The following is a 57,671-nucleotide window of genomic DNA, read 5'->3' as shown; positions in this document are numbered from 1 at the left end:
ACGTCACCGACCAAGGTGAACGTCGCGGGTTGTTGCGGCAACGTTGGCGATTCGACAACTGGCAACGGATCGGGAGGATCGAATTCGGCGAAGCCGTCGCGTCCTACAACGGCGACTTTGTCATTCACTTTCATCACCCCACGTGGCGTACCGACCGCAATGATCCGGACACAGCAAGCCGAGCAACGCGTTAAGCAAGCCGAGCAACGCGATAAGCAGACCAGGCAACGCGATCAATGGCACTTCGATCCCGATGCGGGAAACCGAATTGCTTGCATTTGGTTGCGTGGGGTGATAGCATGCCCCATTACAGAGGGTGTTTCGGCGCGCATGTCGATCGGGGGCTGGTATGACGAACGATAGATCTGACTGGAAACAGGACGAGTGGCAATCGATTCACCAACGCCGTGAGAAAGCGTTCCACACCACGCCTCCCAAGGACGTCGCCGAGCGTCCCAAGAACCTGATCGGGCTGGCGTTATCGGGCGGCGGCATCCGATCGGCTTTGTACAACGATGGTTTTTTGCAAGGGCTCTCGCATCGTGGCTTGTTGCGCTACGTGGATTATTTGGCCAGTGTTTCCGGTGGCGGCTACATCGCCGGACACTTGATCGCCCAGGCCGAGTCGCAAGCCGGTCAAGAGAAGGGCGGCAAGGGACGCGGCGATGCGTCAGGCCCGCCCGGAGGGGGCCGGGCCAAGGGATTTCACGACGACGACCGCGACGACGAGAACCAGTTCAAACGGTGGCACTTGGGCCGCAAACCGGGGACGGGAGAAGTCGATCCAAGGCGGTTGGCTGCGGTGGGCGGCTATCTCAGCCGTCCGATGGAAGTTTTACCGGCCTATCTGTGGTCGTGTTTCTTTAGCGCCACGTTCTATATCGGCATCTGCGGCATCCTGGCGACGCTGGCAGCCTTGTTCTGGCGATCGTTCGACGACCCGAATTTTCGGGCGATGTATTTCGAGGTTTTGGGGATTCGTGCCGGCAACGAATTCTTGATCGCCTTGATTCCCGCGATCATCGTTCTCGCGGTCTTTGTGATCTTGGAAATTGGATGGTCGGCGTTTCGTTGGGTGATCGGCGAAAACACGTGGAAATTGCAGCAGAAACATGTCACGGTCCGCGCCTGGTCCTTCGTCGCATTGGTGCTGGCGTTTTTGACGTCCATCGCAATCTTTTTAGGCAACGGGACGACCAACGTTCAATCGGCTGCCGGCAGTTCGCTGTACTTGAATCACTACGCGCAGTGGCTGGCCGTGATCGCAGGGACGCTTCAAGTTCTGGTGTTCTTCGGCAGCGACCGATTGTTTCGATCCGAGCGTGAAGACGCCAAGACTTGGCAGCGCCATCTACAGCGTTTCATTGCCGTCGGCGTGACGCTGTTCCTGGTCTTTTCGATGATTCACTGGATGGGGCGGGAGAACATCAGTCAATACAGCAATCATCGTGATCCGTATTTGGTCGTCGGTGACGTAAGCGATTGGCAAACCCTAGAGCACGTCTTTGAAACGTACGAAGAAACACCGGATTACCGCGTGCCGTCTTTGTTGCGATCGATCGTGTTGTCTCTGATCGGTAATTTCGACGACGACCCCGGACGGCTGAATGTCGCGGACAATCTGTCAAAGGAATTAAAGTTGCCCGATGGCTGGGAACAAACGTTGGCGACGCGGCGTTGGGGATTGCTCTCCGACGCGACGGACGTGATGGCCCCGCGGGACGTGACTGACCCGACGGACGACGAAAAGGACGTCGCGTCACCATGGATGTTGGAGCATCGGCTGTTGGGAGCGTTTCATGCCTACCAGCTGGCGATGTCCGATTCGAAATCACCCGCATCAGAGCAGCCGTCAACCGCAACGGACGATACTCCGGCAAAGGCCGGCGTTGTCGACACCATGCGGCGTGAATTCGCAAAATTAAAATCGCTCCGCGTGGCTCAACGCGATCAGCTCCGTCTGTGGAATCGACACCTGGAAAGCTCCAGGTTCACGCGTGCCTTGCTCACGGGTGTCGGGACATCCGGATCGGACTTGAAAGTGTCGCCGGGATTGCCGAATCCCATTTACAAGGACGTTCTGACGTTCCTGGCGTCGAGCGACTTTGACTTTTCCAAACAGCAACGAAAGTCGATCGCCAACGCCGCGCACCGGATCAAGTTGATCGAGCTGGCCCCGGATGCGGAACCGGCTTCTTCCCGGAGCGAACGTCTTGCTTATGTAGACGTCAACCGGCTGTTGTTGGAAGCGTTGTATCCCCGAGCGGTGCGTTCCAAGGACATCCCCAGCACGCACGTCGTGCCACCGTACGACCAAGAAGCGCGGCGATCCTGGCTCGGGTTGTGGCTGCTGATGGCGACCATCGGGGCGATCGGAGGCGTCTACCGCCATCAAGTCGCCACGGTGTTTCGGTTTTATCGAAAGCAGTTGGGGGCCAATTTTTTGGTGCGTTCGCATCGTCGTGAAGAGGCGTTGGGCGAAGTCCAATTGCATCAGCTCGATCCGACACGTGACGGGCTTCCCTACCCGTTGATGTTGGCCGCATCGCTGGAACCGGCGACCGTCAATGGAGGTTACATGATTTCGTCGCGGGCGTTCATGTTCAGTCCCCGGTATTGCGGTGATTTGGATGATCCCAACAATCGAATTTGCACCAAACAGGTCGCCTTGTCGAAAAACTCCGAAGCCAAATCCGTCACGCTGGCCGACGCGGTGACCTTGTCCGGCGCCGCGGTGACGGCGTTCATGACGACCAATCGCTGCCTTTCGCTGTTGGTCGATTTTTTCAATACCGGTTTGGGGATGCAGGTCTATCGCACCGAAAAGACCGACGTCAAGAACGCTCGCCCGGACAATCTGGTCTGGCTGCTGACGGCGGGAATCGCCACGGCCTTTGCCGGTTTGATCTTCTGGGTGATGCGCGGTGACTGGCCGAGCACGGTCACGGCGTTCGCCTTGGCGTGGATCATTGGCAGTTGCGTGATCCACGAGAAAGGTGTGCCACACTTTTTAAAGATGTTGATCATGCCTCGCGAAATCGGCCCCCACGCTCCCAAGGAACAGCGTGAACGATCGGCCAAGTCGTTTTATGTCGCCGACGGCGGATTCACCGACTACCTCGGCGTCTCTGCTTTATTAAAACGTCGCTGCGAACTGATCGTCGTCAGCGACGCCGGGGCCAACGTCGGTGGCGATCATCTGGGAACGCTGGCCAAAATGTGTGAAAAAACCTCCGCCGAGCTGGGGATTCGTTTCGTCGATCTTGATCACGAAGCCCCCATCGATTTCGGTCGGCTGCAATTCGACGAACAGCGGTTGGTGCATCAGCCGTATCTGTGCATGCGGGTGCGGTATCCCGATGCAACCGAGGGATTGTTGATCTATTGCCAAATGGCGATTTCGGATTCCGATCCGATCGAGATTCAACAGATTCGGCACCGTTTTCCAACCTTCCCCGATGAACCGACGGTCAATCAATTCTATTCCGAAGATCAGGTATCCGCCTATCGCATGCTCGGCTACCACGTTGCTTCCAAGCTGTCTCGCGAATTGGAACGCTGGTCGATGGGGCGCTGGAACGCCTCCGGCGCTGCCACAGCCGGCGCTGCCACAGCCGGCGGTATCAAACCGGACGACGTCGCATCCGGCGAGGTCCAAGCCGACGGCGCGACGAAGGTTAAAAATGTCGCGGCGGTTGACGACGTGACCACGCGGTCCGGCCACGGCCAAAAACGGTCCGCCCCCGACAGTCCAGAATACGAACGGTTTCAACGCGAACTCAGACAAATCCCTCAACCCGCGGCGCGATCGGCTCGGGATGGTGTGCCCTACTTTGATGTGCTGCAGGAACGATTGCTGACGGCCTATCGTTTGGCGTGTTACGAGGAGGTGACCTATCGCGAGGACGATATCTTCAACGAAGCGATTTGGCCGATCTCGACGTATGCCTTTCCCAATCTGCACCAGCATGTGCAATCGCTTCGAACCGATCGGGATCCGAAAACGTTCGCCGAGTCCTGGTTGCGGATCTACGAAATGAGCGCCGACGTGCGCAGCGTGTATCGCAAGGCGGTGTTGGAAGACATCAACGTGCTGAACACCGGCGCCCAGTCGTTCTGTGCGGCGCTGCACGAGCGACTCGCCCAGGAGCGGCCGTCCGGATTGAGGTGCAAACGGTTGCTGGCCGCACATCTGGCGGCGATGGCAACGGCGTGTCAAGAAGTGCATCGCGGCAGACCCCATGCGGCGTTCCAGGTAGGCGGTCGGCGCAAAGTGGTCGATTTGTGTCGGAACTTGGCAAACACCATCGTCGACTCGTTGCCCCGTTCCAACGCCGCCGCGCCGGATTTTCAACTCCGTGAAGTTCTGGGCAATGTGGTCGCGGAGATTTCCGAACTGGAACGGTCTGTTTTCCAAGGCGGCGAGCACGTGACCACCATCTCGTTCGCACAATGCGTGTGCGTGATGTGGGGCCGCATGGCCAGGGGCGAACGATCCTGTGGCTGGGGGATCGACGGCGTTGCCGAACGAGGCAGTTTGGCGTTTAAAACCGGACGCCAGACGCCCACCGAATCACGCATGGTCACGGCGCGTCACGAACTGGATCGCGGGTTGCGACGCGTCGAATTGAAACGCATCTTGAACACGCTGACCCGGCTGTGGTACCTGGGTTACTTCCACAGCGATGCCGAGGAACTGCTGAATCACAGGGCGTTCAAAGGATTTCGGGTTTCGGGATTCAAACGCTGCGTCAGGGCGATGATCAGCGGCGATGATGTCAGGTGCGCCCGGAATTGGTTGCAGCAATGTGAATCGCACCGCCGGATTCGACTCGCGTATCAGGATGCGATCGCGATCGACGCGAAGGAAATCTCATCAGCCGAGGATTCCAAACTGGTCGAATTATGGACTGATTTGCACCGAACCGCGACATCGATCCGCGCCGATGTCACGTCCGGGCCGTTGATGGCGGCGCACTTGGCGGCATTGGTAACGTCATACGCCTGCAGCGAAAAATGCGATTCTCTGGTGCCCGACGTCTCGTTCGCGCCCGGTGGTCAGGACCGCTTACTCGATGTCTGCGCAGAAATCGCACGGTGTATCACTGCCCCAGTGAACCAGAGCGAAATCGAGGTTGATGATGCGGACCTGGATGAGTTGGCGACCAAGCTTTTCGACGCGTTGACCAGGCTGCATGAATGCAAGTCGATGATCTGGAATGCCAAAGCCATCGGCCATTTCGCGCGTTCGGTCATCAATCTCTCGGTCGCTGTGATGTGCAGCGACCGGCCGAAGCAGTCGATCAGTCTTCACATCGAAAAACTCACTGAATCCCACGATCGCTTCACACCCTCCGACGGCGAAACTCAAACAAAAGATTTCGTCGATCAGGTGGATCAGGAACTGGCCGAATTGATTCTGGCCGGTGCTCCCAAGGGGGTCCCACCACTGATGCAATTGTGGTACGTCGCGCTGACCCATCGAAATGAACTCGGCAGGTTCGAAAATCAACCGAGCGACGACGATCAACCGAAACCAAGAAAGAAGAAACAGGAAAAAGGGCAAAAAATGGCGGACGATTCGCTTCCGGAGGAATGATGATCGACCCGCCGACGTTCCCATCGATCGGGAATGACGGATCATCTTGCCAGAGCCATCTACCTTGGGAGAATCCCCCGATGCCGCCGATGAATGGTTTGTTATTGCGTGTGCCCAACAGCGCCGCCGACGCGCCCGCTCTGGCCGGCGAACACGGTGCACCGTCGAGTGACCAGTTCGACTTTGAATGGTTGTTTTCAACATCGGCGGCGGGAACGGAATTGGCCGCCGCATCCGCCGGGAAAGCTTGGATGCTGGCGCGGCCGAAGCAGTCGATCGACGGCGCCAATCCCTGGGACCTGGCGCACACGGCGCGCGAAATGATGGCCGACGGCATCGGGCTGGCGGGCGACACCGTTCCCGACCTGATCGAACCGGATCTGGTCCAGGACTGGTTGCCACAAATCGCCGGCCACGACGCAGGGCTGGCCGCCGATGGCGATGCGTGTGTCTTTGACGACCAGAACCGAGAGTTACCCACTCGCCCGGGCAAGTTTGCTTGGCATCTCGGTGATGGGTTTTCACAATTGGCCGCCGCGCGGGCCCAAATCGGATCCGATCCCGCCGTGGTGCGAATCGCCCACCTGGATACCGGATACGACCCCGACCACCAAACCTTTCAAAAAGAGTTCGTCGATCTACGTCTGCAACGCAACTTCGTCGATGACGGTTCGCCCGACGATGCACGCGACCCCGGCAACACCGGCCCGCTCCGGAATCCCGGTCACGGTACCGCGACGTTGGCTCTGTTGGCCGGAGGAGCGTTTCGATTCGATGGATCGGGGTATCAGTTTGATGGACTGTTGGGCGGCGCACCGCAGACCCGTATCGTGCCGCTGCGGGTCGGTAATTCAGTCGTTCAATTGACGACCAGCAGCGTCGCCCGGGCGATCCACTACGCCGCACAACTCTGCGACAGAAAACGAACTTGCGTGCACGTGATTTCGATGAGCATGGGCGGGGTCGCATCACAGGCTTGGGCCGATGCGGTCAATCAGGCCTATGAAGCCGGCATCGTCTACGTGGCCGCCGCGGGCAACAATTTTTCAGCCGGTGTGTTCGGCGTCCCCACACACAAGATCGTCTATCCCGCGCGGTTCCGCCGTGTCATCGCCGCCTGTGGGGTGATGGCCGATCGCACGCCCTATTACGATCTTCGCTTCGGCACGATGCAGGGCAATTGGGGGCCGCAATCCGCCATGGCGACCGCCCTGTCCGCGTACACCCCCAACGTCCCTTGGGCGCGGATCGGTTGCAACAATCTCGTCAGTATGGACGGCGCAGGCACATCGTCGGCGACGCCCCAAATCGCAGCCGCTGCGGCGCTTTACCTGCAAGTCCACGCCGACGAGTTGTTCGATTCGCAGAAGTACCCCGAGCCGTGGATGCGCGTCGAAGCGGTCCGCCGGGCGCTGTTTCTCTCGGCCGACAAGTCAGCCGATGGTGGCAGCCGCGACAAGCTGGGCAACGGCATCCTACGAGCACTCAAGGCGTTGGAGATTGCACCGGCAAACCGTGCCGCGCTGCGCAAGACCCCCACCGACTCGGCCGGGTTCCCGTTCCTGAACGTCCTCTTCCGCCGCGGACTCGCTGCATCACCGGAAGACAAGATGCTGCAATTGGAAGCCACGCAATTGATCCAGCGCTGGCACAGCACCCAGGAAGAAAACCCGCTCGACCGCGCCGTGGACGATCCCGATCGACCGCCGGAGGACGTGTCACAAAGCCAAGTCATTGCGTTTTTAGAACGAGTCAGCGAACACCCTGCCGCATCAAAGGTCTTGAAAGCGAGGGCCAAAGACTACTTGGACGCAACCGCTGGAAAGCCGATCAAGCCGAAACGTCCTGTGTCCAAACCGCCGCAGGATTCCGACGACGCCGCGCCGCCGAAAACTGTTTTTCAACCGCCGTCACCGCCGTTTCGATCGCTGCGTGCTTACGCCGTTGACCCGAGTCTGACGACGTCGTTGGAAACGGTCGGCGTCAGCGAAGTCACGCTCAAGCTTCCCTGGGAGGACCTGGATGCCGGCCCGATCGGCGAATACTTGGAAGTCGTTGACGTCGACCCACCGAGCGGATGTTTTTACGAACCGGTCGATCTGAACGCCCCCGCACTGCTCGCACAAGACGGTTTGCCGCCCTCGGAAGGATCGCCGCAGTTTCACCAACAGATGGTGTATTCGGTCTGCAGCCTGACGATCAAAAACTTTGAACGGGCGCTCGGACGCAAATCGCTGTGGCGGCCCGGACCGCCGGCCGAGGGCGCCCACCCGAGAAACGATGCCAACTATGTCCAACGGTTGCGGGTCCACCCGCATGCGTTACGCGAAGCCAATGCCTATTACTCGCCGTCCAAGGTGGCGTTGTTGTTCGGCTATTTTAATGCCTCGCGCGATCGCCCCGGCGACCATCTCCCGGGCGGCCGCATCTTCACGTGCCTTTCGCATGACATCATCGCCCACGAAACCACGCACGCCTTGCTCGACGGCATGCACCGCCAGTTTCTGTTGCCCAGCAATCGAGACGTCCATGCTTTTCACGAAGGCTTTGCCGATTGCGTCGCGATGCTGCAACATTTCACGTTTCCCGAGTTGGTCACCCACCAGATCGCAAACACCCGCGGCGCGATCGACGCGCAAGAAAACCTGCTGGTTCAATTGGCGTCACAGTTCGGCCACGCCACCGGCAGACGGATGGCGCTGCGCGATGCGATCGGTCAAGTCACCGAGGACGGATGGCAACTGCGGCAACCCGACCCGCACGAATACGAAACCACCGACGAATCCCACGCACGTGGCCGCATCCTCGTCTCGGCCGTCTTCGATGCGTTCCTGTCGATCTACAAACGCCGCACCGCCGATCTGCTGCGTTTGGTCACCGGCGGCACCGGCATCCTCAGCCCCGGCGCCATCCATCCCGATCTGGTCGATCGCCTGGCACGTGAGGTCACGCGTTCGGCCCAGCATGTGTTGACGATCTGCATTCGGGCTTTGGATTATTGCCCCCCGACCGACATCACCTTCGGCGAGTACCTGCGAGCGATCATCACCGCCGACCACGATCTGGTCGCAAACGACGACTTGGGATATCGGGTCTCATTCATCGAGGCGTTCCGGCGGCGTGGCATCTATCCGCGCGAGGTTCGCACGCTTAGCGAAGCCGGTTTGCGGTGGCGTTCACCGGAGTCGGAAGACCCGATGCCCTCTGAAGTGCTGTTGCAATATTTGAGGAGTCTTCGCGGCGCGGGCAACGAGCACTTGTATGCCGATTCCCGCGAAGAAATTTTCAGACTGCAGCGGAAAATGCGTTATCAACTTCACTCTTGGCTCAGTCATCATTTACGCTCGGACGACGACAAACAACGCGACGCCCAGTTCTTGGGGCTCGATCCACAAAAGTCGTTCGAGGTCCATTCGGCGCGGATCGCCTGTCGCGTCAGCCCCGATGGCGACGTGTTGCCCCAACTATTGATGGGACTACTGCAAACGACCACGCAGCCGGTGGATCCAAGTGACCCCAAGGGTCCCAGGATGTCGTTTGAAGGCGGCTGCACCGTCGTCGCCGATCTGCGGGCCAGCACGGTGCGTTACTGCATTCGCAAGAATCTGCGAAGCTCGTCGCGACTGAAACGACAACAATCCTTTGCGCTCAGCGAGTTTGATTCCTTGCAAGCGACCTACTTGGGCGCCCGTTCGCTCGGCGACCGATCGTCCACCCCAGGCGACGAACCGTTCGCGCTCCTCCACCGCGGTCCATCTCTTTAGGAATCTCTCATGGCAAAACGCAAATCAGCCGGCAAGACGGCCAAAAAGCGGTCCACGGCCTCGGCCAAGACCGGCCCGACCAAACGTAAGACGGTGAAAAGCAAGAGCGCAAAGCGAAAGGCGACGAAACGCAAGACGACAAAGCGCAAAACAGGCAAACGCAAAACATCCAACAAGCAACCCGATTTGCCGGCCGTCCGCGTGCGGATGTTTCGTCAAGGGCTCGGGGATTGTTTTCTGGTGACGTTTGATGTCGGCGGCCAAGAACGGCATCTGCTGATCGATTGCGGCACGTTGGGCAACAAAACTTCGGACGTCAAAACCGACGACATCGTCAAACACCTGGAAACGACGATCTTGGACAAGGGTCGGTTGCACGTCGTGGTTGCAACGCATGAACATCAAGACCACCTGTCCGCTTTCAAGACCAAGGCGATGAAGGCGTTGGTCGGCAACGTCGATCATGTCTGGTTAGCCTGGACCGAAAATCCACGTGACCCCGATGCCAAAACGCTTGCCAAGTACCGAAACGACTTGGGCAGGGCGTTGGCCGAGATCGCTCATGCGGCGGCCGATACTGACGTCGGTAAACAGGTGCATGACTTGATGGGCTTTGCCGGCGAACCCTCCGACGATCCGTTGGGCTTTGCCAAGACCGTCGACCAAGCCATGGATTTTGTCCGCACGGGGCTCGGTGTCGAGCCGACCTATCACAACCAAGGTGATCTGATCGAAGCGGACTGGTTGCCGGGATTTCGCATCTATGTGCTCGGGCCACCCCGCGACAAGCAACTGCTGAAGGATCTCGGCAAGCACGGCAGCGACGAATTGTACGGGCTGGTGCGCGCCGCGAAATTGAACGCCGCCGGCACGGCGAGTTCCCCGGCGGCTGCCGACGACGAAGAATCGGAGTTGCAGCAGCCGTTCGACTCGCGGTTTCGTCTGCGTGATGCCGAGCAAAAACACCAGCTTTATCCGCACTACTGCCAGACGGACCAGCAATGGCGATCGGTCGACACCGGCTGGATCAACGCCGCCAGCCATTTTGCGTTGCAGTTGGATAGTCTGACCAACAACACCTCTCTGGTGCTGGCGATCGAGCGGATCGCCGACGGAAAGGTGTTGCTGTTTCCCGCCGACGCACAACAGGGAAATTGGTTGTCATGGCATGACAGAGACCTCCACTGGTCCGTCACCGACCCGGGCGGCGCGACCCGCACGGTGACGGCCGCGGATCTGATCTCCCGGACGGTGTTTTACAAGGTCGGACACCACGCCAGCCACAACGCGACGGCACGCGGCCAGGGTTTGGAATTGATGACCAACGAAGACGAATTGACGGCCTTCATCCCGGTCGATCGCAAACTCGCGCTCTCCCGCAACCCCAAGGGGTCCTGGCAAATGCCCGCCCGACCGCTCTACCTGCGTCTGTTACAGAAATGCCAAGGCCGAGTCGTCCGAGCCGACACCGGCTGGGCGGCAAAAGCCAAATCTGGCGACGCGACGGAGAAAGCACTGCGCGACCTGGCCGATGATGATCAATGGACCAACTGGCAGAAATCACAAACCACCGCCAAACACATCGACACGAGCAACAAACTGTTCGTCGAGTACACGTTGGAATAGTCGTGTACAAATCAATCGGTGGATGGCACACTTTCGAAGTTGGCTTGAATAATGCGGATTACCCTCGTTTTCCTCATGATCGTCAAGCTTGGTTTCCGATCATCCCAATAACGGGGAGTATGGGTGGTACATGCTCCCGGCCACAACGGGCGATGGATGACGCAAGCCCCAGACTTCAAAGGCTATCAGCGGATGCGACGGAAACAAATTGGCTGGATTGCCGCATTGCTTTCGGCATCGATCTGGCACAACACCGCCGGCGCGGAGCATCTTTTTTGGGGTCGAGCGAGAACCTGTAATCGAGGTTCGATTCGTCCCTACAACTACGTCGAAGATCAGACACGACGATCCATCTCGATCGATCTGGTGGACACCGTCGGAGTGCCACGAACGCTCGAAGCCGGAAGTGACGCAGACATCGGGAATGTGGCAGGTGATCAGGCGACGCGTGCACGAGCCTACCATCCGGATCAACGCCGGTTTGAAATCGATGGGCTCCGGGTCGAGGACATCGCCGTGGAGTTGCAGGATTCGGGATCGCTGGCGACCAGCTGCCGGCTGACGTTCAGTGGCGGACCCGAACGAGCGCTCGATGGCACCAATGTGACGCTGCGGTTACGTGCCCTTCAAGGCGGTCGTTCGGGCAGAGCATCATCCGCACTGTCGCCAGCGATCTGGGAGTCGACCTATGAACTATGGGTTCCGACCAATTCCGTCAAGAGCGTTCCAATCGTGCGAGCGCGACCGACGAATCGTGCGCACTCACGAACGATGGTGTATGCGCCAAGACAGGTCAGCAAAACGCTCGGTCCGGATCACCCGGGGATTGATCTAAGACTAGGCACCGACCCTTTGTTGAAAGAACAATTCGATGAAATCCGAGTGTTCCAGCTCATCGTTGAACGCCATCGGGATCAATAGCAATGACGCATCACTATTCAGTATTGCGATACAGCCGATGGATCGCGTTGGCTGCCGCCGCGTTGCTTTGCACGGTCGGCCCACAGCTTCCGGCCGTGGAACCACAATCGAGCGGTCTTAATCAGTTAGTCGTTGTGAAACCTGGCGCTCACGAACGCGGCCTACCGGCTGTCCGATTTGAACCTGCTGGCGAGGAGGGTGAATTGGTGGTCGACATCCCGCCGACGCTGCACATCCATCGCTACTTCTACGATGGCGACCGTGAATACCAAGGGCCGATCGTCCTGGGTGGCCCGACGACGGTAATTGCGAACCATCCGACGACCGGGGAACGCATGTATGTTGATGTCACGCTTCCCGCGGGATCGCCGATCATCGCCTATTCCAGCAAGTGCATCACGTATGTCTATGCCGATCGTCGTGTCAGTATTCGGTTCGGCAACTGGAACACCAATAGGGTACGCGTTCACTATTATTCCGGACACGGCATCGGCCGACGCACCCGTGATTGGGTTCAGACGCTCGCGACCAAGTCAAAATCTACGATCAAGAACTCGGCCACCGTTCAATCGGTGGCCGACGCCGCGCAGGAATCCCAATCCGCATTGTCGGGTGTGAAACACGCCGTCGACTCGACCGCAGGTTTGGTGGTCGACAGCGCTGCATCGCTGCTGAAGATGGTCCCTGGAGTCGCACCATTGTCCAGCATGGGTGATGAGGCATCGCAAGCCGGATACGAGAGCAGCCTCCGCGCCGCTGCCCGGCAAAAAGAAGGTTCATCGCTCGACTTCATTCGGACCAATCGGTGATCTGCTGTGAACACAGTATCACTCGGTTACTCAAAACTCTCTTAAGCCCCACAACGCGTTTTGGTCAGCAGATTCATCATGACATTCAAACGCATCAATGCATTGCAAATCCTGCTTTCCGCGATCGTTGCGGCGGCGATGGTTCTGTCGGCATTGCACTGGCGCGACTTGTCGATTCGTGCCGCAGCGGGAGATGGAAATGCGGAAACCGTCTTGGAATCCTCAAGTTCACCCAACTTGCGGCGGGCAACCCATCAACCGTTGCTGGCCAGCCCCAGAGCTGACGCCGCTCTGACGAACAACCGTTGGCAGAATCAGCTCAACAGCGGGTCGGAAATCCAGCGGGTAGCACACGGCGAGGTCAGTCAGTTCGGCGGCCAGAGCTCGGATCCCAATCCGGTGCGTTTGGCGCGGTTAATGCCGCTCGACGACACACCAGTCGATGCGGCCGCCAACGGGAACGACTCCCAGGTGGGCACTGCTGTGAAGACCGCCGCGGAAACCTTTCTCAAGGGTGCCGTACTGAGGTTCTTGAGTAACGACGGCACACCACTGGACCCTCAGCCGGAAGGCGGGTCAGACAAGAAATATCGCCTCGATCGCAGTCACATCAATCATAAAGTTGAATTCACCTTCACCCCGGCTTGGTCACAACAGGTGATCGAGTCCGCGACAATCCGAATCGAAACGAAGACCGGCCGGACGCTGGGATCATCCGTTTCTCTGTTGGCTTCCCAGCTAAAAGCAAAAGCCATGGTGTTCGACTTGAGTAGCATCGCGAACCAAGGCGACATCGAGATCTCATTGGCCGCAGTGATCGATTACAAGGACAGCGACGGGCAGTTGCGTCAAATCGAGGCCAAGGGAAACTCGTGTTCGATCACCGCAGATTCGGTCGGTCCGATCGTGGACCACGTGGAAGTCGGCGGACCTGTGGACGCCCCCAATGCATTCCGCTTGTTCCTCCGGGATCAAGATTTTGAGGTTGCGCCCGGAAAGCTGCTCAAAGAAGCATTCACGGTCTACCAACTGCTCGATGAAGGCAGGGCGACGAAAGTCACGATCGCGGAAGCCAACATCAGCAACGAAACGTTCGGTAACAGGACGACAAAGGTTATTGTTCTAACGTTTGCCAACCTGCCCTTCGGATCTTACAGGCTGTCCGTCCCTTATCTTTCCAGTGACGGTGTTCTTGTTGACGGTGTACAAAATCCTGCCGGTGCAAACGGTGCGTCGGGAGAATCTCGAGAGCTGATTGTTGATGTTTACGCCAAGGCAACGCAGGGCGAGAGAGTCGAGTTCCCTGAATTCATTTCAACCCTCGAAGCGGCCGAACGCAAACGACGGATCAACCCGGCCGACAAGGTCGAGACAACTGTCGTGCGACTTTACTACTTTCGCGATGCACATCGGGTCGCACAATTAATCAATCGAACGGTTGAACCCCACAACCGTGCCGCGGTCGAGCAAGCCGAGATTCGCGCGGCCAAGGCGCGGAAAGATGCGGACGAACTCACACGGCAACGACGCAGCGCCGAACGCAAAGCGGTCAAGGATGCGGAAGACCTACGTCGGATCGAAAACGAAATCGCCGCTGGACGTCGGGACCAGGCGGCCATCGAAGCTGAAAAACAACAGATCTATCGCACGATCCAGATCAATAATCAACGCATCGCCACGCTGAAAGAACAACTCAACGTGTCTCCGACCGGCGGCGGCGGAAGCGGAGCCGACGGCGGGACCACGCCTGCCCCGGAACCTGAAGGTGAAGTTGTCTATTCCGAAACAAGACCTTCCCCCTTTCGCATTGCATCGGCACTGATCGAATCACCGACGGCGACCGCATTGCCTGTAACCAGCGCTACGATCGATCCAAATGCCAAGCCGGGCACAATTCAAGCACAAATCAATGACCTGATTCGCTCCAACGAGCGGTTGACCGCACGCTGGAACCTGCTGGACAGCGAGAACGACCGATTGGAAGACTTGACCGAAGCTTTGGATGGCAGGAGGAATACCGCTTTTGATTCCAACGAAGAGGCCTTGGACCTCTCTGAACAAGAAGAGATTGCCAGAGCGGACCAATTCCGGTTGGAGGTGGCTGCGGCTCACGAAGATCCCGACACCTACGGCGCCGCGAAACTGGATTCCGTCGACCCCGTCGCACAGGTGTCGATCAGTGTGATCGGCGAAGGTCTGATCCAGCTGCGCGGCCCACGCAAAGGCATCAATGTCATTCGCACCATGATCAACCAGATTGACGCCCCGGTCGGTCAGGTGAAAGTCGACGTGATCACCGCCCAGGTCAATGGCGAGAACGGGGCGAGAATGGAGGCGCCGGTAGGCAAAATCGATGCCCAATTGAAGATCTCACGCGGACTGACCTCTCAATCGCTGATGCTGCTCCGTCGAGCGATCCAACAGGAAGCGACGCTGATCGCAACGATGCACGGAACCGGCCATTACCAAATCGACCGCGACAGACGTTATCTGTACGAGTTCTTCGGCCGCGATTTCATCGATGAACTCTACGAGATGGATTCTGAGTTTCTTAACAGCGAGAACAAGATTCTCGGCTTGCATTCGATGGACACCATCAGCTTGCACCAGGCGCTGTTTGTACTTGCCTTGGCCAAAAATGACGTTCGCCAGAGGATTTTGGCAAACTTCATGCAAATGGTACGAAGCGATCTGATCGAGGCCGAATTCAACATGCGACGATCTGCGGAAGTGTTTCCGCACAAAACCCGATTCTGGATGCCACACCACGACCGCGTCAATCGCGAGGAAATTGCTTACGAAGGAATCGCGCTGAACAACAATCAACGATACCATTTCACGCATTTGATGAACTTCTTCGGATCGATCCAGGGGGGCTGTGTCGCCGGTATCGATGGTTTCGGCATCGCAGGGGATAGTGACACACTTAACCCGGTCCAACGCGAGTTCATTCGCTTGGCACAGATTTTTAAGTCACGCCTGATCACAGAGCTTGAACTCAAGCAGAGAGTGATTGAAAGGACGATGATTGAAGACAATGTCCTCAACGAGATTCAAGAGGAGGAAGAAGCCCGTAACAGCCTGCGTCCACGCGTTCTGCAGTTATCGCGAGAGATCCAAGAACAGCGATTGACTGCGTCGCATGATCTGGCGACGGCGCAAATCGATGCGGAACAATGGCAGGATCAGATTCAGCAGTCTTTGGCGTTAGGGAAACAGCAGGCCGCAGAATTTCTATCGAAAGTTGAGACGTTTATTCGTTCGACGGAATATGACACCCTCGTCGACGGTGATCCCAAAGCGGTTGAGATGGCACGTCAGACCAGGCCGTTGCTCGCCAAAGTCTCGCATCTTGCTGATCACGCTTCTCCACGTACGCAGAACCTGATCAAGCTCAAAAATCTGATTTCAAAATCCGACCGAGTTTTTGAACTCATCGAAGCCGGAGATGCCTCTGGGATCGTATCGCTGATCGAGATGGAGGAAAATCAGTTCCTAGCCGATCAACTTGAAGATCTGATCGTCAAAGTCACCGAAGAATCGGATGAGTTTTGGCTCGCCTATAACCGGCTATACCGTGAGTACATCCAGGCAGTCAATCCACTTGCATTCAACTACCGGACTGCCTTAGATGCTTACCAAGAACTGAAGCGTCTGGAACGTTCGCTGCAAAATCCAGACAACCACCGCGAGCTATTCGGTCTGGTTGATTCGGTTCACAAGACGGCACGGGGACTGGCCCAAGTCGAATTGCAGTATTCCAATGCCAAAGAATTCCTGCGTCAGACTCGCAGCAGCCTTGAACAGAAGAAGCTGCTCGACTTCTTGATTCAGGAACAGGAGGAGAAACTGGTCGACCTGCTCGAGGGCACACGTTCACGGGTCGCCGCTCTTGACGGCTATCTCAAACGGCTCTCGGTGGCGTTGGAAGACGATTTCCAAGTTCAATTTTACGATCCGGCGTTTGTTCGGGTACGAAGCGCTTCACGCCACATGGACGTCACCTTCGCTCAGGTCGAACGCACTTCAATTCTGACAAACAATCGGGCGTTCGCGAAAGTCAGCCCCCAGGCGACGATGGAATTTGATCTGCCGAAACGAAAAATCGCGATCGTCGAAGCGCTCGACGGCGCCAAGGCACTCGCACAGGACTACGGGGCGCTGCTGCAAGATCCTACCTTCTTGTCAGCGTTCCAATTGATGGGCGGAGCGCCGTCCAACGGCATGATGCAAAATGTCTACCCTGGATTGCCATCGAGCGGCGAACAAGAACAAATGGGGTTTGCACCGCTTCCCGACCAGCAATCCGGTTCCGCACTTCAATCGCTCGTCCCCGACCCGTCGATCTACAAAATTGAAACGGGAACGGGGTATGAAATCCGTCCAGTCATCCAGCCGGACGGGATTTCTATCGTGTACGATTTCAATTACATGTACACCACGAACGTTCGAGAGCCGGTTCGCGCCGACGAAAAACATCTCGGCCGTGTCAAACGACACTATATCAACACACAAGTACAAACGACCAGTTTCGAACTTCGTCGCGTGAGCCGCTATCAGGTGGCATTAAAAGCAGCTCGCACCTCGCAAGGCGTCCCCCTGTTGCAAGACATCCCCGGTGTCGGTGCGTTGTTCCGACCGGCACCAAGCGCGGAGTCGTCGATCCAGGAGAATATCATCCTGGCCCAATCGGTGGTCTACCCGACCGTATTCGATGTCATGGGGCTGCGTTGGGCACCCAGCGTCGTTGATCTCAACCACCTCTCGGTGCGTGATCGCGAACACGTCGTACGTGGACGAAAGCAACTCGTGACCGATTCCGTCTTTGATGAAACCACTCGTACGGTCGATGAAGTGCTGGGGCTAAAACGCCGCGGCAAGGAGTACGACCGCCCTGACTTGTATCACCGCCAAGCACAACCGTCGCCGTACCACCCCGGCGGATACGTCTACCCCGGCGTCACGCCACAGGACGATCCCCGAGGCAACGGATTCCTGAAACGAGAGCGGCGTCCGAGCGAATTCCAGGATCCGCCATTCGATCATCGTCGCCGCGTTCCAATGAATCTGGAAGACGCCTCGTCAACGCCGGTTATCTCGAATGACGCCTATGAAAGCATCGACTTGGGGAGCATGATGGAAAGCTACCAACCTTGAGCGGCGGCCAGCCCTGCGTCGCGGAGGCAGAGTGCCTAGATCAGGCAGGTGACCCCATTGTGTTTGACACGCTGGTAAGTTTCTATCAAGAGCAGTTCTCGCAATACACTATAGAACGAACGCCCTTTCTGACGGAAGCAGATATCGGATTCCACTAACTGGCGTGCACGCGAAATGGGCAAGGGCCGCATGAAGCCCATCGCGTTATTGACGATCCGCTGAAAGATGAGACTCGCAGATTCATTCGGTTCGCAACCGGCGACAGCGATCGCAGCGCGAGGAACCGTCACCGGAGCTGCGGCCATCGCGACTTGGGGTGTCGCAAAGCTGGCGGATTCGGCAACCGATGGATGATCGATCAGCGGATGCGTGTCGGCAGTGAAGCTTTTGGGCTCCCGAATTCCGACAAGCACCTGACCGCCCGACGAAAACACCTGGAATTCGGAAGTCGAGTTGCTGATCCACTCAACGAAAAGTCGCCCGAATATTTCATTCGCCCGGGCAAGGGATTGCGAAAAGCGAACTTGCACAGCGGCTAGAACGACGGCATAGGGCTTGGCACCTTCCATGACCATTTGCAGGACGAGTTCTTCGATGTCGGAATCATTTAGACTGTCATCCATTTCAGTTGCCCCGTTCGGTGCATTTGTAGATTGACGTTCTTCCGCATCGTCGGCGAGGTGTTCCGATGCAATTCTCGATGCAGACTCATCCTCCGTGTTTTCTGGTTTTAATGTGGTCTTTTTCTTGGTCTTCTTCTTTGCCATCAGTTTGCGACCTCAAGAGTACAGTCGGGAAAAAGTCGTTCGGTACCTAGAGTGCATGACCGAGAGATGGAGCCCCCACCGCTTGTCCGAGAGGTTGTCCCGCAGTTCCCGGCACGTGCATTCGGAAGCTTGTCTCGTCGATGATTTCGAAAGATAATTTGGCTCGATGATCATTGTCCGCCGAATCGGACTTAAAATCAAATGTCAGGTATTCTTCTTCGCCGGCACTCAGACGTACGGTTTTGCAACAGGTCACATAGTCCGTGCCACAATCCTGACAGGCAGCGGCGTTGTTGAATTTGCAAGGGCAGCGGTCTTTCCTAAGCCCCACCTTCACTCGCACCTCCCGGCTTCCTTGATAAGGAATTCCCGACAATACATAGTGCCGATGGCTGCTCCAGTTACGATTTCGAGTTGGGTTGTCGTTGATCGTCACGTAACTGCCGCTAGGAACACTCAAGTGCAAGATGGCGGTTCCCATGGGTGAATGAACAGGCCAGCCGACCGAATTCGCCGCCTCGTTCACGAGGGGAACTGCAGCACGAAACGATTCTGGAATCACCTTCGGATCGGGATGGACAAAATTCTGCGATGGTTCGCTGGGGGCCATCGTTTCAGGAACCGGAATAGCCTGAATAGGCAGCGGCTCAACCGGCGGAAGACCCAAACCCGTCGACGGTGGTACTAGAGCGGACGCATCCGTTGCAACATCGAGGCCATCGGGTGGGTTTGCAAAAGCTGTGGAAAACGGCGTCATCAAGGCGAACAGAACCAGCATTGTCTTCAAGGTGCGTTTCATCATGGATCCTTTAAATTTGGTGGCTATTCAACTGGAAGCTTCCGTAACTTCACCTGCAGTTCTTTGACGCCCGAGGGGTCTGCCGGGGTCACCGGAACCTGGAAGAACAGAGACACAATCTTGCCATGATGTTGGTGGAGGAACAGTTTGAGGTCCTGCACGTTTTTCACTACGGTTGGTGCTGGAGGAGTGGCGCCGGTGGGTTGCACCTTGAAAATGACATCGCCCACTGCCAATTCATGAAAGTCATACGGTTTCGTGATCGGCGGCGTCTGTACATTGAATAGCCGCTGAGCCGGAGAATCAGGAAACACTTCTGTGACCTGTACAGCGCTGCTGCCGTCAGCGAGTGGATAGACGATTCCACGAACTCCAAGGACGATGATCCCGGGATCAATCGGTTTGACTGCGGCAGCGGAAGACGCTGCGAGCAAAAGTATGGCAAGCGAGAAAGTCAATCGACTTGTCATGGATCTCCCCAAAAAACTTGATGTAGAATCGAATGCAAGACAAAGGCTTTGTTCGAAATCGTTTTGCAATCTTCGTTAAGGCGTTCGCAACCGACAGGCTAGCCGCCGCGAAGATCTCTTTCCGCATTGAATGCCAGCGTTCGCCAAAGACGAGACGCAGGATCCCTTTTCAGGAGGCATTTTAATCCGCACATCCCGCAGATGGGTAACCAAACCACCAAAAAACATCAGCGGTCAATCTCAACGGTCATTGATCCGCCGCCTGTTGAGCAGGCCGCCGACAGTGGCGGTTTCCTATTCCTTCGCGATTGATGCCAACTCGTCACGCAGTATCGCCATCGTCTCGGCTTGATAACGTTCGACTCGCTGTTGCGCCGCTTGTGCTTTCTGTCGCGCCGATTCCGGGTTGCGGGCCAGCTCGAGGATGGCCGGGACGATGTCGGGAACGTCGGCGGGGTCGTCCAGGTTGAACAGCCATTCACCCAGCCCGATGTCTTCCCACATGTATCCTTTGGACGTCTGTTCGGCCCAGCGGCAGACGATCGCAGGAATTCCGTGGCCGATGCACATGATCGGCGAATGCATCTCGTTGCCGAACAGCCCCGCACTGCGGACATAGACGCTGATCGCCTCGCCCGTTAACCAGTAATTCGGACGCCAGACCACACGCTCGCGGACGTCGGCCGGCAGGCGATGCAGGATCACCTCCTTGCCCACCTGCATCTGCGTTTGGTCTTCGGGACAAAGCAACACTTTCAAGTTGGTCGTCCTCGCGATCTCGATGATCGCCGCCCGCAACTGTGCGTGGTCGTGCTCCTTCATCTCTTCATTGCGAGCGTGTTTGACCGGGTCAAACGGACGGTCTTTGATCAACCAGTAGGGTGTGTAACGCAGCCTGGGAATGCAGCACAGGAATTTGCCGGTCTCCAATCCGTTCTCGGCCAGAAACGCATCTGCTTTTTCGTCATCACGCAAATCACAGGCGAACGCGCCGTCGGGGCCGAACTGCATGATCGGTGCCGTGCACCCCTTGTCTTTGGCGAGTGCCAGTGAGTGTGAATCACGGAAAAACACAAACGCCGCGTCGCTGAGCACACGAATCGTTTCGGCCATCGCCGCAGCCGAAGTCGCTTGGGTCGCACTGGATTTCTTCGGCGGCAAGGTGATCCCGTAGATGCCGTACGGCTTGCCCGTTTCCTCGGCCCAACGAACGACATCGCGCTGCGCGACGAGGGACGCCCCCGATCCGTGCAACAGAAAATCGCACTCAGCAAACGCGGCCTTGAGCTGATCCGCTCCCTTGACGATCCGCAGTTCAGGGAATCGCGCCAACAATAATTCTTCGACGCCATTGTCCACGTTGCTCGGCCATAACGTAATCTTGACCTCGGGAAGATGCGTTTCCAAAATCCGCAACACGCCGGGTGTATGGGCGATGTCGCCGATATTGACGGTCTGCCACGACGATCTCAACAGAATGTGCTTCGGGCTCGCCGGTTCTGCGCCCGTGATGCTCTGGCCCGCTGTCGTCGCTGCGAGCAAGGCCAGTAGTTTCCGACGGGTGATCGCGTTGCGTTCCAATGACGCCATCTTTCATTCCTTGGAAAAGAGTGTGGGGCCCTGATATTAGCCACTTCCCGGGTAACATCGTAGTTGCCGCTTGGTGCCCGCGCAATGCCTTTGACTTTGGCACTCAAGGAGTGAGCGGAACAACGCGAGCGGGCTGTCGATTTAGTTGATGTTTCGAAATCAATGCCATGATGACAGCCCGACGCGTCAGCGAGGGGCGCCGCGCTGCCCCTTGCTTACGCGTGCGGGCTTAAATCGACAGCCCGCGAGCCGTCCGGTTCCAGCTTGAAAACACCTTGAAATACCGGAGGGCTCGCGCCCTACCGCTAACAAACAACACCCCGGTTGGCGTCAGAGTAGGTGGCATGGTGTCCCTGCCCCAACGTGAAACAGCGAACACTGCGATTCACCGCTCGACCCTCCCGGCCAGGGAGGGTGACTTTAAAACTGCACGACCTCAAAAAGCATGGGTGATTTCCATGAGTCGATGCGAATGCTCGGAGGCGGGTTTGAGTCGCATGATTGGAGTTATCGAGGCATCGAACTTGCCGCAGCGTGGGTCGAAGGCTAGAATCGACGTATGAACTCCCCCCTTCTTGCCCTGCTGTTGATCGTCAATTTGTTGGCGTGTCCGGTGCGTTGCCTGTCGTGCGAAACGACGGTGGCGGTGGGCGAGGAGCGCGCGGCGGAGACGTGTGCTTGCTGTTCGCATTGCGACCAAGCCCCCGTCTCGGAGCTGCCCACCCCCTGCGGTGATGAGTGCAATTGTCAGAGCTGTATCTGCGAAGGGGCCGTCATTCAAACCGATAGTGAGCTGCCGGATACGGAACTCCTGGTCAGCTGGGAACAACCGACACCGGCGACGGTCGCTTGCCTCGCCGGTCAAAGGGTCTTCCTGACGCGTCACGCGTTTGCCCGCGCCGGGCAACTTCTTTGCGGTCGCGATCTGCGCGTAGCGCACCAGTCTTGGCTGATATGAGCCGGCCAGAGCATTTGGACCGGCCAGAGCAACGGAACGTCTGAGAGTTAGTCGACGATTGCGCCCTCGTCGTTCGCCGTTTGCCCCAACCTCGAACCGGACGAACAAATGTAGGGCATGCTGTGCATGCCGTCTGTAATGTAGGGCATGCTGTGCATGCCATCTGTCACGAGCCAACCGTCACGCACAGCGTGACCTACCGAAGACAAGGTTTGAGTCCTCGTTTGATGTTACTACCCTGGGAATACGGTGTTCGCAATCTGGCCCGACGGCCGGTGCGGACGGCATTGACGCTCGTCGCCTTGGCGACGGTGGTGATGTTGGTATTCGTCGTCGTCGGTTTCGTTCGCGGCATGGAGCAATCACTGTCCGTCAGTGGTGACCCGGACGTCGTCTTGGTCTATTCGGTGAACTCCGAAGAAAACATCGAGAACTCGTCGATCGCCGCTCGGACGCCGTCGTTGTTGACCGCCAGTTTGCAGGGAACGGTCAAACGGTTCGGCGTGACACATGTATCGCCTGAACTGTATCTGGGGACACGCGTCAAAAGCGAATCGGGCGAAGAAGGTCTGGGACTGGTGCGTGGCGTCACCCTGTCCGCGCCGCTGGTCCGCCGCTCGGTCAAGTTGACCGGTGGCGACTGGCCCGCCGCCGGTGAGGTGATGGTGGGGCGTTTGGCAGCGGCCAAGCTGGGCAGCACGGACGAAGCGATGGCGGTCGGCCAAACCATCGAGTTTGAAGGCCGGTCATGGAGAATCAGCGGTCGCTTTGCCGCCGGCGGTGCGGCGTACGAGTCGGAGATCTGGTGCAATCTGGGCGACTTGCAAACGGCAACCAAGCGACAGGATTTGAGTCTTGCGGCGATGCTCTTGTCACCGGGCGGTTCGGCCGCGGAGGTCAAGCTGTTTTGCAAAGAACGCACCGACCTGGAACTGCGTGCGAGCCGCGAGACCGATTACTACGCGACCCTACAGCAGCACTACAAACCCGTTCGATTGCTGGCATGGTTTGTGGTCGTCTTGGTGTCCGCCGCGGGGGTCTTTGCGGGTTTGAACATGATGTACGGCGCGGTGGCCGGACGGGTTCGTGAAATCGCGACGCTGCAAGCGATCGGATTTCGTCGACGTGCGATCCTGGTCAGCCTGGTCCAAGAAGCCGTCTTGTTGGCGGCGGCCGGATCGCTGCTCTCGGGTGTGATCGCGCTGACAATGCTCAACGGCATGGCCGTGCGTTTCACGATGGGTGCGTTCACGTTGCGCATCGACAGCGTCGCAATCTTGATCGGTTGCGGCGTCGGATTGTCACTGGGCGTCTTGGGCGCGTTGCCCCCGGCGTTGAAAGCGTTGCGATTGCAAGTCGCAACGAGTCTGAAAGCAGTTTAGGAGTTTACCGAGGAGATTGAAGATGAAGAAGTTTTTGAACATCGGTTTGGCGGCGTTGTTCGTGTTCGCCACTGGATGCAGCGACAATGCCGACGTCGCATCGGATCCGAGCCAAGCCGCAACCGACCCGGCCGCGGCGGCGTCACCGTACGCCGCCGAAAGCGAGCCCGAAGGAGCGATGCCGGTCGGTGAGGCACGCGAGAAGACCGAAGATGGCCAGCAGGTCACGTTGGTCGGCTTGGTCGGCGGATCGAGCGAACCATTCGTCGAAGGCTTGGCCGCATTCACCATCGTGGATGCCAAGGTGCCCTACTGTGCCGACGACGAGGGATGCCCGACACCCTGGGATTACTGCTGCCAAACGGATGCGGTGAAAGACAACATTGCGACCGTCAAGATCGTCGACGACTCGGGCAATCCGGTGGCCCAAGATGCACGTGAGTTTCTCAGCGTCAAAGAACTGTCCACCGTCGTCGTCACCGGCAAAGCCCAGCGCGATGACCAAGGCAATCTGACGGTTGCGGCCAATCAAGTCTTCGTGCGACCGGGCAAGTAATCATGGCGAACACTCCGCTCGACCTCAGCCAACTGGCACTCGACCGTTCGCCTCGGGAAGACGCGACGCCGACCAAACCGCGCCGCAAGCGTTGGTTGACTCGGTATGTTTTGCCGATCGGCATCTTGTGCGGGTTCATCGCCCTGCTGGTTGCCGCCGCGGGCCGGGGGCTGATGCCACGGCCAGCGGTCACGGTCGTGCCGGTGGTCGTCAAGCGAGCGGAAGTTCAGCAAGCCGGGACGACTTTGTTCCAAGCGCCCGGCTGGATCGAGCCCAGGCCCACCGCGATCAGCGTCCCCGCGTTGGCGCCGGGCGTGATCGAAGAACTGCTGGTGGTCGCCGGACAGTATGTCAAGAAAGACGAAGCGATCGCCAAATTGATTTCGATCGATGCAGAACTGAACGTCCAGCAAGCAAAGAACGTGCTGGCGATTCGGCAAGGCGAACTCAAGCGGGCCATCGCCGAGCGTGATGCCTCGCAAATACGTTTCGACAACCCCGTCCATTTGCAGGTGCAATTGGCCGACGCGCAGAGCATGTTGGCCAAAGCTCAAACAGAGCTGGCCAAATTGCCGTTCTTGATCCAAGCTGCCGAAGCGAAGGTAGACTACACGTTCAGTAGCATGGAAGGCAAACGCTCGGCCAAGGGCGCGATCGCCGGCAGGATCATCGCGCGTGCCGAAAGCGACCACGCCGCCTCGCTGGCGAACTTGCAAGAATTGCGGCAACGCGGACCGAACCTGCAGCGAGAAGCCGACGCCCTCAACCAAAAAGTAACCGCGCTCAAGCAGCAACTTGAGCTGCTGGTGGAAGAAACACGCCAACTGCAAGAGGCCGATGCCAAAGTGCAATCGGCCGACGCGTTGCGAGAGGAAGCCGAGTTGCAATTGCGACAGGCGGAACTTGCGTTGCGGCGAAATGTCGTTCGGGCGCCGATGGACGGACGCGTGCTACGCCTGGTCGCTGCACCGGGGACACGCGTGATGGGATTGACTGCAAACGCAGGTCACAGTTCGAGTACCGTGATCGAGATGTACGACCCGGATCGATTGCAAGTCCGCGCCGACGTCCGCTTGGAAGACGTCCCCATGGTCACGCGGGGGCAGCCTGTCCAGATCAAAACGGCCTCCTCAGCAGACGTCATCCAAGGTCGCGTGCTGCAAACCACCAGTTCCGCGAATGTTCAAAAAAACACATTGGAAGTCAAAGTGGAATTGATCCAGCCGCCGCCGACGGTCAGCCCCGAAATGCTGGTCACGGCGACGTTCCTGGCGCCGGTCATTGCCGATTCGATCAACGAAACAACTGAAACCGAACGGTTGTTTGTCCCTGACGGGCTCGTTCGGTCGGGTGATTCCGGTCCGTCGGTGTGGGTCGTGGACGCCGCTGAAATCGCTCGCCAACGCCCCGTGGAACTGGGCGGATCCAGCGATGACGGACTGGTAGAAATCCGCTCGGGATTGAACGTGACTGACAAGCTGATCGCCAACGGCACGGAGGGATTGAAACCCGGCAGTCCCGTTCGCGTGACAGGCGACGATCAAAACATGGGGATCAAATAAATGGCATTGGTAGAACTGCGCGGCGTGTGCAAACGTTTTCGCAAGGGCGACGAAACGATCACGCCGCTAGACCACATCGATCTGGACATCGAGGCGGGAGAGTTCGTCTCGTTGATGGGTCCGAGCGGCACAGGCAAGAGCACGCTGCTCAACTTGGTCAGCGGCATCGACCGTCCCGATTCGGGGACGATCACTGTCGCCGGAACGGAAGTGACGAAACTGTCGCGAAGCAAATTGGCCGATTGGCGGGCGGCAAACCTCGGTTATATCTTCCAAACGCACAACCTGATCCCCGTCCTGACCGCGTACGAGAACGTGGAACTTCCCACGCTGCTGTTGAAGCTGACGGCTTCCCAACGTCGACAACGCGTCGAGTTGGCATTGGAGGCGGTCGGGCTGAGCGATCGCGCCGATCACTACCCACGCCAACTTTCCGGCGGCCAAGAGCAACGCGTCGGGATCGCCCGAGCGATCGTGGCCCACCCCCAAGTCGTCGTGGCTGACGAGCCGACCGGCAGCCTGGACACGGAAACCAGCGAGCAGGTGCAAACGCTGCTGCAACGTTTGAACAAAGAACTCGATATCACGATGCTGATGGTCACCCACGACAGTGATGTCGCCGCGATCGCATCCAGACAGTTGGTGCTCGATCGGGGAAAGTTTTTAGAACAGAGCGGAACAACACCAACCAGAAAAACGGACGGCGACGAGATGATCAAGCAGTTCGGATAGGAGGCGGGGCCTTGAAATGCACCATCCATTCGACTTGGGAAATCTTCCTACCTCCAAAATCTTCCTACCTCTCCACCGAGCCCAATCACGTCGGTGGAATTCAGGGTCAAAGGCGGAATGCCCGGGCCTCAAAATCCGTTTCACCCCAAATTGAACCATGACCACCTACGTTCTGAAAACCATTTGGCGTCACCGCACACGCACGTTGCTGACCGTGACCGGTGCGGCGGTGGCCATGTTCGTGTTCTGCTTTGTCGGATCGGTGCAAGAAGGTTTGCATCGGCTGACGACGGGAGCGGACGCTGATCGCAGCTTGATCGTGTTTCAAGAGAGTCGGTTCTGTCCGACCAGCAGCCGATTGCCCGAAGACTACTCGCGAAAGATCGAGGAGGTTCCCGGCGTGCGGGAGGTGATGCCGATTCAGGTTTGGACGAATAACTGCCGCGCCAGTTTGGACATCGTTGTTTTCCAAGGAGCGGACCCGGAGCAGATCCGGAGAACGAGGCCACTGACGTTGACCGATGGTGATTGGCAGACCTTTTCATCCCAGCGTGACGCCGCAATCGTCGGTCGCAATGTTGCCCAGCGACGCGGGTTGAAGACAGGGGACCCGTTTTCGATCGGAGAAATCTCGGTCAACGTGACCGGGATCTTTGAATCATCGGTGCCCTCGGAAGAAAACCTGATCTACACCAGCCTGGCGTTTCTGCAATACACACGCGGGCTGGACGCGGCGGGACTGGTCACGCAACACGAGGTGCTGTTGACCGACGACGCCGATCCGGATCGTGTTGCCAGCGAAATCGATGCCGTGTTGCGATCCGGGCCCGTTGCCACGCGGACACGACGCAAAGGGGCGTTTCAGGCCAGCACGCTCTCGGATCTTGTCGACTTGATCGGCTTCGCCCATTGGCTCGGATACGCCTGTGTCGGCCTGGTGCTGTCGCTCGTCGCCACCACGACCGTGATGAGTGTTCAAGACCGCATCAAAGAATACGCCGTCCTGCAAACGATCGGCGTGCGACCGCTGCGGGCAATGCGATTGGTGTTGGCCGAAAGCACGATCTTGTGCGTCGTCGGGGGCATCAGCGGCACGCTGCTGGCGCTGGCGGCGCTCGAAATCGGCGGCTTCGCCATCGGTGCCGAAGGCGCCACGATTTCATTTCAGCCTTCGCTGGCGCTGGCCATCACCGGTACACTGGTCTCGGTGATCGTGGGCTTGGCCGCCGGAATCGCACCGGCGGTACAGGCCGCCAGCGTCCCGATCGTCAACGCGTTGCGGCAAGCCTAGTGCTCCGGCTACGCGCTGACATCCCTCCGGGATACTGCAATCGCTGAAGTGATCCCCGAAGTAGCGCCGCGCTGTCCTCCGACTTGTCGTTCGCATTGTTGACGAGTGGCGTCAACGCGTCCCTCCCTCGTTGAGAACCGGTTACGGGTACAATGCTCGATCTCAAATCGACCGACAAACGCGTCCAATGGAACCTATCAACGATGCTCAAACGTTACATCCTTGCTCCAGTCTTGATGCTGTTCTTGATCACTCCCGCGGGGGCGGACGACGGGTGGCAAGCGGGCGTCGCGAAGCAGAACATCACGCCGGACGATGCGATGTGGATGGCCGGTTACGGCAGTCGCGACCGGCCGTCGGAAGGCAAATTGACCGACTTGTGGGCCAAGGCTCTGGTGCTGCAAGACGCGTCGGGCAATCAAGCCGTGCTGATCACGTTGGATCTGGTCGGAATCGATCGTGAACTGGCGATGGCGATCACCGACCAGATCCAGAGCGTCCACCAACTCGATCGATCGCAGATTGCGATCTGCTGTTCACACACGCATACCGGCCCGGCGCTCAAGCGGAACCTCGCACCGCTGCACTACCTGATCGTCGATTCGGAACAACAGAAGAGGATCGAAGCGTACGAGGAGCGTCTGCGACACCAAATCCTGGCCGCCGTCGATGATGCATTCGTGCGGCGACAACCGGCCGCACTCTCCTGGGGAACCGGAACAGCGACCTTTGCGACCAATCGGCGTGAAAATCGACCCGAAGGCAACGTTCCGCAGTGGCGGCGGGAAGGGACATTGAAAGGTCCCGTGGATCATGATGTCCCGGTGTTGGCGGTCAGGGACCGCCAAGGAAAACTCATCAGCGTGGTCTTCGGCTATGCCTGTCACGCGACGGTGTTGGGCGTTTATTCCTGGTCGGGCGACTACCCCGGTTTCGCCTGTGCGGCTTTGGAAGCATCGCATCCCGATTCGATCGCGCTGTTCTGGGCGGGCTGTGGTGCGGATCAAAATCCGCTGCCGCGTCGAACCGTTGAACTCGCCGAACACTATGGGCGACGACTCGCGACGGCCGTGGAAACGGTGTTGATGACGATCCAGATGCAGCCACTTTCCCCGAAGCTGAAATCGGATTTTCGTGAGATCGACCTGCCGTTGGGAACGCTTCCGTCGCGTCAGCAGATCGAAGCATACTCGCGATCAAAGAACAAATGGGAGGTGGCCCGGGCACAGATGCTGCTCGAGCAACTCGATCGCGGCGAGACGCTGGCGCAGACGTATCCCTATGCCGTCGGCAGTTGGACGTTGGGTGACGACATCGACATGGTCTTTCTTGGCGGCGAAGTCGTCGTCGATTACGCGCTGCGTTTGAAAAGCGAATTACGCGGGCAACAGTCGTGGATCGCGGGTTACGCCAACGACGTGATGGCCTACATCCCCTCGCGGCGGGTGTTGCAAGAAGGTGGCTACGAAGGCGGCACCTCGATGGTCTACTACGGCTTGCCCGCCCACTGGTCGCCCGAGGTCGAACGCCACATCGTCGACGAAGTGCATCGGCAGGCGGCGGAATCCGGGAGCGAGTAGCCCCGCCGCGATCGATCGACGCACCAGTCGATCATGCGGTGCATCTGACACCCGCTTCGCGACGAGATGTGAGCGAGTTTGTCCATTCCCGAGTCCAACGCGACGTCAACGGACGCAGTACAATCGTCTGCGTGCCCACCCGAGCGTCACCTCGCCCGCCCGAACGTTCGTATTTTCCCATCCTTCATCGCCGCACATCCCGCAGTCGTAAGGTTGACTCCCATGAGAATCCGATCCATTGCCTTCCTCACGCTGAGCCTATTCTTCACGCTGCATGTTGCTGCGAAGGAACCGCTCAAGGTCTACATCCTTGCCGGTCAGTCGAACATGCAAGGGCATGCCCAGATTTCGACCTTTGACCACCTCGCCATGGACGCTCAGACGGCGCCGATCCTGGCCGAGATGCGAACGCCCGACGGAACACCGCGGATCTGTGACCAGGTCTGGATCTCATCGATCGGCAACGACGGAACCGAACAGGAACACCACGGTCGATTGACGGCCGGTTATGGAGCGATGGGACGGGAGCCCAAGATTGGACCCGAGTTGACCTTCGGGATCTACATGCAGAAACAGCTCGATGAACCGATCCTGATCATCAAGACAGCGTGGGGCGGCAAATCGTTGCACACCGATTTCCGGCCTCCGAGCGCCGGTCCTTACGAATTCAATGAGTCACAGTTGGCGTCGATGCAAAAGCAGGGCAAAGACATCGACCAGATCAAGCAAGACCGTGCCGAGGCGACCGGCCGCTATTACCGGCTGATGATTGATCACGTGAACCAAGTCGTCGGCGACATCAAACGCGTCTACCCGGACTATGATCCGCAGGCCGGGTACGAGATCGCCGGCTTCGTTTGGTTCCAGGGATGGAACGACATGGTCGCCCGAGACGTGTATCCCAACCGGGACAAACCCGGTGGCTACGATCTTTACAGCCACTTGCTGGCCGACTTCATTCGCGACGTCCGCAAAGATCTATCAACGCCCGAAATGCCTTTCGTGATCGGCGTGATGGGAGTCGGTGGTCCGGTCGACAAGTACGGCCCCAGCCAGCAGCGATACAAAAGCACTCACGATGGCTTTCGAAAGGCCATGGCCGCACCGGCCGCTCTGCCGGAGTTCAAGGGGAATGTCGCGGCCGTCCTGACCGAAAACTACTGGGACGCCGAACTGGACGAACTAAAGGAACGTGGCGGCAAGCTCAAGGCGAAGTCCCAGGAACTGAACAAGGACCCCAGCCTCAGCCGCCAGCAACGCGAACAGGCCTTGGACAAGTTCCGAGAAGAACTCTACACGCCACGCGAGCTGGAAATTTTGAAAGGAAGCTCCAACGCCCAGTACCACTACAATGGTTCTGCCAAAATCATGGCACAGATCGGCAAGGGATTTGCCGAAGCGATGGCAAAGCTGAGCGAATCAGGGCAATGATTAACGCAATCGCCAGCGGACGCTGCTGCGAAGCCCGTCCTGCTCGAATTGCATGTTCAGCTGGATCGAATCGATCCGGTTCATCAACCCGAAGGGCTGCTGCGGGTCGAACGCAGGTTGACGCTGCCGGGTCGGTTCGCCGTAGTTGTCGCTGACCATTCGGAAATCGGTCCAACGCCATTGGTCACCATCCAGTTGCCGGGGATAGAACCCGTACAGTCGTTGATGTTCCGCCGCCGCCTGCTGCACACTCTTTGATCCGCTGAGCATGAAGGGATAGAGCCGTCCCAAGCCGGACATGACGGCTTGGCGATTGGCATCCGACGCGGCGGCGAAGAGCCCCGGCAGTTGTGCTTTGCAAGCCGACGGCGAGACCTGCAGCAGGGCGGCATTTAAATCAGCCGGCGCGACACTGACCACGCGATCGTCGCTGGACCAGGGGATGTTGCGAATCACCAAATAATTGTCGACCACTTCCACGCCATACCGCAGCTTCACGACGCCCAACACGTCCATCGTCCAAACCCATTCGTCCCGATCTCCGACTTGATAGAACGAAGCGCGGAAGTTGCGGTCACGGCGTTCGCTTGAGATCCCGGCCAAAGCTGCTTGACGCAGGTATTGCGACGTCCGCTCGGGCGATTTCGTTTCGACCAGAATGCTGCAGGGACGCGTCAACATGGAAAGCGCGACGGGGATCATCATCATTTCGTTGCCGCCGCCCCGCAGGACATTGCCGCCGAAGGCACCGAAGATGTCGCCACTACCCATCGCGATGATCGGATCGGCGTCAAAGACTGCGACGTGGACACTGGGGCCAAAATCGTCCAGCATCGCCGGGCTTGCACCGGAATAGCGTGTGAAGAACTCCGAGAAATTCCCGGCCACCACCTGCCATGCCATGTCTTTTAGATTCACCGAAAACTGCAGCACCGGCGTCGGTTCAACGATCGGCACACGCAGCGTGGTCTGGTCGTCTTGGTGCGCCATGAACATCTTCAGCCCGTTGTAGATCGAATTGTCGACCAGCGGCAGGATGAACGTGGACAGCTCCAGTTGATCGCGACCGACGTCATCCAATCGAATCGCGATCGGATCGAAAAAGCGGCGCCAATACCGGGAGTAGTTTTCGACATACTGACCATACGCCTCCGCTTCGGCAGGCGTCACTTTGCCCAGGGGAACTTCGGGCAACGTCCGCATGCGAGGCAAGGAATCATAGTGCTCGCTGCGCACCAGTCCGTTTGCGTCGACCATCATGTCCTCACGCTGCCAGCCTTGCGGAAGGTGTCCGCTTTCCACGAGGGCGGGCAGAGAATCAATGTTGGCATGACCATCCAATCGAGCGAGCATGACCTGGGCGGTCAGTGCCTCCATCTCGGCCTTGGCGATCACCCGCCTGCGTTGACCGATCTTTACGCGCGGCCCCACCAGTCGTCGCACGAACGGATCAGACAGATACGCATACAAACGTGTTTCTTCGTTGACCGGCAATTGCGTCAACATGTAGCGAAACTCCGCGCTCGCCCCGAGACTGTCCGCACCGTCTCGCGCGTGAAGGTCGATCGCTTGTTGCAATTCACCGCGGTGGGTGCTGGCAAACAAAAGGTCGTCTCGGAGGGCGAAATACGCAGGGGCGCCCGATTGAGTGGGCAACTCCATCACGGACTCGGTGCCCAGATCCGATGCGCCGAGCAGTCCCAGCAGCTGCCGCAACCGTTGTGGCTGTCTCAATCGCGCCACGATCGTCACATCGGTGCCATCGATGAAGAACAGATCCGGTGCGAACAGCGCCATCTCACTGGTCAGACCAGACGTCAACACGGCATCCACCCAATCTCGGGTCATCCCCAGCCGGGCGAGATAACGCGATTGCAGATTGTACTGAAGGCAATTGCCCGTCAGCGTGGTACCGATGCTGGCAATGAAGGGTGCGCCGGTATCCAGCAACGCCGAAATCGACTCGGGTTTACCGACGTAAACAAAGAAACGATCCGGCGGCACACAGCGGGCCATGTCGAGACTGCCGCCGGGTTGTCCGTCCAACATTTTTTCAAACGGATGCGATTTGACTTCGACACCCGAAAGTGAATCCACATCGATCGTCGCTTTTTGGCCCGAATCGGTCGCGCGCAGCTGTTGAAGTTGCAGGGTTTCTTCGATGGCGGCGCGGCCTCCCAAGACGGAAAACGTCGAGAGACTGCGTTGCGGGTCGGCGTCTGGCTGAGCGGTCTGCCCCGCCTGATCCCAAACCTGCAAGACGCCCCCGTCGGCTGCGATCGCGTAGGGTCTCCAAGCAAATTTTCTGGCGTCGACCAGTAGCTGGCGAAGGTCCGCGTAGGACGACTCGGATCCGTTTGTGGCGTCCCACCGAATCGTCTGCTGCGTGTTCAGCACCTGATTGTCGACCTGCAGTTCCAGCGATCGACCGATCGGTTCGCCGGACACCAGCACCAATCGGTACTGCAAATTGGGTTGCTCGGCGGCGAGCTTGGCGCTGTCGCGGTTGATGATCGGGCGAATCTCCACCTGCCGGGTTTGAATCAATTGCGGGTCGATGGTGACACGTTCGCATTGACCATCGGTGTACAGCACCCAGTGTTTTCCGTCGTCAACAAACGGCCGCAATTCGAATGCCAAGACGGATCGATTTTCACGCGCGACAGTTCGGCGCTGCTTCGGCTGAGACGTGGAAAACTGGAATCGGACTTCGGGGATCAGATGAACAAAGGGGCCTTCCAGCGGCTCGCTGTCGATGAAATCGGCTAGCTCCTCCATCCGGTAATTGGCGGTATCCCAACGCTGTGCAACGTAGTCCCATCGCTTGTCCTTGGCCAAGTCCGCGATCGAACCTGGTCCCACGCCCTGTCCGTCCTGGGCGTACTGACGACAGGCCTCGAACCCCATTTGCACCTGCCAGCGACTGTTACGGATTTGACGTTCTTCCAACGCCGCATACATCCGCTTGCCCAGCTGTCGCAGCCGCGAGGGTTCGGTCGGCATGAGGTACAACTCGCGGACAGCAGCGTGGGATTCGGGCGCCCGTATTCGCCACAGGCCATCGGCCGGCAGTGCAACGGTCCCGACGTAGGCATGCAGTGGGCCGTCGGCGATCTGGCAATGTGACGTGTCACCGACGACGGCCTCGGCCTTGCCCGAAACCGTCAACAACTGCAGCGTGACCAGACAGGCGACAAATCGAGATCCGATTGGCCAGGATTGGAGTGTTCGGTGGCACATGACAGCGGTTCCTGGGATGAGATGCAACTTGAGTCGTGAGCCAAAAGCTCATTCGCGACGGTTCAGCCTATGGGATCAGGGAGCCCATGGCGAACTGCCTCGTGTGCGAAAATCCTCGGAATTGCTAAATCGCGCGTTCAGAAGACGCGAATCACTTCCACGACAAAATGGAGTGTGGCGTTGGGCGGAATGATGGGCGCGCGGCCGTCCTTGCCGTAGCCCAATTCCGGTGGAATCTCCAACTCGATCATTCCGCCCTCACCGACCAACTGCAAGCCTTCGGTAAATCCCGGGACGACTTTTTGAAGCGAGAAAATAACCGGCTCTCCCTGGGAGTAAGAGCTGTCGAAGACGGTTCCGTCATCCAATTTACCCAAGTAATGGACACGCACATGACCGCCCGCCTGGGCTCGCTTTCCGTCCGACCGACGCAGCACCCGATACTTCAGCCCTGATTTCGTCGTCGTCAATTCCTGAGGCGCGTCCGCGTCGGCCGGCCCCGGACCGGGCATCAATCCGGAACATCCGGTCGCCAAACAGAGAGCCATGCAAAGTAAGCCGACCCGAGACATCCCAGTGGTGTGCATGGTGTGCGATCCTGACGAGAGTTTCAAAAGCATTAAAAAGGCGACCGTTTCGGGCACGCAGGGGGAACGGCCGTCGGGCCGGTCAAAGCATAGATTCACGGGAAAGCCTTTCACAAGCCCGCTAGAAATCGCATCACCCGATACCGCCAGCAGCTATCATAAACACTGAGGAGTGCGTGTCCCACGAACCAAAGGTGCTCCAATGAGTTCATCAACCTTGGAAAATCGCATCGGGGTGCTGTGCACCCTGATGGCTGTGATTTGGGTTCCCGGGCCGCTGGGTCAGCAGGCACTCGGTCAGCAGGCACTCGGTCAGCCGGCGGCGCGGCAACGGATCCACCCGGTCAGGTTAAGAGCCGACGACGCCAGCCAGCGGTTCGTGGACCGCCTGGTCCCCGGCTCGCACGTCAAAGTTTTCATTCCCAGTCTGCCCTACATCTACATCTCGCACGCCATCAACGGTGCGATGATCAAACCCAGCGACAATGCCCGGGGCTGGGATTACGACATGGCGGTGTCGCATGAGCAGATCGACGACACCACCTACGAATTCAAACTCCGCCAAGGCGTTCAGTTTCAGGATGGGACGCGATTCGATGCCGACGCGGTGGTCAGGAACATGGACGCCTTCAAACGGGCTCCGACGTTGTACAGCAAGATCGACCAGGTCTTTGACCGCTGCGAAAAAATCGACGAGTTCACGGTCCGGTTTTTCCTGAAAGAAAAATACGGCTGTTTCATGAACGATCTGATCTGGATGCAGTTCTACAGCGACGAGTACTTGAAGCTCAACGGATGGAACGGAAAAGCAACCTGCCCCAATCTCTCCGCTCCCGGACCCTACGGCCTGGGCCCCTACATCTTGACCGAAGGTTTTGTCGAAGGCGATCGCCAAACCCCCAAAGCCGTCCTGAAAGCGAACCCGAACTATTGGGACCAGCGTTATCCCAAAATCGAAACGATCACCGTGTTCACGGAATTGGACAGTCGGCTGGCGAAGAACAGTGTCTTGGAAACCGAGGGCGAGCTGGACATCGCCTTCATCCCGCCGGAATACAAAGTCGACACGATCCTGTCCCCGTACGCCAAACTCGTCACCTCGCCGACGACAAACAACATCGCGATCCACATGAACCTGATCAACGGCAATCCCAAGCTGTTGGAGGTCGACGTCCGCCGCGCACTCAACGAAGCCCTGCACCAACGCAACCTTTGGCACTTCGTCTTCGATCGTGAAGCCACGTTGTCTCCGACCCAGGCGTCACCCTTCTTTCCCGGCATGCGAAAAGCCACCCAGTTGTTGAAACCGTACTCCGAATTAGAAGACCCGTACGATGCCGCCAAGCGAGCTCAATTGAAACGGCGGCTCAACGGGCTGCGTCTCAAAGTCCTGACGCAAAACCGCTACATGGATTTGTGGCGCAGCATCGAAACTCAACTGGGCTACGTCGGCGTCACGTTGGACATCGAGGAAGTCAAAAGCGAAAAGGAAATCTTTGATCCGTTGCTGACGACCAATCAAGATCAAAACGAAGTCCGATGGGATCTGTTGGTTTGGGGCAACGACGACTGGTTTTTCAACCATCCCTTCACCGCCTTTCTCGTCTATCGGACGCACAACGTTTGGAGCACGATTTTTCCGGACCCCGTCCTGGATGGTTACATCGAAGAAATGTTCCAGGCGAGTGTCGAAGATCCGGGATTCGAAGAGATCACCTACAAAATCGTCAAACGCGTCTACGACCAGGCCTACATGCTGTTCGTACCAACGCCGAACAATGTCTTTGCGGTCAACAAAGAGGTCGGGTTCAAACCGTATCGCATGGCCTGCTATCCGCTGTGGAAAATCCAGGTGACCGACCAACACTGGTCGGTCCGCAAGGGGGCTTACCCGGAAGCAAGAAAAGAGCCGATGGAAGTGACACGCATTCAATTCGACGCCGGAGAGAGCCCATGAAAAACCGAGGCGTACTGGGAAAACTGTTGCTGCTGGTCGGGATTTCCGTCGTCGCGTTCTGTGCGGTGGGCATCTTCGGGATCGTCAGCAACAAGAGAATTCACGATTCGGTCGACCGTGTTCGCTTGTCGGCCGAACAGTTTCAAAAGGTCGCGTTGAACATCACCGATCCGCTCAGCGAACTCAGGCAACTGACGCTGACGATGGTGATGGCGCCGAATTTGGAACTGCAAGAGCAACTCAACGACGAGCAGCGATTGCTGACCAATCGGCTGGACCAGACGTTCAACCAGTGGGACCTTGCGGCGAACAGCCGACGTGAGAAGGAAGCGTTCCAGAACCTCCGCGCCAGCTGGGAGGACTACCGCGAGATCAAAGATTTCACCGTCGATAAGGTCATGGGCGGATACCGAGAGGAGGCGTTCATCAATGCGATCCGTGCGGAAAACGATCAATTCCAGCTGGTCAACGACCACGTGCAGGGTTGGCAGCAGGCGATCATCGCCGACGCCGAAGCCGTCAATCAGTCGGCCGGCGAAATCGCCGACGATGCCTTCCTCGTGTTCATCTTGGCAATCGTGATCGTCACCGCACTGATCGGCGGATTCGGTTTCATCACCACCCGCAGGATCGTCGGTCCGATCGAAACGCTGAAGAAGACGGCATCGAAGATCGCCGAGCACGCGTCGAGTGCGACGATCGGCGAGGCACTGGACGAACGCATTGATGTCCATTCCAACGACGAACTCGGCGCGCTCGCCCATGCCTTCAACACGATGATCGGGAACATGCACGCGGCGATGGAAAAACTGGACGTGGCCGAGAAACGCACCCAAGCGATTTTAAATTCGACGGCCGATGGCATCCTGACGACCGATGCCACGGGCACCATTCAGTCGCTCAACGCGTCCTGCGAATCGCTGTTGAACTATCGGGCTTCGGAATTGCGTGGGCAATCGGTCACCGCCATCATCCCCAGCTTTCAACTCAACGGACGCGCCACCGCTTCGAACGCCACCGCCACCGCCACCGCCGCGGGCGCAGGCCGATCCAGCAGATCCGATCGCCATGGCGACGAGAGTGAAGCCTACGGCGTGGACAAACAGGGTCGTCAGGTCCCCATCGCGCTGCGCGTCACCCAGATGGAGTTTTCAGGAGAAAGAATTTTTATCGCCACGCTTCAAGACATCGAACGTCGCAAACAAGACGAACAGGAACGCACACGTTTGTTTGAAGCGATTCGGGAAACCGTCAGCCACCTGTCGGTCGCCAGTTCAGAGATCTCCGCGACAATGAAACAGCAATCCCTGGGGATCGAAGAACAGGCCAGCGCGGTCACGCAAACGTCTTCAGCCGTGGAAGAAGCCGCCCGAACGGCCCAGGAATCCATGCATTTGGCCAACGAGGTCGCCGAAGCCTCGCGGCGAGCCGACGAAGTCGGACGCTCGGGACGCAAGGCGATTGAAGACACCCGGGTTTCGATGAACAACGTGCGGGAACGGGTCGAATCGACCGCCGACAGCATTCTGATGCTGGCCGAACGCGCCCAAGCGATCGGGGAAATCATCACGACCGTCAACGAAATCGCCGACCAAACGAATCTGCTGGCGCTCAATGCGGCCATTGAAGCATCCCGGGCGGGCGAAGCCGGCAAGGGGTTTTCGGTCGTCGCCGCGGAGGTCAAATCGCTGGCCCAACAAGCCAGGCAATCGACCGGCCAGATCCGCGAGATTTTGAGCGAGATTCAGCATGCCACCAACCACGCGGTGCTGGCGACCGAACAGGGCACGCAATCGGTCGGCGATGCCAGCGGTGTCGTGGTCAAAGCCGAGCAAACGATCGAAGCGTTGGTGACCATGGTCGGGGAAGCCTCACGCGTTGCCGCACGGATCGTGACCGCGTCCAGCCAGCAAGCGACCAGCATGAACCAGATCACCGAGTCGATGAACCAGATCGATCGGACAACCCGGCAGGCGATGGCGGCCACTCACCAAACCGCCCATTCGGCCGAAGACTTGAATCAGCTGGGAAGTCGGTTGGCCGAATTGTTGGCCGACGACGCCTCGGTCGACAGACTTCGCCCGGCATCACATTCGGTCTGAGCTTCGGACCCTCCCGGCGAGTGCGGCAAGGTGAAATGGACCACCAATCCGCCCTGCCGACGCGGGGTCGCCCAGATCCGGCCGTCGTGGTTTTCCACAATCGTGCGGCTGATCGACAACCCCATGCCCAGCCCATCTTGTTTGGACGTGAAGAACGCGTCAAACAATTTGTTCTGCTCCGGCTCCGGCACGCCGATCCCCGTGTCCTCCACCGAGACCTGAACCATTGACTCGACCAAGGCTGTCCGGACCGTGATCATACGGACCTCGCGGCCGGCAACCGCCTCAAGTCCGTTGCGAACCAGATTGACGACGACTTGCTCCAACTGCACGCGATCGGCATGGACGACGACCGGCGAGGGTGACAATTCGAGACGGACCGATGCGTCCGCGCCGTGTGTCATCGGCGTCAAGATTGCCACCGCATCGCGAATCACCGCATTCATGTCCAGCGTTGAACGGACTCCATCGGTTTTGCCGACAAACGCTCGCAAACGCCGGATGATCTCGCCGGCTCGCACCGCCTGCTCGGCAATCAGACGATTCAATTCTTGCAGCGTTCGCCCCAATTCGTCCGGACGATTTTCGAGCTTCTTCTCGGCGACGGCCGCAAAGTTGGCAATCGCGTAGAGCGGTTGATTGACTTCGTGCGCAATGCCGGCGACCAACTCTCCCATCGTCGAGAGCCGTGAAACATGCGCCAACTGGGCCTCTTTTTCGCGGAGCTGAATTTCCGCCTGCTTGCGTTTCGTGACATCACTCATGAAACAATAGTGGCCGTCGTGCTCGCCTCGCGCATCGAAAGCTTTCACCAACAACAATTGCTTGAAGAACACCGATCCGTCTTTTCGCCGCGCGCGGCATTCCAACGTGGCACGGCCCTCACGTAACATCGTCTCGTAGCCTTCGCGAGCCAGCGGTTCACTGTCCTCGGGGACGGTCACCGTCCAAGACTGACCGAGTAACTCGTCGGGCTGATAACCCAGCATCTCGGCGTACTGCGGCTTGACCATGATGAAACACCCCTCCCGGTCCAGCCGCGAAATGCCTTGCATCGCATTCTCAATCGCCAAATTCAGCTGGTCGAGTTCCTCGTTCGCTCGCTTTTGGTCGGTGATATCAATGTCAATTCCGATGAAGCCCGTCGGGTTCCCGGACTTGTCGGTGACCAGCGAGATGATCGTGGATGCCCAAAACCTGGATCCGTCTTTTCGCCGCTGCTGATACACGCCTTTCCATGACCCATGCTCAAAGACCTGCCGCATGCGTTCACGTTCGACCCGCTCTTCCTCCGGCTCGACGATAAACGTGACGGGTTTACCCAAGACCTCTTCCGGCGTATAGCCGTACAACTCCTGGGCGCCGCGTCCCCAATAGGTCACCTCGCCGTCCAGGTTGGTGCCGATGACCGATTCTTGCACGCTATCGAGCAACTGCGACTGATAGTGCTCGCTCGTCGTCGGCTGGCCTGGTCGGTTCGCCGTTTCGAACTGAGACAACTGCGTGCGCAGCGATTCGATTTCGTTTTTTAATTCATCCATGGTCGCGCGATGACACCGTAGCTTGGGTGCGAATCCGCCTGGCAATCAGCGGAAAACAAGTGCGACAGGCTTCCAAGTCGGTTCCCGCTGTTCCGCCCGACACCTCTGTTCCGCTCGATCCCTAACATAGCAGAATTGTTCGACGGAAACGTCGCCGTCCTCACCCCCCCCGCGGCCGTCCAGCGACGTCAACAGTTCGCGCAGATCCAAGCGAACGTAGGGGCGTTCTGCGGCGGGGTGTCGGCGTTGGCCACGTACATCACTTGATCGGCGGGAACGAACAACACGTTGTGCAGATTCGACTGCATCGCGACCGGTCGGCTCATCAGCATCACCGGATGAAGAAAACAGAAACGGGTGAACCAACGTCGGCGAGTGCCCCGAGAAAAACCTGCCACGATCGTGCTCATTCCATGTACTTGGCGATGAAAGCCGGTTCGCCCATGCGATCGAGCAGGTCCAACTGCAGTTCCAACCAACTCATATGCCCCTCTTCGTCCAAGGCGATCTTCTCGAACAGCTGCCGGGTCCCGATATCTCGGTCCTCGAACGCTCGGAACGATGCGGAGGTGTAGAACTCGATCGCTTCTTTCTCGTCGGCGAGATCCATTTCAAACATCTGCTTCAACGAATGTGCTCGCACGGGCAACTTCGCAAACTCCAGTCTCGGTTCGCCGTTGAGAAACAAAATCCGCTGCAAGTATTCCTGCGAGTGCCCCAGCTCCTCCTGCATTTCTTCACGCATCGTTGTCGCCAACAGCCCCATTCCCCAATCATCCAGCACACAGGCGTGAAGTTGGTATTGGTGCTGGGCGGTGAGTTCCATGGACAACGCTTTCTGTAAATTCTCGATCGTCTGTGTTGTCGTCATTTTCGTTTCTCAGGTTGAAGGAAGGTTCTCGAAACTCGGCTCTGATGTCAGTGCCCTGTCGCGTCGCCAAAGCCGTTGGCGGCTTCCGGCTGTTGCAGTACGGATTCACCGGGTCGCGATGGCAGCCGCGGGAGTGCGATTTCGGGAAATCGGCCTTCCAACGCGGACAGGAACGCGACCAGTGCGGCGACTTCGTCGTCGCTCAGCTCCGCATCCAGCTGGGTGCTGGCCATCAAGCGAATGGCTTCCGACAGCGAACCGACACGTCCGTTGTGCAGATACGGAGCGGTCAGTGTGATGTTCCGCAGAGTCGGTGTTTTAAAGTAATGGTCATCGCTGCGATCACCCGTCGCGTTGGACCGCCCCAAATCGGAAATCAGGTCATATTTCTTGACAAAAGCGGAATCGGTGATGCGAGGAAATTCGACGAATTCGCCATCGCTGCCGGGCTGCCATCCGTTGAGCGCCGGACCGGAGTGGCATTCCGTGCATCCTGTCGATGCAAACAATTCCAGCCCTCGGATTTGAACGTCGCTCATCGCGGCCTTGTCTCCCGAGAGATACCGATCCAAAGGGGAATCCGGCGTGATCAGCGTCCGCTCAAAGGCGGCAATGGCCTCCACCGCGTTTTCAATCGTGACCGCGTCGCTGGGGCCAAACACCGTTTCAAATTCACGGATGTAGCCGGGGATCGTTTTGATACGACCGATCACCTGATCGTGACCGGCCATGCCCATTTCAACGTCCGCAACCATCGGGCCTTTGGCTTGGTCTTCCAGCGTCGGCACGCGACCATCCCAAAACTGCGACGCCTGGAACACCGAATTCCACACCGTCGGTGCGTTTCGCGGCCCCGTCAAACCATCGACTCCCATCGACGTGGGACGCCCGTCGTCACCGCCTTCCATCAGATTGTGACAGGTGTTGCAGGAAACCGTTCCGGTGGCCGAGAGCCGCGGATCAAAGTAGAGCTTCTTGCCCAGCTCAATCTTGTCATCGGTGTCGCCTTGCTGCGCCGCAGTCTTCGGAAGTGGTTCAAAATCTTGTGAGAGGGCGCGCGTCGATCCGAGCAGCAAGACGCAAGCAACGAGATTGATTTGGGCTCTTGAAAGGGTGTTCATTGATCTTTACTCAGTGTTTCAGTGAGGATGCCAGTGTTTCAGCGATGAGGATTTAGCGAGTGAGCCTTGTCGATAAAGCAAGTCGCCTACACGCGTCCCTGCAGCATGCCGTGCCAGTACAAGGCGGGAAGTCCAAACTTTTTCAGCAGAAACATGGAGGCGAACTCGGGGGCGTTGATTCCCGATCAGCTGCTCATCGCCGGCTGCGACTTCACGCTCGGCAATCCGTCGGCTTTCCAAGCGGTGTATCCGCCGGTCAGGTTGATGACGTTTTTGAATCCCGCGGCCTGCAAGACGCTCGCTCCGATCGCCGAGCGTGCACCGCTGCGACACTGGACGACCAGCGTCTGGTCCTTTGGCAGCTGTCCGGCACTCGCCGGCAGACGCCCCAGGAAATGATGCCGGGCTTGTTCAATGTGCCCCGCATTCCATTCCTCCTGTGACCGAACGTCGATCAGTTGCGCGCCCCCCGCTTCGATGCTGTGCGACACGTCCGCCGGTGACCCGGTGGCGTAGGTTTCGGTCGCCATGCCGGATGCTTGCACCGCTTCGACGTCGTAGCCGCCCGCAATCTCTTCGACGCCGATCTTGTGCAGCACACGAGCCGCTTCCTCTAATTCCTCGGGCCGGCAAATCAGGTACGCCGGCCGGTCATAATCGACCAGCCATCCCGCCCAAGTCGCCAGCATGTCGAGTGGAATGTTGATCGTCCCGGGAACGTGCCCCTTGGCAAACTGCGGCGATGGCGTCAGATCGACCACCGTGCCCAAGCGGGCCGCATCGCCAAGCCCGGCGACGTCTAGCATCTTGTGGTGGTGCCCCTTGCCGAGGATGCGTGGGCCCTCCTTGTTCACACGCTTCATCACCGCAAAGTATTTGGGAGCCTCGGGTTGGTCGGCCAGAATGTAGCGCACGAATTCTTCTTCGTCGCTGAACTGAAATGCGGGATTGAACCGTTTCTCGTAGCCCACCGTTGACGACGGGATCGCACCGAGCCCCTTGCCGCAGGCGCTGCCGGCGCCGTGGGCGGGCCAGACCTGCAGATACTCCGGCAGCGTCTTGAACCGTTCGACCGACGCGAACAGATCGCGAGCACCGCTCTGTGCCGTGCCCACCATTCCCGCCGCTTCTTCGAGCAAATCCGGTCGCCCGATCGAACCGACGAACACAAAGTCGCCGGTGAAGATGCCCATCGGTTTGTCCGCGCCGCCGCCCTGGTCGGTCAACACGAACGAGATGCTTTCGGGCGTGTGTCCGGGCGTGTGCATGACGTCGAAGCGGATGTTGCCGATCATGAAGTGATCGCCGTCGTGCAAACGTTCGCTGTCATATCCGTCTAGAAACTGATACTTCCAGTCGTCCGGCCCGGCATCGGACACGTACAGTTTGGCGCCGACGCGGTCGGCAAGCTCACGGGCACCGGAAACGTAGTCGGCATGAATGTGTGTCTCGGCGACCGCGGTGACTTTGAACCCTTCTTGATCCGCCACCGCCAGGTACTGATCGATGTCACGGCCGGGATCCACGACCACGGCCACGCCCGCCCGTTGGCAGCCGACCATGTAAGACGCGTGGGCGAGTTTCTGGTCGTAAAAATATTTGAGCAACATGATTCGTGTTCCCTCCTGAAAGTACGGGATTGGATTACAACGCCACCGATTTGAAGATCACAAAGACCGCGACCAACACGACCGCGATCGAAAATGTTTTTTGAAGGGTGGGACCTTTCAGACGCGTCGCGATGACGCCGCCGAACCACATGCCGGCAAAACCTCCCACCAGGAATTGCAGCGTCGTTTGCAGCGACAACTCGTTGCCGCCGGCGATGTGGGATGCCACCCCGCTGATGCTGACCAGGACGATCACAAACAACGACGTTCCGACGGCTTGATGGATCGCCATCCCGCTGAACAACACCAGCGCCGGAACGATCACGAACCCACCGCCGACGCCGAACATGCCCGACAGCACACCCGTCATCAGCCCCACGTAAACCAGCAACCGGGCGCACCGAGAGGTCAACCGCAACTTGCCGTCGGCGTCCCGCTGACACGCACTGCGGTCCCGCCCCGGTTCGCTTTCGGTCGTGCAAACGCCGCTGGCCACCTTCGGGTTCTTGGCCTTGGCCCACATCCGCGACGCAACGACGAACATCAGCAGCGCGAACATCACCAACAAAGCGTTCTCGGGAACAAGCTTCGACAAGTACGAACCCAAGGGCGCGCCCAGCATGCCGGCGATTGCGAACAAGAGACCCGTCCGCAATTCAACCTCGCGGCGAACCAACCGTGGGATCGCCCCCGAGAGCGCCGTGCCGCCGACCGCAGCCAGCGAGATCCCGACCGCCTCGCGTGGTGCGACCCCCAAGCCATAGACCAACAGCGGGACCGCGAACACGCCGCCACCGCCCCCGGTCAAACCCAGCGCAAAGCCGACGATGCTGCCGAACAGGATGGCTAGGCCGAACATGACCCTTCACATCCTCCATCGCCACACTGGTTCCATGGCATCTTGGCGATCATCGACGACATCGGGCAGTAACCCGTCAGCCCGGCAAACACCAGCCCCGCCCCGATGAACGCGGAGAGCGCCACGAAGGCGGGGTGAACGAACTGCGCCAAGACGACGCCCAGCACCGTCAACGTCCCGGCGGTGATTTGCATCTGCTGCGATAGCGGCAACGACTTCTTGCCTCGCACCACAGGAAGCCCCGCTTTGTCCCACGCCAGTGTGCCGCCTTCGACGTTGACGACGTTTTCAAACCCCGCGTCGATGAATGTCTGGCAGGCCTGTTTCGAACGGTTCCCGCCGCGGCAGATGACGTACAAGGGCCGATCGGCAGATCCGTTTCGCTCGGCCATCACGCGGCGGGGATCAAGCGATTCCAACGGAACGTTCCGCGCGCATTCCGCGTGGACTTCGCGAAACTCCGTCGGCATGCGGACGTCGATGACGTCGATTTCGGTACGACCCTGTTCTTCGGCCAATCGCTTCACATCAATGGACTGCATTCGATTTTCCTCTCGGTTCTGTTTGTGATTTCGAAACGTCGGCATATCGCAATGCGACGAGGTGTTGTGGTAAAAAAAGGGGCCGGAATTCCGGGCCCCGCGTGTCACTCGATTCCGCAGGTCAAAAACGGCCTTCGATGCAAGCCATCAATTGCGCCAGGTGGGGTTCGGCGACTTGGTAGTAGACCTTGCGTCCCTCGCGTTGGCTGACCAAAAAGCCACAGCGTTGCAACAGCCGCAGGTGCTCCGACGCCACGTTGTCCTGGATCTCACAGTCCTTGGCGATTTCGCCGACGGTGTAACGGCCGTGCAACAACAATTGCACGATCCGCAGCCGGACCGGGTGGGCCAGCGTTTTGAGGCATTCGGCTGCCAGGGCAAAGTCACCGACATGCCCGGGCGGCTTCGTTTGATTCTCGGGGTTCGCTTTGGCGGTCATCGCATCTCCGTGGTTTTGTTATCTCAATATATCGCCATGTGGCGAGGTGTCAATAAATGTTTCTTGATGGAGTTGCAGGTTTTTGTCGGAAACACTCCATTCCTTGTTCCCGGGCTCCGCCCTACGCCGTGAACGAGTTGAATGATTACTGGGCCCACGGATAGCAGCGCGAACCCACGGATGACAGGGTGCAAAAAATCTGTGGGTTCGCGCTGCCATCGGTGGGTCGTGTTTTTGATCGTTCGCCCAATGAAATTGCTGGAGCGCTCCGGCGCGGACGCCTTGACTGTGCACATCCGCGCAGTGACGACGGTCCAGAGGGCTCGGGCGTCGCCGAAACGTAAGCCTTCAACACAAAATGAACCCGGCTTGTCGAAAAACACTGGAAACAGCATTCTCAAGGTCGCGTAGACTGATTCCAGATCGGAACCGGCAGACGGTCCGCCATCAGGATGCTCGTCACACGAATTCAGTTCGCCATCGACCATGGATCATTGTTCACAGACATTGTTGGCCTGGCATGCGCTGGACGTGGACGGCGTCGTGCGGAAACTCGAAGCGGGCGAGCATGGGCTCAGCGAAACCGAGGCGGCGGCGCGTTTAGCCCGATACGGTCCGAACCATCTGCCGCGAAAACCGCCGACGCCGTTGTGGGCGATTGTGCTGCGCCAGTTCCGCAGTCCGTTGATCTACATCCTCGCCTTGGCGGCATCGGTTTCGGTGGCCTTGGGGGATGTGAAGGACGCGGCGTTTATTGCCGGCGTGCTGGTGCTCAACGCCGTGATCGGATCGTTCCAAGAATGGAAGGCCGAACAGAGTAGCCACGCGCTGAAAAAGCTGCTCCAAATCCGCGCCTCGGTGCATCGCGACGGGAAAGTGCGCGAAGTGCAAGCGGAGGACGTGGTGCCGGGGGACATCGTGTGGCTGGAATCTGGAAACCGCGTGCCGGCGGACATTCGGTTGCTATCGGCCCACGGGCTGGAGTCGGATGAGTCGCTGTTGACCGGAGAATCGTTGCCGGTGGTGAAAGATCCCGGCTGGATCGGCGGCGAAGCGACACCGGTGGCCGATCGATTGAACATGACGTATGCCGGTTCGATCGTGACTCGCGGGCGAGCCAAGGGGTTGGTGGTCGCCACGGGAACGGCGACCAGCGTTGGCCAATTGGCGTTGGACGTGCTGGGGGAATCCGGTGGGCGTCCTCCGCTGTTGGTGCGGATGGAACGCTTCACGCAAGTGATCGCGGTTGCCGTGCTCGTCGCGGCGACAACGATCGGTGCCTTGGGTGTCGGGTTCGGCGGCTATTCGGCGGAGGAGATGTTCATGTTTGCCGTCGCCTTGGCGGTCTCGGCGATTCCCGAGGGACTGCCGGTGGCGATGACCGTGGCGTTGGCGATCGCGACAACACGGATGGCGGGGCGCGGACTGATCGTGCGACGATTGACCGCCGTCGAAGGACTCGGCAGCTGCACCTTGATCGCCACCGACAAGACCGGAACGCTGACCTGCAACGAGCTGACCGTTCGCCAAGTCTGCTTGCCCGACGGCGAAACGTTTCAAGTCAACGGAGAAGGATTTAGTCCCGCCGGAGAAGTCTTGCGAGACGGTCAACCGTTGGAACCGGGAAGCCATCAGCCGCTGGAATGGTTGGCGCGTGCCGGGGTCCTCTGCAATGAAGCCGACCTGCATCAGCACGACGGATCGTGGACGTGGCGAGGTGATGCGGTCGACATTGCTTTTTTGTCGTTTGGTCACAAGCTCGGTTGGAACCATGAGTCGACGCTCGATTCCCATCCCCAGGTCAACCAGATTCCGTTCGAGCCGGAGTATCAGTTTGCCGCGTCCTACAACCGCGTCGCCGGTGGCGTCTCGGTGTTCATCAAGGGCGCTCCGGAACGTGTTTTGGCGATGTGCAGCGAAGCGAGTTGCGGCGGGGGCTCGCCGGCCGAGTGGGACGCGACGGCAGTTCGGATGGCGGCGCAGGGCTATCGAATTCTGGCGCTGGCGGATCAGCAACTCGATCACCCCATCGAATCCGATGAAGTCCCGCCGCCGCCCTCGCGGCTGCGTTTCCTGGGCTTTGTCGGCATGATCGATCCACTCCGGCCGGGTGTCAAAAACGCCGTGCAGTCCTGCGGCGAGGCCGGCGTTTCGGTCTCGATGATCACCGGCGACCACCGTGTGACGGCGTTGGCGATCGCCCGCGACCTGGCGCTGGCCGACGACGAGAGCCAGGTGATGACGGGCGAACAGTTGCAAGAGAAAAGTCCGGACGAACTGGCCGAACTGGTTCGCAACATCCGTGTCTTTGCCCGGGTCGCACCGCGGCAAAAACTGGAGATTGTCAACGCCGCCCGCAGGGCCGGACACTTTGTTGCCGTCACCGGTGACGGCGTCAATGACGCCCCGGCGCTGCAGGCGGCAAACGTCGGGGTGGCGATGGGCAAGAGCGGCACCGACGTCGCCCGGGAAGCCGGTGAGCTGGTGATCAGCGACGACAATTTCGCCACGATCGTCGCCGGCATCGAAGAAGGCCGCGTCGCGTACGACAATATTCGCAAGGTGATCTACCTGCTGATCTCCACCGGCGCGGCAGAATTGGTGCTGATGGCCCTGGCGGTCGGAACCGGCACGCCCTATCTGCCCCTGATGCCGGTTCAAATCCTCTGGCTGAACTTGGTCACCAACGGGATTCAGGACGTCGCGTTGGCGTTTGAGCCCAATGAAGGCGGCGTGCTGTCGCGTCAACCTCGCTCACCCAAGGAGCGAATTTTTAATCAGCTGATGATCGAGCGGACGGCGATCGCGGCGGTCGTGATGGGCAGCATCGGATTCACCACCTTTCGCTGGTTCCTGCCCGAGGGTGCCACCGACGCGCAGGTCGCTTCGGCGCGAAACGCGTTGTTGTTGTTGATGGTGTTGTTTGAGAACGTGCACATCGGCAACTGTCGCTCCGAAACGAAATCGGCCCTGGTGATGTCACCGCTGCGCAGTCCCATCTTGCTGGCCGGAGCGATCACCGCGTTCTGCATCCACTTGGCTGCCATGCATACCGCTTGGGGCCAGTTCGTGCTGGCCGCCGAACCGCTCGCCCTGGATCACTGGGGCATCTTGGTGCTGTTATCGCTCACGATTCTCCCCGTGATGGAACTGCACAAATGGAGTTGGAGAAAACGGTATCCCAACCACGCCCGCCCGACGGCTGGCGATTGAATTTGGCACGAATCGTGCACACTGGATCGGTTCCAAGCCTGTTCCCCCTCCCCCATTCCAAGAGGTCATCGATGTCCACACGAAAAAGCGAACTCCTTGCCGCCCTGATCCACGACCTCAAGCAAGAACGCGATGAACTGAAGTTGAAAGTTCACCTCGGCAAAATGGAACTCCAACAAGAATGGCAAGCACTCGAAGACAAACTTGACGAACTGAACCGTCGCTACGACCCACTCAAAGATGCCGTCGAAGAAACCGCCGAAGACGTTTGGGATTCGCTCAAGCTGGTCGGCGGCGAGATCAGCGACGGATTCAAACGGATTCGAAAGTCGCTCTGAGCAGGGTTTAGACAGCGCAATGCTCAGACGGAGCGAGGCCACGACGGACCGCGTATGCTGGTGGCTGCGAAGCCTGCCGTTTGCCCTTGAATTCCCGCCACCACAGAGAATCGATGCATCGACTGGCTTGGATCATCACCGTGCTCGTGATTCTGACACTGGTCGGTGTCAGCTGGTTTTGGTTGGTGGAAGGTTGGTCGCTGCTGGATTCGGCGTACATGACGGTGATCACGTTGAGCACGGTGGGTTACGACGAAGTCCGGCCGCTCTCGGCCAAAGGCCGCGTCTTCGTGATGGTCTATCTGGTGTTTGGATTGGGCGTGTTTTTATTCGCCGTCGTGCAATTGGGCGAAATGATCGTACGCGCCGAATTGAGAACTTGGTTGAGGAGACGAGGTATGAATTCGGCGCTCAAGGCGATGCAGGATCATTTCATTATCTGTGGCTTCGGCCGCATGGGCCGGACGATTTGTCGCCACCTGGCGGACCGAAAATTGAAGTTCGTCGTCGTCGACCAAAACGAAGAGAAACTGGCCAAGTGCGAAGATCTCGGTTGGCCTTGCGTCCGTGACGACGCGACCAGTGACCGCACGCTGCTGGACGCCGGCATCGAGCGTGCCCGCGGCATGGCCGTCGTCTTGGACAGCGATGCCGACAACCTGTACGTCGTCTTGTCGGCCCGCCTGATCGCTCCGAAATTGCAGATCATTGTTCGGGCGATGGACGAGGACAGTGCGCACAAAATGGAAAAGGCGGGCGCCAACCGCGTGGTCAGCCTGTTCAGTTCCGGCGCCGCGACGATGGCGCAACTGTTGATCAATCCACAAGTCGAAGACTTTTTCGAATTCGTCACCGGCCCCGGTTCTGGCACCGCCTTGGACCTGGCCGAGATCCGCGTGACCGCCGAATCGCCGTGCGCGAATCATCCGCTGTCGGCAACCGATTTTCGCAACCGCGGGGTCATCATCGTCGCCATCCGACGGGCCGACGGTGAAATCCTGCTGCCGCCCTCGGCCGCGACGATCATTCGCCCCGATGACGTGTTGATCGCCCTCGGGAAAGTCTCTGCCGTGTCCCAGTTCCTGACCAGCGAACAACTCTCCTCGTAACGGACGACCGGCGAGATGCCCCGCGAGAAACCATGAACGATCTGATTCCCGCCGTCAGCAGTTGGCAGACGATCGCCGATTACTTTGCGTTGGATACCTCGCAACTCTTCCAAACGGACATGTTGCTGCGTTACCTGATTCAGGTGATCTTGCTGTGTGGTTCGGCGTTCTTTTCCGGTTCCGAGACGGCGTTGTTTTCCCTCTCCCACGTGGACTTTCAACATCTGCGTCAGACGCGGCATCGACACGCCGAAAAACTGCAGGCGCTGTTGGACGAACCACGGCGACTGATCGTGTCGATTTTGTGCGGAAACGAACTGGTGAACATCGCCGCGGTCGCCAACATGACCGGGATTCTGGTCGCACTTTACGGGGAAGCCAAAGCGGGATGGATCGCGGTGCTGGTGATGTTTCCCCTGTTGCTGTTGGTCGGCGAAGTGACCCCCAAGACCATCGCGGTCACCAATCCGCGACGGATCAGTGCGGGAATCGTTGCCGGCCCGCTGTGGCGGTGGGTGCGATTGATCGGGCCGATCCGTTGGCTGGTCCGCATCGTTTCCGACCGCATCACGACCTGGATCGTGGGGCCGCAACGTGAACCGTCCAACATTCTTCAAATTGACGAGTTCCGCAGCGTGATCGAAGACGTCGTCGAGACCGGCAAGCTGAACGTCACCGCACGAACACTGATCAACAACCTGCTGTCCGCCGGCGCGACCGAGATCGTCAAGATCATGACACCTCGCACCAGCACCGTGTTTTTGAATGCGGATGCGGGCGTGGCCGAGATCATCCAACGTTTCAGTCAGGAGCGGCATTCACGGGTGCCGGTCTACCGCAATCACCGTGACAACCTGATCGGATTTCTGCACGATGACGACGTCGTTCGGCTGCACCTCGATGGCGCCGACTATTCGACGTTGGCGGTGGAGGACATCGTCCGCCCACCGATTGTCGTGCCGTTGACAAAAACCGTCGATGAAATGTTCGACTTCTTCGTCAAGAGCAAGGCCAGCGCCGCCGCCGTGCTGAATGAATTCGGCGGCGTGGCGGGGTTCATCACCGTCAACGACGTGCTGCGATCGATTTTCGGATCGCTGACACACCGGACGGATGCCCCGCAGCGAATCGTGCAGATCGGGCCGAACACTTACGAGTCCCCCGGCGACACGAAACTGGGTGAACTCGACCGCGTCACGAACTTCGACCTTCACGATCCCCGCATGACCACCATCGCCGGCGTCGCCTTCCGTCACATCGATCGGCTGCCCTGCGTCGGTGACCAAACCGTGGTCGACGGAATCACCATCACCGTGCTGGAAATGGACGAGCATCGAATCGCTCGAGTCCGTGTAAGCCGAGGCGAGACGGACGCACAGGACACCGAAACAGGAGCCCCCAAATGAGCATGCTGGACCTTGCCTGGGTCATCCCGGTGATGATCCTGATGCTGTTGCTGAAAGGGTTCTTTTCGGGATCCGAGATCGCGCTGGTCAACGCCGACAAGATCAAGTTGTCCCATCGGGCCAAGCAAGGAAACCGCGGCGCCCATCGCGTCGTCCAACTCTTCAAGCGGCCGGAAAAATTGCTCACCACGACGTTGATCGGCACCAACATCTCCACGGTCGTTTTAACCACGCTCGGGACATTGATGTTCATTCACTTCGTGGGAAATCGGTGGGGCGATCTGATCGCGTTTTTGTTCTTCACCCCGCTGTTGTTGATCCTGGGCGAGATCGTGCCCAAAAGTATTTACCAGCAAGAATCGGACAGGATCGCACCGATCGTGGTCTTTCCCTTGAGTGCATTTGCGTGGATTTTTGCGCCGATCGTCTATGTGTTTTCGCGGATCGCACGTGGTGCCGCGTGGCTGGCCGGCGGCGGTGCGACGTCACATCATTTGTTCATCACGCGCGACCAACTCCGCAGCGTCATTGAAATGGCCGACCGCGCCTCGGACACCACCGTCTTTGACCGATTTCGCATCGAACGCGCGATTCGCTTTTCCGAGACGACCGTCGGCGAAGAGATGATCCCCGTGGCCGACATGGTGGCGATCGACAATGAAAAAACGACCCACGATGCCGTCCAATTGATCCGTCGACGTGGTTTTCACCGGCTGCCGGCCTACCAAGGCGACACCAACAACGTGGTCGGGATCGTGACTCTGACCGCATGGGATCTGCTCGATCCGACCACGATCGCAAAACCACTCTCCGATCAGATCCGGCCGGCACACTATGTCTCGCCCCACGACCCGCTCGAAGAAGTCCTGCCGACGTTGCGCGATCGTGAGGACAAAATGGCGATTGTCGTCGACGAATACGGTTCCACAATCGGCATGATCACCATGGAAGACCTCGTCGAAGCCGTCGTCGGAGAAATCGATGTCGGCAACGAGTTCGCAGAACAGTCACCCCGTCAGGCCCGCAGGTGCCAACAGTTATCCGAAGACACGTATTTGATGGACGGCAGGCTAACCATTCACGAAGTCAACGACATCCTGGGACTGGATCTGCCCGCCACCGAATTTCATACCGTTGGTGGGATGCTGGTCGCACGGTTGCATCATCTGGCCAAACCGGGCGAATCGATCGTCGAGGGCGGCTATCGGTTCACGGTCGAAGAAGCGTCCGAGACAACGGTTCGCAGAGTCAAGGTCACGCGGGAATCATTCGGCTAATCCAAGTGGAGCCAATCGCATGTATGAATCGAATCCTGAAGATCACATTCCTGGGCGCCAACCGAAACGTCACCGGATCGCGTCACTGTCTGGAAATCGGCCAGAAACGCGTCCTGGTTGACTGCGGCATGGTGCAGGAACGCAACGACGCAGCGCGAAACTGGGAACCGTGCCCCGTGGACGCGTCGAGCATCGCTGCGCTGGTCGTCACGCACGCGCACCTGGACCACATCGGGTTGATCCCCAAGTTCGTCGCCGACGGTTTTCAGGGAAAAATCTACGCGACCAGACCGACGGTCGCGCTGGCCGAAGTGATGTTGAGGGACGCGGCAAGAATTCAAGCCGAAGACGTGAAATACAAACGGAGGCGTCATCGAGAAGAAGGACGCAAGGGGCCCCATCCGGCCGTGCCGCTGTATACCGACAAGGATGTCGACCAACTCGCTGCAATCGTTTGCGAAACCATCGGTCGAGGCGGGAACCTGGTGATCCCCGTGTTCGCGGTCAAACGGGCCCAGGAGTGATGTACTACTTCGGGCGATTGGTTCATCAGAATCGGATCCCCAAGGTGCCCATCTTTCTGGACAGCCCGATGGCGTCGGACGTCACCGACATCTTTCGACGATTCACCAGTTGGCTGGATCAGGCATTACGCCGTGCGATCGAGGCCGACCAGGCGCCGCGGCAGTTCCCGGGGCTGACTCTGACGCGCACCGTCGACGAGTCAAAGTCGATCAACCATGTCAAAGGACCTTGCATCATCATGGCCCCTGCCGGCATGTGCAACGCCGGGCGGATCAAACATCACCTGCGAAACAACATCCGCCGCCCCGAATCGACGCTCTTGTTCGTCGGTTTTCAAGCCAACGGTACGCTCGGGCGACGAATTCTCGATGGAGAGAAATGCGTTCGGATCCACGGACGCGAGTATCACGTGGAAGCACAAGTCGCGCAGCTGTTCGGATTCTCGGCACATGCCGACCGGACCGGATTGCTCAACTGGCTGGGGAACTTTGAACAATCGCCCCGCAAGTTGTTCTTGACGCATGGCGAAGAAGACGTCGCCCTCGCGTTGCAGGAGACAGTGCGAAATCGCCGAGTGGCTCGATGCGGTCATCGATGGCAGCGAACGGTAATCACGACGGGTTGCTTCGGTCACCTTGCGACGGACGCTGTTCCCATTGCCGCGCCAGTTCCTGCATGTCGACGACGACATCCACCTCATCAACGATTTCTTCACCGATCAAAGACTCCATCACGTCTTCCAGCGTCACGATCCCCACGACGGTGCCGGACTCGTTCACGACGCCAAACAAATGCGACCGTTTGCTCAGGAACGACTTCAACAGGACATGCCCCGGTGTATTCATGGGCACCCGGTGCAGCGGTTTGGCAAGCGACCCCAGGGTACGATCAAATTCATCGCGGGCCAGATGCGCCAACACATCGCGTCGCAACACGACCCCGCTCCAAACGTCATCGTTTTTGGGATCGGTCACCGGTACGCGGGCGTTGGTCCATTTGATCCGTCCCGCCGCCATCTCGTGACTGATCGCTTGTAGCGTGGTGTCGGCCGGGAATCGTCTGACCACCGATCGCGGCGTCATGATTTCTGCGGCCGTCACCTCGTTCAACTTCAGGACCTGCTGAACCAACTCGGCTTCAATCGGCAAGATACTCCCCTCCTCGGCACTCATGCGGGCCATCTGGCCGACCTCTTCTTCGGGCGCCGCGAACACGGGGCCGGAAGGTTTCACGATGGCGGCCAACTTGTGGATCACCCACACCAACGGAAACAATGCATGCACGGCGATGGTCAGCGGCATGGCAACCAACACCGCAATCCGATTGCTGTACGCGACGCCCACGATCTTGGGAATGATCTCCGAGAAGAACAGAACGCCCAGGGTGAACACGGCGGAGAACCAAAGAATGAACGACTGACCGAGCACGGCTTCCGCCTGCGCCCCGGCGAGTGCCGCGCCGGCCGTGTTGGCCACCGTGTTGATGATCAGGATTGCGGAAATCGGCCGCTCCATATTCTGCTTCATGCGATCGAGCACACGACCGGCGGCGCTGCCCGATTCGCGGAGCGACCGCACATACGACGGCCGCACCGCGTACAACGCTGCTTCGGTCACCGAGCAGAGCGCCGAAACAACCAGAACACACAAGACCGATACAATCAAAAGTGTCATTTGACAGCCTTTTACGATTCAACCAAACGGTGCTGATTCGGCACCGCAACCCAAACCCGATTCCGATCGATTCAACTTCGCCGATCCACCGTCGCAATGAAAGGGCGCAAGCTTCCATGAAGCTCGTTGTTTTTAGCACCAAGTCCTATGATCAGAAGTTTTTTCAACCCATCGCTGCCCGGTCCGCTGAACCATGGGCAATCAGACGATCGAGAAAACGGAGACGGGCGCAGCGGTTCAGTCGGGCTCCGCCATCCCATTGATGACAGATTTTGGCGTCGTCGGTATCGAATCAAGCGCAGTGCGAAGTTCAAAATTGGCGAGATCGATCGTTTGCGAAGCCATGCCCTGACGGCCCGCGACCCCTAAACACCCCCTAACGGTCGACGATCGACCAACGTGAACACCTGACCCGAAAACGCAACCTGAATCCATTAGACTGCCGACGTCGAGACGGCTTTGCTCCCTTCCGCTGACCACAAGATCCCATGCCCAGCACTTACCCCACCAGGACCTCAGTCGAAACCCTGAGCACTCGTCAAAAGGCGCTCGACGTGAACCTCGATTCGAGACGCTATGGGACGTTTGCCGAAATCGGAGCCGGCCAGGAAGTGGTGCGATGGTTCTTTCGCGTCGGTGCGGCTGCAGGAACGATCGCCAAAAGCATGTCGGCGTACGACATGAAGGTCAGCGATGCGATCTACGGGCGGGCGTCGCGTTACGTCTGTCGCGAACGCTTGCAGGCGATGTTGGACTACGAACACGCCTTGAACCTGGATCGATTGCGTGAAACCCGCGGCGACACGACGGCGTTCTTCGCCTTTGCCGATACGGTTTCGGCACGAAATTTCCACGGCACCAATCAATGCCACGGCTGGATGGGCATCAAATTCCAGGCACACCCGCGTGACGAAGACAGCCAGATCATCATCCACGTACGGATGTTGGACAACGAAGCGGCGCTACAGCAGGAGGCGTTGGGGATTGTCGGTGTGAATCTGGTCTACGGTGCCGCGGCGCTCAACCACGAACCCGAATTGCTGGTCGATTCCTTGTTGGACGGGTTGACGACCTCTCGGATCGAGATCGACATGATCGAGTTTTCCGGGATCGCATTTCGACACGTCGACAACCGCTTGATGAGTCTGAAGCTGGTCGAATTGGGGCTCAGCGGTGCGGCGATGTTTGCCGCCAACGGCGAAGTGTTACAACCGTCTGAATTTTTCTATCGCAAAGCAATCCTCGTCGAACGGGGCAGCTTTCGACCGGTGTGCAACGTCAACCTGGATATGCTGCGATGCGCCCACGAAAAGTTCTCCGAAATGCCCAGCGTGCAAGGCAAGGAAATCACGCAGGTGATGGAAATCACCATGAACAACTTGAAGTCCTCCGGCGAAATCGACCTCCGCGATTTCCTTGCCCGGGCCGATGTCATCGCCGCCTGTGGCATGCCGGTCTTGATCTCCGACTATTTCCAGTACTACCGCTTGGCCGCGTATCTGTGCGGTTACACCAAGGAACCGATCGCGATCACGATGGGTGCGGCAAGCATGAAGGACTTATTTGATGAAAAGTACTACACCAAACTGCAGGGCGGCGTGCTCGAATCGTTCGGCAGACTGTTCAAGAATGACTTGAAAATCTTCTGCTACCCGATGCAAAACCGCGAGACCGGCGAACTGTTGACGTCCGAGAATTTCAAAACAAAACCAGAACTGCAACAGTTGTACGACTACATTCGTGATCGCGGCGACATCATCAACCTGGACAACTTCGATCCGTCCTGTTTGAAAGTCTTCTCACGCGACGTGCTGGATCTGATCAAAAAAGGCGACTCCGAATGGGAAAGCAAGGTGCCGCTGCCGGTTGCGGAAGTGATCAAATCCAAGGCCTACTTCGGGCTGCCGACCTGAGGCACCGGCTGGATTCAACGTGATCGTTGCTCCGACCGGACGGCGCGCGGCCATTGCCATCTACATGGACGCCAAGCGGGGTGTTTTTGTTAGCGGTAGGGCGCGAGCCCTCCGGTCTTTGAAGGTAAAACCGGACGGCTCGCGGGCTGTCGATTTAGTCGGGTTCAGCTGAGTGAATGGTGAGCCGCTGGCCGTAAGGCCTCGGGCAACTCTCGGCGCCGCGGGCGGCGTCACCGGACGGCTCGCGGGCTGTCGATTTAGTCGGGTTCAGCTGAGTGAATGGTGAGCCGCTGGCCGTAAGGCCTCGGGCAACGTCGCAGTGCCCGGCCGCTTACGCGTCACGGCTCACAAAAC

38 protein-coding genes and 1 pseudogene (1 of these 39 running past the window's edge) are annotated in these 57,671 nt (G+C 58.6%); 24 read left to right on the top strand and 15 right to left on the bottom strand.

Annotated features, from left to right (window positions below; translation table 11 throughout):
* From NZK35_RS09305 to NZK35_RS09275, 7 genes are all read left to right on the top strand, one after another.
* Positions 1–194, top strand: partial view of a hypothetical protein gene (locus NZK35_RS09305; RefSeq protein ID WP_259632260.1) — the final stretch only. The gene continues 874 nt to the left of window position 1, outside the view; 194 of the gene's 1,068 nt are visible here — the last part of the coding sequence; the start codon falls outside the window, past its left edge; the stop codon is at positions 192–194.
* A gap of 155 nt (positions 195–349) precedes the next feature.
* Positions 350–5,599 carry a patatin-like phospholipase domain-containing protein gene (locus NZK35_RS09300; RefSeq protein ID WP_259632259.1) on the top strand — a complete coding sequence of 1,750 codons (5,250 nt, stop codon included), beginning with the start codon at positions 350–352 and terminating at the stop codon, positions 5,597–5,599.
* 89 nt (positions 5,600–5,688) lie between these two features.
* On the top strand, positions 5,689–9,363 hold the full coding sequence (locus tag NZK35_RS09295; protein WP_259632258.1) for a S8 family serine peptidase: 3,675 nt from the start codon (positions 5,689–5,691) through the stop codon (positions 9,361–9,363).
* Positions 9,364–9,372: 9 nt separating this feature from the next.
* The gene (locus NZK35_RS09290; protein ID WP_259632257.1) at positions 9,373–10,989 is read left to right on the top strand and encodes a ComEC/Rec2 family competence protein; all 1,617 of its coding nucleotides are present in this window, start codon (positions 9,373–9,375) and stop codon (positions 10,987–10,989) included.
* 156 nt (positions 10,990–11,145) lie between these two features.
* The gene (locus tag NZK35_RS09285) at positions 11,146–11,910 is read left to right on the top strand and encodes a hypothetical protein (RefSeq protein WP_259632256.1); all 765 of its coding nucleotides are present in this window, start codon (positions 11,146–11,148) and stop codon (positions 11,908–11,910) included.
* Between the two features lie 206 nt (positions 11,911–12,116).
* The gene (locus NZK35_RS09280) at positions 12,117–12,719 is read left to right on the top strand and encodes a hypothetical protein (protein WP_259632255.1); all 603 of its coding nucleotides are present in this window, start codon (positions 12,117–12,119) and stop codon (positions 12,717–12,719) included.
* A gap of 78 nt (positions 12,720–12,797) precedes the next feature.
* Positions 12,798–17,876 carry a hypothetical protein gene (locus tag NZK35_RS09275; RefSeq protein WP_259632254.1) on the top strand — a complete coding sequence of 1,693 codons (5,079 nt, stop codon included), beginning with the start codon at positions 12,798–12,800 and terminating at the stop codon, positions 17,874–17,876.
* Positions 17,877–17,911: 35 nt separating this feature from the next.
* Here the strand turns inward: NZK35_RS09275 and NZK35_RS09270 are convergent, their stop codons facing one another.
* From NZK35_RS09270 to NZK35_RS09255, 4 genes are all read right to left on the bottom strand, one after another.
* Entirely contained in the window at positions 17,912–18,643 is a 732-nt protein-coding gene (locus NZK35_RS09270; RefSeq protein WP_259632253.1) for a hypothetical protein, read from the bottom strand.
* Positions 18,644–18,689: 46 nt separating this feature from the next.
* Positions 18,690–19,445 carry a hypothetical protein gene (locus NZK35_RS09265; protein WP_259632252.1) on the bottom strand — a complete coding sequence of 252 codons (756 nt, stop codon included), beginning with the start codon at positions 19,443–19,445 and terminating at the stop codon, positions 18,690–18,692.
* 20 nt (positions 19,446–19,465) lie between these two features.
* Entirely contained in the window at positions 19,466–19,912 is a 447-nt protein-coding gene (locus NZK35_RS09260; RefSeq protein ID WP_259632251.1) for a hypothetical protein, read from the bottom strand.
* A gap of 294 nt (positions 19,913–20,206) precedes the next feature.
* Positions 20,207–21,502 carry a polysaccharide pyruvyl transferase family protein gene (locus NZK35_RS09255; RefSeq protein WP_259632250.1) on the bottom strand — a complete coding sequence of 432 codons (1,296 nt, stop codon included), beginning with the start codon at positions 21,500–21,502 and terminating at the stop codon, positions 20,207–20,209.
* Positions 21,503–22,687: 1,185 nt separating this feature from the next.
* Between NZK35_RS09255 and NZK35_RS09250 the strand changes: the two genes are divergently transcribed.
* The 7 genes from NZK35_RS09250 to NZK35_RS09220 all read left to right on the top strand — a co-directional run bounded on the left by NZK35_RS09250 (position 22,688) and on the right by NZK35_RS09220 (position 30,994).
* Entirely contained in the window at positions 22,688–23,842 is a 1,155-nt protein-coding gene (locus tag NZK35_RS09250; protein WP_259632249.1) for an ABC transporter permease, read from the top strand.
* A 22-nt stretch (positions 23,843–23,864) separates the two neighbouring features.
* Positions 23,865–24,398, top strand: a complete 534-nt coding sequence (locus NZK35_RS09245; RefSeq protein ID WP_259632248.1) for a hypothetical protein — start codon at positions 23,865–23,867, stop codon at positions 24,396–24,398.
* Between the two features lie 2 nt (positions 24,399–24,400).
* A complete protein-coding gene (locus tag NZK35_RS09240) occupies positions 24,401–25,960 on the top strand; it encodes an efflux RND transporter periplasmic adaptor subunit (RefSeq protein WP_259632247.1) in 1,560 nt (519 codons plus the stop codon).
* Positions 25,961–26,692 (top strand): ABC transporter ATP-binding protein, encoded by a 732-nt coding sequence (locus tag NZK35_RS09235; protein ID WP_259632246.1) that lies wholly within the window; start codon positions 25,961–25,963, stop codon positions 26,690–26,692.
* 157 nt (positions 26,693–26,849) lie between these two features.
* Positions 26,850–27,983 carry an ABC transporter permease gene (locus NZK35_RS09230; protein ID WP_259632245.1) on the top strand — a complete coding sequence of 378 codons (1,134 nt, stop codon included), beginning with the start codon at positions 26,850–26,852 and terminating at the stop codon, positions 27,981–27,983.
* Between the two features lie 152 nt (positions 27,984–28,135).
* Complete coding sequence (locus NZK35_RS09225) at positions 28,136–29,563, top strand: neutral/alkaline non-lysosomal ceramidase N-terminal domain-containing protein (protein WP_259632244.1); 1,428 nt, start codon at positions 28,136–28,138, stop codon at positions 29,561–29,563.
* 222 nt (positions 29,564–29,785) lie between these two features.
* Positions 29,786–30,994, top strand: a complete 1,209-nt coding sequence (locus NZK35_RS09220) for a sialate O-acetylesterase (RefSeq protein WP_259632243.1) — start codon at positions 29,786–29,788, stop codon at positions 30,992–30,994.
* Here NZK35_RS09220 and NZK35_RS09215 read toward each other — a convergent pair whose 3' ends face one another.
* Both NZK35_RS09215 and NZK35_RS09210 read right to left on the bottom strand, forming a co-directional pair.
* A complete protein-coding gene (locus NZK35_RS09215; protein ID WP_259632242.1) occupies positions 30,995–34,234 on the bottom strand; it encodes a hypothetical protein in 3,240 nt (1,079 codons plus the stop codon). It lies immediately after the preceding gene.
* A 137-nt stretch (positions 34,235–34,371) separates the two neighbouring features.
* Positions 34,372–34,821 (bottom strand): FKBP-type peptidyl-prolyl cis-trans isomerase, encoded by a 450-nt coding sequence (locus NZK35_RS09210; RefSeq protein WP_259632241.1) that lies wholly within the window; start codon positions 34,819–34,821, stop codon positions 34,372–34,374.
* A 202-nt stretch (positions 34,822–35,023) separates the two neighbouring features.
* Here NZK35_RS09210 and NZK35_RS09205 point away from each other — a divergent pair, with 202 nt between their 5' ends.
* Both NZK35_RS09205 and NZK35_RS09200 read left to right on the top strand, forming a co-directional pair.
* On the top strand, positions 35,024–36,778 hold the full coding sequence (locus NZK35_RS09205) for an ABC transporter substrate-binding protein (protein WP_259632240.1): 1,755 nt from the start codon (positions 35,024–35,026) through the stop codon (positions 36,776–36,778).
* The gene (locus NZK35_RS09200) at positions 36,775–38,880 is read left to right on the top strand and encodes a methyl-accepting chemotaxis protein (RefSeq protein ID WP_259632239.1); all 2,106 of its coding nucleotides are present in this window, start codon (positions 36,775–36,777) and stop codon (positions 38,878–38,880) included. Before NZK35_RS09205 ends, NZK35_RS09200 begins: the two co-directional genes overlap by 4 nt.
* On the opposite strand, the gene NZK35_RS09195 is transcribed toward NZK35_RS09200, so the two are convergent.
* The 8 genes from NZK35_RS09195 to NZK35_RS09160 all read right to left on the bottom strand — a co-directional run bounded on the left by NZK35_RS09195 (position 38,799) and on the right by NZK35_RS09160 (position 45,863).
* Positions 38,799–40,421 (bottom strand): PAS domain-containing sensor histidine kinase, encoded by a 1,623-nt coding sequence (locus NZK35_RS09195; RefSeq protein WP_259632238.1) that lies wholly within the window; start codon positions 40,419–40,421, stop codon positions 38,799–38,801. The two genes, NZK35_RS09200 and NZK35_RS09195, sit on opposite strands and share 82 nt — an antisense overlap.
* A gap of 188 nt (positions 40,422–40,609) precedes the next feature.
* Entirely contained in the window at positions 40,610–40,831 is a 222-nt protein-coding gene (locus tag NZK35_RS09190) for a hypothetical protein (protein WP_259632237.1), read from the bottom strand.
* Entirely contained in the window at positions 40,828–41,292 is a 465-nt protein-coding gene (locus NZK35_RS09185) for a bacterioferritin (RefSeq protein WP_095736499.1), read from the bottom strand. The genes NZK35_RS09190 and NZK35_RS09185 overlap by 4 nt, the downstream gene beginning before the upstream one ends.
* Positions 41,293–41,339: 47 nt before the next feature.
* Complete coding sequence (locus NZK35_RS09180) at positions 41,340–42,413, bottom strand: cytochrome-c peroxidase (RefSeq protein ID WP_259632236.1); 1,074 nt, start codon at positions 42,411–42,413, stop codon at positions 41,340–41,342.
* 185 nt (positions 42,414–42,598) lie between these two features.
* Complete coding sequence (locus NZK35_RS09175) at positions 42,599–44,023, bottom strand: MBL fold metallo-hydrolase (RefSeq protein WP_259632235.1); 1,425 nt, start codon at positions 44,021–44,023, stop codon at positions 42,599–42,601.
* A gap of 34 nt (positions 44,024–44,057) precedes the next feature.
* Positions 44,058–44,882, bottom strand: a complete 825-nt coding sequence (locus tag NZK35_RS09170; protein ID WP_259632234.1) for a sulfite exporter TauE/SafE family protein — start codon at positions 44,880–44,882, stop codon at positions 44,058–44,060.
* The gene (locus NZK35_RS09165; RefSeq protein ID WP_259632233.1) at positions 44,870–45,424 is read right to left on the bottom strand and encodes a rhodanese-like domain-containing protein; all 555 of its coding nucleotides are present in this window, start codon (positions 45,422–45,424) and stop codon (positions 44,870–44,872) included. Before NZK35_RS09165 ends, NZK35_RS09170 begins: the two co-directional genes overlap by 13 nt.
* Positions 45,425–45,545: 121 nt before the next feature.
* On the bottom strand, positions 45,546–45,863 hold the full coding sequence (locus NZK35_RS09160; RefSeq protein WP_259632232.1) for an ArsR/SmtB family transcription factor: 318 nt from the start codon (positions 45,861–45,863) through the stop codon (positions 45,546–45,548).
* Positions 45,864–46,349: 486 nt separating this feature from the next.
* Here NZK35_RS09160 and NZK35_RS09155 point away from each other — a divergent pair, with 486 nt between their 5' ends.
* The 7 genes and pseudogenes from NZK35_RS09155 to NZK35_RS34880 form a co-directional block, all read left to right on the top strand.
* Positions 46,350–49,076 (top strand): cation-translocating P-type ATPase, encoded by a 2,727-nt coding sequence (locus NZK35_RS09155; protein ID WP_259632231.1) that lies wholly within the window; start codon positions 46,350–46,352, stop codon positions 49,074–49,076.
* A 71-nt stretch (positions 49,077–49,147) separates the two neighbouring features.
* Positions 49,148–49,414, top strand: coding sequence for a hypothetical protein (locus tag NZK35_RS09150; protein ID WP_259632230.1), 267 nt, complete (start codon positions 49,148–49,150; stop codon positions 49,412–49,414).
* A gap of 113 nt (positions 49,415–49,527) precedes the next feature.
* Complete coding sequence (locus NZK35_RS09145) at positions 49,528–50,523, top strand: potassium channel family protein (protein ID WP_259632229.1); 996 nt, start codon at positions 49,528–49,530, stop codon at positions 50,521–50,523.
* A gap of 32 nt (positions 50,524–50,555) precedes the next feature.
* The gene (locus NZK35_RS09140; RefSeq protein ID WP_259632228.1) at positions 50,556–51,929 is read left to right on the top strand and encodes a hemolysin family protein; all 1,374 of its coding nucleotides are present in this window, start codon (positions 50,556–50,558) and stop codon (positions 51,927–51,929) included.
* Positions 51,926–53,206, top strand: coding sequence for a hemolysin family protein (locus NZK35_RS09135; protein WP_259632227.1), 1,281 nt, complete (start codon positions 51,926–51,928; stop codon positions 53,204–53,206). Before NZK35_RS09140 ends, NZK35_RS09135 begins: the two co-directional genes overlap by 4 nt.
* A 23-nt stretch (positions 53,207–53,229) precedes the next feature.
* Positions 53,230–53,730: an MBL fold metallo-hydrolase gene (locus NZK35_RS09130; RefSeq protein WP_259632226.1), complete on the top strand. Its 501-nt coding sequence runs from the start codon at positions 53,230–53,232 to the stop codon at positions 53,728–53,730.
* Positions 53,730–54,233: pseudogene (locus tag NZK35_RS34880) on the top strand (MBL fold metallo-hydrolase RNA specificity domain-containing protein); the annotation flags it as partial. The gene NZK35_RS09130 and the pseudogene NZK35_RS34880, both read left to right, overlap by 1 nt.
* A 109-nt stretch (positions 54,234–54,342) precedes the next feature.
* Here NZK35_RS34880 and NZK35_RS09120 read toward each other — a convergent pair.
* The gene (locus NZK35_RS09120) at positions 54,343–55,404 is read right to left on the bottom strand and encodes a CNNM domain-containing protein (protein WP_259632224.1); all 1,062 of its coding nucleotides are present in this window, start codon (positions 55,402–55,404) and stop codon (positions 54,343–54,345) included.
* Between the two features lie 488 nt (positions 55,405–55,892).
* Here NZK35_RS09120 and NZK35_RS09115 point away from each other — a divergent pair, with 488 nt between their 5' ends.
* Positions 55,893–57,317, top strand: a complete 1,425-nt coding sequence (locus NZK35_RS09115) for a TonB-dependent receptor (protein WP_261364640.1) — start codon at positions 55,893–55,895, stop codon at positions 57,315–57,317.
* Positions 57,318–57,671 lie beyond the last annotated feature (354 nt).

The organism is Stieleria sedimenti (assembly GCF_025060895.1).
In the GTDB taxonomy this organism is placed as follows: Bacteria; Planctomycetota; Planctomycetia; order Pirellulales; family Pirellulaceae; genus Stieleria; species Stieleria sedimenti.
This window is presented reverse-complemented; position numbering and strand designations above follow the sequence as displayed.

Excerpts from the sequence above, each read along its gene's own strand:
- NZK35_RS09300 (WP_259632259.1), top strand. The coding sequence starts at position 350 with ATGACGAACGATAGATCTGACTGGAAACAGGACGAGTGGCAATCGATT.
- NZK35_RS09295 (WP_259632258.1), top strand. The coding sequence starts at position 5,689 with ATGAATGGTTTGTTATTGCGTGTGCCCAACAGCGCCGCCGACGCGCCC.
- NZK35_RS09290 (WP_259632257.1), top strand. The coding sequence starts at position 9,373 with ATGGCAAAACGCAAATCAGCCGGCAAGACGGCCAAAAAGCGGTCCACG.
- NZK35_RS09285 (WP_259632256.1), top strand. The coding sequence starts at position 11,146 with ATGACGCAAGCCCCAGACTTCAAAGGCTATCAGCGGATGCGACGGAAA.
- NZK35_RS09275 (WP_259632254.1), top strand. The coding sequence starts at position 12,798 with ATGACATTCAAACGCATCAATGCATTGCAAATCCTGCTTTCCGCGATC.
- NZK35_RS09270 (WP_259632253.1), bottom strand. The coding sequence starts at position 18,643 with ATGGCAAAGAAGAAGACCAAGAAAAAGACCACATTAAAACCAGAAAAC.
- NZK35_RS09265 (WP_259632252.1), bottom strand. The coding sequence starts at position 19,445 with ATGATGAAACGCACCTTGAAGACAATGCTGGTTCTGTTCGCCTTGATG.
- NZK35_RS09260 (WP_259632251.1), bottom strand. The coding sequence starts at position 19,912 with ATGACAAGTCGATTGACTTTCTCGCTTGCCATACTTTTGCTCGCAGCG.
- NZK35_RS09255 (WP_259632250.1), bottom strand. The coding sequence starts at position 21,502 with ATGGCGTCATTGGAACGCAACGCGATCACCCGTCGGAAACTACTGGCC.
- NZK35_RS09250 (WP_259632249.1), top strand. The coding sequence starts at position 22,688 with ATGTTACTACCCTGGGAATACGGTGTTCGCAATCTGGCCCGACGGCCG.
- NZK35_RS09245 (WP_259632248.1), top strand. The coding sequence starts at position 23,865 with ATGAAGAAGTTTTTGAACATCGGTTTGGCGGCGTTGTTCGTGTTCGCC.
- NZK35_RS09240 (WP_259632247.1), top strand. The coding sequence starts at position 24,401 with ATGGCGAACACTCCGCTCGACCTCAGCCAACTGGCACTCGACCGTTCG.
- NZK35_RS09235 (WP_259632246.1), top strand. The coding sequence starts at position 25,961 with ATGGCATTGGTAGAACTGCGCGGCGTGTGCAAACGTTTTCGCAAGGGC.
- NZK35_RS09230 (WP_259632245.1), top strand. The coding sequence starts at position 26,850 with ATGACCACCTACGTTCTGAAAACCATTTGGCGTCACCGCACACGCACG.
- NZK35_RS09225 (WP_259632244.1), top strand. The coding sequence starts at position 28,136 with ATGCTCGATCTCAAATCGACCGACAAACGCGTCCAATGGAACCTATCA.
- NZK35_RS09220 (WP_259632243.1), top strand. The coding sequence starts at position 29,786 with ATGAGAATCCGATCCATTGCCTTCCTCACGCTGAGCCTATTCTTCACG.
- NZK35_RS09215 (WP_259632242.1), bottom strand. The coding sequence starts at position 34,234 with ATGTGCCACCGAACACTCCAATCCTGGCCAATCGGATCTCGATTTGTC.
- NZK35_RS09210 (WP_259632241.1), bottom strand. The coding sequence starts at position 34,821 with ATGCACACCACTGGGATGTCTCGGGTCGGCTTACTTTGCATGGCTCTC.
- NZK35_RS09205 (WP_259632240.1), top strand. The coding sequence starts at position 35,024 with ATGAGTTCATCAACCTTGGAAAATCGCATCGGGGTGCTGTGCACCCTG.
- NZK35_RS09200 (WP_259632239.1), top strand. The coding sequence starts at position 36,775 with ATGAAAAACCGAGGCGTACTGGGAAAACTGTTGCTGCTGGTCGGGATT.
- NZK35_RS09195 (WP_259632238.1), bottom strand. The coding sequence starts at position 40,421 with ATGGATGAATTAAAAAACGAAATCGAATCGCTGCGCACGCAGTTGTCT.
- NZK35_RS09190 (WP_259632237.1), bottom strand. The coding sequence starts at position 40,831 with ATGAGCACGATCGTGGCAGGTTTTTCTCGGGGCACTCGCCGACGTTGG.
- NZK35_RS09185 (WP_095736499.1), bottom strand. The coding sequence starts at position 41,292 with ATGACGACAACACAGACGATCGAGAATTTACAGAAAGCGTTGTCCATG.
- NZK35_RS09180 (WP_259632236.1), bottom strand. The coding sequence starts at position 42,413 with ATGAACACCCTTTCAAGAGCCCAAATCAATCTCGTTGCTTGCGTCTTG.
- NZK35_RS09175 (WP_259632235.1), bottom strand. The coding sequence starts at position 44,023 with ATGTTGCTCAAATATTTTTACGACCAGAAACTCGCCCACGCGTCTTAC.
- NZK35_RS09170 (WP_259632234.1), bottom strand. The coding sequence starts at position 44,882 with ATGTTCGGCCTAGCCATCCTGTTCGGCAGCATCGTCGGCTTTGCGCTG.
- NZK35_RS09165 (WP_259632233.1), bottom strand. The coding sequence starts at position 45,424 with ATGCAGTCCATTGATGTGAAGCGATTGGCCGAAGAACAGGGTCGTACC.
- NZK35_RS09160 (WP_259632232.1), bottom strand. The coding sequence starts at position 45,863 with ATGACCGCCAAAGCGAACCCCGAGAATCAAACGAAGCCGCCCGGGCAT.
- NZK35_RS09155 (WP_259632231.1), top strand. The coding sequence starts at position 46,350 with ATGGATCATTGTTCACAGACATTGTTGGCCTGGCATGCGCTGGACGTG.
- NZK35_RS09150 (WP_259632230.1), top strand. The coding sequence starts at position 49,148 with ATGTCCACACGAAAAAGCGAACTCCTTGCCGCCCTGATCCACGACCTC.
- NZK35_RS09145 (WP_259632229.1), top strand. The coding sequence starts at position 49,528 with ATGCATCGACTGGCTTGGATCATCACCGTGCTCGTGATTCTGACACTG.
- NZK35_RS09140 (WP_259632228.1), top strand. The coding sequence starts at position 50,556 with ATGAACGATCTGATTCCCGCCGTCAGCAGTTGGCAGACGATCGCCGAT.
- NZK35_RS09135 (WP_259632227.1), top strand. The coding sequence starts at position 51,926 with ATGAGCATGCTGGACCTTGCCTGGGTCATCCCGGTGATGATCCTGATG.
- NZK35_RS09130 (WP_259632226.1), top strand. The coding sequence starts at position 53,230 with ATGAATCGAATCCTGAAGATCACATTCCTGGGCGCCAACCGAAACGTC.
- NZK35_RS09120 (WP_259632224.1), bottom strand. The coding sequence starts at position 55,404 with ATGACACTTTTGATTGTATCGGTCTTGTGTGTTCTGGTTGTTTCGGCG.
- NZK35_RS09115 (WP_261364640.1), top strand. The coding sequence starts at position 55,893 with ATGCCCAGCACTTACCCCACCAGGACCTCAGTCGAAACCCTGAGCACT.